At 38.6% G+C, this 57,671-nt stretch carries 45 protein-coding genes, 1 tRNA gene and 1 other RNA gene (1 of these 47 running past the window's edge); 26 read left to right on the forward strand and 21 right to left on the reverse strand.

What is annotated here, in order from left to right; all coding sequences use genetic code 11:
* Positions 1-173: 173 nt before the first annotated feature.
* Together ACVWYN_RS15960 and ACVWYN_RS15965 are read right to left on the reverse strand one after the other, a co-directional pair.
* Positions 174-246: transfer RNA gene (locus tag ACVWYN_RS15960), tRNA-Lys, on the reverse strand.
* Positions 247-378: 132 nt separating this feature from the next.
* Positions 379-1,209 (reverse strand): alpha/beta fold hydrolase, encoded by an 831-nt coding sequence (locus ACVWYN_RS15965; RefSeq protein WP_457289880.1) that lies wholly within the window; start codon positions 1,207-1,209, stop codon positions 379-381.
* Between the two features lie 140 nt (positions 1,210-1,349).
* Here ACVWYN_RS15965 and ACVWYN_RS15970 point away from each other — a divergent pair, with 140 nt between their 5' ends.
* Positions 1,350-1,901: a D-glycero-alpha-D-manno-heptose-1,7-bisphosphate 7-phosphatase gene (locus ACVWYN_RS15970; protein WP_457289881.1), complete on the forward strand. Its 552-nt coding sequence runs from the start codon at positions 1,350-1,352 to the stop codon at positions 1,899-1,901.
* A gap of 66 nt (positions 1,902-1,967) precedes the next feature.
* Here ACVWYN_RS15970 and fsa read toward each other — a convergent pair whose 3' ends face one another.
* Both fsa and ffs read right to left on the reverse strand, forming a co-directional pair.
* Complete coding sequence (gene fsa / locus ACVWYN_RS15975; protein WP_457289882.1) at positions 1,968-2,633, reverse strand: fructose-6-phosphate aldolase; 666 nt, start codon at positions 2,631-2,633, stop codon at positions 1,968-1,970.
* A gap of 174 nt (positions 2,634-2,807) precedes the next feature.
* Positions 2,808-2,907, reverse strand: an RNA gene (gene ffs / locus ACVWYN_RS15980) — signal recognition particle sRNA small type.
* Between the two features lie 356 nt (positions 2,908-3,263).
* On the opposite strand from ffs, the gene gltB reads away from it, so the two are divergent.
* Complete coding sequence (gene gltB, locus ACVWYN_RS15985; RefSeq protein ID WP_457289883.1) at positions 3,264-7,775, forward strand: glutamate synthase large subunit; 4,512 nt, start codon at positions 3,264-3,266, stop codon at positions 7,773-7,775.
* A gap of 3 nt (positions 7,776-7,778) precedes the next feature.
* The gene (locus tag ACVWYN_RS15990) at positions 7,779-9,245 is read left to right on the forward strand and encodes a glutamate synthase subunit beta (RefSeq protein ID WP_457289884.1); all 1,467 of its coding nucleotides are present in this window, start codon (positions 7,779-7,781) and stop codon (positions 9,243-9,245) included.
* Positions 9,246-9,344: 99 nt separating this feature from the next.
* Here ACVWYN_RS15990 and ACVWYN_RS15995 read toward each other — a convergent pair whose 3' ends face one another.
* A complete protein-coding gene (locus tag ACVWYN_RS15995) occupies positions 9,345-9,875 on the reverse strand; it encodes an RNA methyltransferase (protein WP_457289885.1) in 531 nt (176 codons plus the stop codon).
* A gap of 44 nt (positions 9,876-9,919) precedes the next feature.
* Positions 9,920-11,071 carry a galactokinase gene (locus ACVWYN_RS16000; RefSeq protein WP_457289886.1) on the reverse strand — a complete coding sequence of 384 codons (1,152 nt, stop codon included), beginning with the start codon at positions 11,069-11,071 and terminating at the stop codon, positions 9,920-9,922.
* Positions 11,072-11,202: 131 nt separating this feature from the next.
* Between ACVWYN_RS16000 and ACVWYN_RS16005 the strand changes: the two genes are divergently transcribed.
* The gene (locus tag ACVWYN_RS16005) at positions 11,203-12,246 is read left to right on the forward strand and encodes an aldose epimerase family protein (RefSeq protein WP_457289887.1); all 1,044 of its coding nucleotides are present in this window, start codon (positions 11,203-11,205) and stop codon (positions 12,244-12,246) included.
* A 12-nt stretch (positions 12,247-12,258) separates the two neighbouring features.
* Here the strand turns inward: ACVWYN_RS16005 and ACVWYN_RS16010 are convergent, their stop codons facing one another.
* The 3 genes from ACVWYN_RS16010 to ACVWYN_RS16020 are packed head-to-tail and all read right to left on the reverse strand — an operon-like array spanning position 12,259 to position 14,792.
* On the reverse strand, positions 12,259-13,629 hold the full coding sequence (locus ACVWYN_RS16010; protein ID WP_457289888.1) for an MATE family efflux transporter: 1,371 nt from the start codon (positions 13,627-13,629) through the stop codon (positions 12,259-12,261).
* A 34-nt stretch (positions 13,630-13,663) separates the two neighbouring features.
* Positions 13,664-14,287, reverse strand: a complete 624-nt coding sequence (locus ACVWYN_RS16015) for an RNA-binding domain-containing protein (protein ID WP_457289889.1) — start codon at positions 14,285-14,287, stop codon at positions 13,664-13,666.
* A 19-nt stretch (positions 14,288-14,306) separates the two neighbouring features.
* Positions 14,307-14,792, reverse strand: coding sequence for a YiiD C-terminal domain-containing protein (locus ACVWYN_RS16020; protein WP_457289890.1), 486 nt, complete (start codon positions 14,790-14,792; stop codon positions 14,307-14,309).
* 149 nt (positions 14,793-14,941) lie between these two features.
* Here ACVWYN_RS16020 and ACVWYN_RS16025 point away from each other — a divergent pair, with 149 nt between their 5' ends.
* The 6 genes from ACVWYN_RS16025 to ACVWYN_RS16050 all read left to right on the forward strand — a co-directional run bounded on the left by ACVWYN_RS16025 (position 14,942) and on the right by ACVWYN_RS16050 (position 24,479).
* On the forward strand, positions 14,942-16,165 hold the full coding sequence (locus ACVWYN_RS16025; protein WP_457289891.1) for an MFS transporter: 1,224 nt from the start codon (positions 14,942-14,944) through the stop codon (positions 16,163-16,165).
* 78 nt (positions 16,166-16,243) lie between these two features.
* Complete coding sequence (gene hemF / locus ACVWYN_RS16030; protein ID WP_457289892.1) at positions 16,244-17,140, forward strand: oxygen-dependent coproporphyrinogen oxidase; 897 nt, start codon at positions 16,244-16,246, stop codon at positions 17,138-17,140.
* A gap of 97 nt (positions 17,141-17,237) precedes the next feature.
* Positions 17,238-19,787, forward strand: coding sequence for a DNA gyrase subunit A (gene gyrA, locus ACVWYN_RS16035; RefSeq protein WP_457289893.1), 2,550 nt, complete (start codon positions 17,238-17,240; stop codon positions 19,785-19,787).
* A gap of 23 nt (positions 19,788-19,810) precedes the next feature.
* Positions 19,811-20,983, forward strand: a complete 1,173-nt coding sequence (locus ACVWYN_RS16040) for a tetratricopeptide repeat protein (RefSeq protein ID WP_457289894.1) — start codon at positions 19,811-19,813, stop codon at positions 20,981-20,983.
* Between the two features lie 59 nt (positions 20,984-21,042).
* A complete protein-coding gene (locus ACVWYN_RS16045) occupies positions 21,043-22,191 on the forward strand; it encodes a tetratricopeptide repeat protein (protein ID WP_457289895.1) in 1,149 nt (382 codons plus the stop codon).
* A gap of 134 nt (positions 22,192-22,325) precedes the next feature.
* A complete protein-coding gene (locus ACVWYN_RS16050) occupies positions 22,326-24,479 on the forward strand; it encodes an FUSC family membrane protein (protein ID WP_457289896.1) in 2,154 nt (717 codons plus the stop codon).
* A gap of 2 nt (positions 24,480-24,481) precedes the next feature.
* Here ACVWYN_RS16050 and bioB read toward each other — a convergent pair whose 3' ends face one another.
* Genes bioB through ACVWYN_RS16070 form a run of 4 tightly spaced genes read right to left on the reverse strand, consistent with a single transcriptional unit; the run spans position 24,482 to position 28,604 of the window.
* The gene (bioB, locus tag ACVWYN_RS16055) at positions 24,482-25,486 is read right to left on the reverse strand and encodes a biotin synthase BioB (protein WP_457289897.1); all 1,005 of its coding nucleotides are present in this window, start codon (positions 25,484-25,486) and stop codon (positions 24,482-24,484) included.
* A 13-nt stretch (positions 25,487-25,499) separates the two neighbouring features.
* The gene (gene mgtE, locus ACVWYN_RS16060; RefSeq protein WP_457289898.1) at positions 25,500-26,849 is read right to left on the reverse strand and encodes a magnesium transporter; all 1,350 of its coding nucleotides are present in this window, start codon (positions 26,847-26,849) and stop codon (positions 25,500-25,502) included.
* Between the two features lie 27 nt (positions 26,850-26,876).
* Positions 26,877-27,992 (reverse strand): magnesium/cobalt transporter CorA, encoded by a 1,116-nt coding sequence (corA, locus tag ACVWYN_RS16065; RefSeq protein ID WP_457289899.1) that lies wholly within the window; start codon positions 27,990-27,992, stop codon positions 26,877-26,879.
* Entirely contained in the window at positions 27,993-28,604 is a 612-nt protein-coding gene (locus tag ACVWYN_RS16070) for a WbqC family protein (protein ID WP_457289900.1), read from the reverse strand.
* Between the two features lie 37 nt (positions 28,605-28,641).
* On the opposite strand from ACVWYN_RS16070, the gene ACVWYN_RS16075 reads away from it, so the two are divergent.
* Both ACVWYN_RS16075 and ACVWYN_RS16080 read left to right on the forward strand, forming a co-directional pair.
* Positions 28,642-29,520, forward strand: a complete 879-nt coding sequence (locus tag ACVWYN_RS16075; RefSeq protein WP_457289901.1) for a lysophospholipid acyltransferase family protein — start codon at positions 28,642-28,644, stop codon at positions 29,518-29,520.
* Positions 29,520-30,542 (forward strand): glycosyltransferase family 2 protein, encoded by a 1,023-nt coding sequence (locus ACVWYN_RS16080; RefSeq protein WP_457289902.1) that lies wholly within the window; start codon positions 29,520-29,522, stop codon positions 30,540-30,542. The genes ACVWYN_RS16075 and ACVWYN_RS16080 overlap by 1 nt, the downstream gene beginning before the upstream one ends.
* On the opposite strand, the gene aroQ is transcribed toward ACVWYN_RS16080, so the two are convergent.
* Positions 30,529-30,957: a type II 3-dehydroquinate dehydratase gene (gene aroQ, locus ACVWYN_RS16085; RefSeq protein ID WP_457289903.1), complete on the reverse strand. Its 429-nt coding sequence runs from the start codon at positions 30,955-30,957 to the stop codon at positions 30,529-30,531. The genes ACVWYN_RS16080 and aroQ overlap by 14 nt on opposite strands.
* Before the next feature lie 45 nt (positions 30,958-31,002).
* Here aroQ and xerD point away from each other — a divergent pair, with 45 nt between their 5' ends.
* The gene (gene xerD / locus ACVWYN_RS16090) at positions 31,003-31,902 is read left to right on the forward strand and encodes a site-specific tyrosine recombinase XerD (RefSeq protein ID WP_457289904.1); all 900 of its coding nucleotides are present in this window, start codon (positions 31,003-31,005) and stop codon (positions 31,900-31,902) included.
* On the opposite strand, the gene prmC is transcribed toward xerD, so the two are convergent.
* A complete protein-coding gene (gene prmC / locus ACVWYN_RS16095) occupies positions 31,899-32,756 on the reverse strand; it encodes a peptide chain release factor N(5)-glutamine methyltransferase (protein ID WP_457289905.1) in 858 nt (285 codons plus the stop codon). The genes xerD and prmC overlap by 4 nt on opposite strands.
* Positions 32,757-32,804: 48 nt before the next feature.
* On the opposite strand from prmC, the gene ribD reads away from it, so the two are divergent.
* The 5 genes from ribD to ACVWYN_RS16120 all read left to right on the forward strand — a co-directional run bounded on the left by ribD (position 32,805) and on the right by ACVWYN_RS16120 (position 36,619).
* The gene (gene ribD / locus ACVWYN_RS16100) at positions 32,805-33,854 is read left to right on the forward strand and encodes a bifunctional diaminohydroxyphosphoribosylaminopyrimidine deaminase/5-amino-6-(5-phosphoribosylamino)uracil reductase RibD (RefSeq protein ID WP_457289906.1); all 1,050 of its coding nucleotides are present in this window, start codon (positions 32,805-32,807) and stop codon (positions 33,852-33,854) included.
* Between the two features lies 1 nt (position 33,855).
* On the forward strand, positions 33,856-34,722 hold the full coding sequence (locus ACVWYN_RS16105) for an EamA family transporter (RefSeq protein WP_457289907.1): 867 nt from the start codon (positions 33,856-33,858) through the stop codon (positions 34,720-34,722).
* Positions 34,712-35,329: an IMPACT family protein gene (locus tag ACVWYN_RS16110; protein WP_457289908.1), complete on the forward strand. Its 618-nt coding sequence runs from the start codon at positions 34,712-34,714 to the stop codon at positions 35,327-35,329. The genes ACVWYN_RS16105 and ACVWYN_RS16110 overlap by 11 nt, the downstream gene beginning before the upstream one ends.
* A gap of 33 nt (positions 35,330-35,362) precedes the next feature.
* The gene (locus ACVWYN_RS16115) at positions 35,363-36,238 is read left to right on the forward strand and encodes a nucleoside phosphorylase (RefSeq protein WP_457289909.1); all 876 of its coding nucleotides are present in this window, start codon (positions 35,363-35,365) and stop codon (positions 36,236-36,238) included.
* 63 nt (positions 36,239-36,301) lie between these two features.
* Positions 36,302-36,619, forward strand: a complete 318-nt coding sequence (locus tag ACVWYN_RS16120) for a hypothetical protein (RefSeq protein WP_457289910.1) — start codon at positions 36,302-36,304, stop codon at positions 36,617-36,619.
* Between the two features lie 3 nt (positions 36,620-36,622).
* On the opposite strand, the gene ACVWYN_RS16125 is transcribed toward ACVWYN_RS16120, so the two are convergent.
* On the reverse strand, positions 36,623-38,908 hold the full coding sequence (locus ACVWYN_RS16125; RefSeq protein WP_457289911.1) for a GH92 family glycosyl hydrolase: 2,286 nt from the start codon (positions 38,906-38,908) through the stop codon (positions 36,623-36,625).
* 159 nt (positions 38,909-39,067) lie between these two features.
* Between ACVWYN_RS16125 and mnmA the strand changes: the two genes are divergently transcribed.
* Complete coding sequence (gene mnmA / locus ACVWYN_RS16130; RefSeq protein ID WP_457289912.1) at positions 39,068-40,159, forward strand: tRNA 2-thiouridine(34) synthase MnmA; 1,092 nt, start codon at positions 39,068-39,070, stop codon at positions 40,157-40,159.
* Between the two features lie 4 nt (positions 40,160-40,163).
* On the opposite strand, the gene ACVWYN_RS16135 is transcribed toward mnmA, so the two are convergent.
* From ACVWYN_RS16135 to ACVWYN_RS16145, 3 genes are all read right to left on the reverse strand, one after another.
* Positions 40,164-41,111, reverse strand: coding sequence for a bifunctional metallophosphatase/5'-nucleotidase (locus ACVWYN_RS16135; RefSeq protein WP_457289913.1), 948 nt, complete (start codon positions 41,109-41,111; stop codon positions 40,164-40,166).
* On the reverse strand, positions 41,089-41,853 hold the full coding sequence (locus tag ACVWYN_RS16140) for a 5'-nucleotidase C-terminal domain-containing protein (protein WP_457289914.1): 765 nt from the start codon (positions 41,851-41,853) through the stop codon (positions 41,089-41,091). The genes ACVWYN_RS16135 and ACVWYN_RS16140 overlap by 23 nt, the downstream gene beginning before the upstream one ends.
* Before the next feature lie 106 nt (positions 41,854-41,959).
* Positions 41,960-42,472, reverse strand: a complete 513-nt coding sequence (locus tag ACVWYN_RS16145; RefSeq protein ID WP_457289915.1) for a glutathione peroxidase — start codon at positions 42,470-42,472, stop codon at positions 41,960-41,962.
* Positions 42,473-42,820: 348 nt separating this feature from the next.
* Between ACVWYN_RS16145 and topA the strand changes: the two genes are divergently transcribed.
* The 4 genes from topA (at position 42,821) to pbpC (ending at position 54,125) form a co-directional block, all read left to right on the forward strand.
* The gene (topA, locus tag ACVWYN_RS16150; RefSeq protein ID WP_457289916.1) at positions 42,821-45,418 is read left to right on the forward strand and encodes a type I DNA topoisomerase; all 2,598 of its coding nucleotides are present in this window, start codon (positions 42,821-42,823) and stop codon (positions 45,416-45,418) included.
* 154 nt (positions 45,419-45,572) lie between these two features.
* The gene (locus ACVWYN_RS16155; protein ID WP_457289917.1) at positions 45,573-45,977 is read left to right on the forward strand and encodes a hypothetical protein; all 405 of its coding nucleotides are present in this window, start codon (positions 45,573-45,575) and stop codon (positions 45,975-45,977) included.
* A 61-nt stretch (positions 45,978-46,038) separates the two neighbouring features.
* Positions 46,039-51,639 (forward strand): alpha-2-macroglobulin family protein, encoded by a 5,601-nt coding sequence (locus ACVWYN_RS16160; protein WP_457289918.1) that lies wholly within the window; start codon positions 46,039-46,041, stop codon positions 51,637-51,639.
* A 59-nt stretch (positions 51,640-51,698) separates the two neighbouring features.
* Positions 51,699-54,125: a penicillin-binding protein 1C gene (gene pbpC, locus ACVWYN_RS16165; RefSeq protein WP_457289919.1), complete on the forward strand. Its 2,427-nt coding sequence runs from the start codon at positions 51,699-51,701 to the stop codon at positions 54,123-54,125.
* Here the strand turns inward: pbpC and ACVWYN_RS16170 are convergent, their stop codons facing one another.
* Positions 54,126-54,815 (reverse strand): lysoplasmalogenase, encoded by a 690-nt coding sequence (locus tag ACVWYN_RS16170; protein WP_457289920.1) that lies wholly within the window; start codon positions 54,813-54,815, stop codon positions 54,126-54,128.
* 129 nt (positions 54,816-54,944) lie between these two features.
* Positions 54,945-55,259, reverse strand: coding sequence for an RNA recognition motif domain-containing protein (locus tag ACVWYN_RS16175; protein WP_457289921.1), 315 nt, complete (start codon positions 55,257-55,259; stop codon positions 54,945-54,947).
* Between the two features lie 173 nt (positions 55,260-55,432).
* Here ACVWYN_RS16175 and ACVWYN_RS16180 point away from each other — a divergent pair, with 173 nt between their 5' ends.
* The 3 genes from ACVWYN_RS16180 to ACVWYN_RS16190 all read left to right on the forward strand — a co-directional run.
* Positions 55,433-56,137, forward strand: a complete 705-nt coding sequence (locus tag ACVWYN_RS16180; protein ID WP_457289922.1) for a hypothetical protein — start codon at positions 55,433-55,435, stop codon at positions 56,135-56,137.
* Between the two features lie 180 nt (positions 56,138-56,317).
* Positions 56,318-57,166 carry a sugar phosphate isomerase/epimerase family protein gene (locus ACVWYN_RS16185; RefSeq protein ID WP_457289923.1) on the forward strand — a complete coding sequence of 283 codons (849 nt, stop codon included), beginning with the start codon at positions 56,318-56,320 and terminating at the stop codon, positions 57,164-57,166.
* Between the two features lie 118 nt (positions 57,167-57,284).
* On the forward strand, positions 57,285-57,671 hold the 5' portion of the coding sequence (locus ACVWYN_RS16190) for an ATP-binding protein (protein WP_457289924.1). Its footprint extends 1,179 nt past the window's final position; the window shows 387 of its 1,566 coding nt (coding positions 1-387); the start codon lies at positions 57,285-57,287; the stop codon falls past the right edge of the window.

Consider the following 57,671-nt stretch of genomic DNA (forward strand, 5'->3'; position numbering starts at 1 on the left):
GTTAAAAACATAGAATTCTTCCTTTACAGATTAACACAACTCTATGCCTAAAAAAGAAAAAAGTGTCCCTGCTCCACAACATTTGGTATTGATCCATTTTAAGCAGGGTTCCAAAATGGGCAAAAAACAAAAAACCATCTTTAAATTAAATAAAGATGGTTTTTGCATTTCTGTGATCCCGCTGGGATTCGAACCCAGGACCACTACATTAAAAGTGTAATGCTCTACCAGCTGAGCTACGGAATCAAAGTTCTTTTAGAACTTTACTTTAAACGTTTCCGTTTAAAGTGGTGCAAATATAGAAGTACGATAACTAATCTGCAAATTATAATCTGATAAATCGCTTACCGCACTGATTCTTAGTCTAATTAATTATACTTAAGCGATAAAATTGATCATTAATTGGTTCAATTCGGCCTTATGGGTAATGAATAATCCATGCGGACCACCCTCAATTCTATAATATGCAGCATTTGGTAATTGAAGTGATGTCAATTCACTGGTCGCTCCAATTGGTACAATTTTATCATCATTACCATGAACGATCATTACAGGAATCATAATGGTACTCAAGTCAGTTCTGAAATCAGTTTCTGAGAAAGAGCGTACGCATTGTGTGGTAGCACGCGGACTAGCCACCATGGCTAAATTCCACATCCAATGCTGAATTTCTTCGCTTACTGGTTTGTTTAAGACTCCTTCGCTAAAGAATCCCTTGCCAAATTCTTTTAAGAATGCAGGTCTGTCATTGTGAAGATTAGCAACCATTCCGTCAAATACTTCTAATGGTACGCCTTCTTCATGGTCTTCAGTTTTTAATAATAGGGGCACTACTGTGCTCACCAACACTGCTTTGGTTACTCTGGATGAGCCATATCTGCCCAAATAGCGTACTACTTCGCCGCCACCCATAGAGAAGCCTACTAAAGTAACGTCTGTTAAGTTTAAGGCAAGCAATACTTCGTGCAAGTCGTCTGCCAGGGTATCATAATCGTAATTGTCCCATGGCTTATCAGACTGGCCGAAACCACGTCTGTCATAAGATATGCAACGATAACCAGCTTCAACCAATGCATTTACCTGATATTCCCACATCTCGTGTGATACCGGCCAACCGTGAATTAATACAACTGGTTTTCCGCGACCAATGTCTTCGAAATAAATGTTAACAGAATTGGTGTTCTCGGAGTTTTTTTTAATGTAAGGCATAATATGGTTCTTATTTTAAGTGTTTGTATAACAGTTTAAAGGCTCTTTTGTTTAAATTTCTATTCAACTTTTCACTATCCTGTATTATATCCCCATATTTGGGAATCAATAATTTATAAGCAAGATACATTAAAGAATACATGATGAACAAGGCAATTTTTTTAGATAGGGACGGGGTACTGAATCACGAGATTTACGATTACATTACCAGGATTGAAGATTTTGAGGTACTGGAATACCAAATTCCTCCGCTAAAGAAGTTTTACGATGAAGGTTATATGCTCATTGTAATTACCAATCAGGGTGGTATTGCTTTAAAACGTTATACGGAAGAGGAACTGGCTAAAATGCACCAGGAACTGTTCGAGAAGTTTGAAGCACAGAGTGCGGTGATTACACACGCCTATTATTGTCCGCATCATCCAACTGTTACTGGAGATTGTGCTTGTCGCAAGCCTAAGTCTGGCATGTTGTTGGAGGCTATTGCTACCTATAATATAGATCCGGCTTTGTCTGTGATGATTGGTGACAAGCCTCGTGATGTGGATGCTGCCAATGGAGCAGGAGTGAAGGGTATAGAGATTGTGCCAGATGAGGCTATTGATTACGATCTGGTGAAGCGTGTTCTGGAAGGTAATGAAATGAAGAACTACTCTGACGCGGTTCTAAAACTTACAAAAAATAATAAGTAATATCTTTTTCATATAAAAAGGCCTCGCTGAAATTAATCAGCGATGCCTTTTTATAGGTATTAACCACTAAGCTACAGAAGCAGCTGCTTTTTTGTGATCTGCAAGGAATGTTGCCAAACCGCTATCAGTTAATGGGTGTTTTAATAATCCTAAAATTGCCGACAATGGTCCGGTCATTACATCTGCACCTAATTTTGCACAAGCGATTATGTGTAATGGTCCGCGGATTGACGCTGCAAGGATTTGAGTAGGGTAGCCGTAATTATCAAAAATCAAACGGATGTCTTCCACAAGTGTTAAACCTTCTGAACCTATGTCATCTAAACGACCTAAAAACGGAGATACGTATGTTGCACCTGCTTTTGCAGCTAAAAGAGCCTGTCCGGCACTAAAAATAAGTGTACAGTTGGTTTTAATGCCTTTAGAAGAAAAATATTTGATGGCTTTGATTCCGTCTTTGATCATTGGAACCTTCACTACGATTTTAGGATCTAAAGCAGCTAATGCTTCCCCTTCTTTAACCATCTCATCAAAATTTACCGCAATAACTTCTGCGCTAACGTTATCGTCTACAATATTGCAAATCGCTTTATAATGCGCGGCTACTTTCTCGTCGCCGCTAATGCCTTCTTTAGCCATTAAGCTTGGGTTAGTAGTTACTCCGTCTAGTATACCTAGGTCTTGAGCCTCTTTAATCTGGTCTAGGTTAGCGGTATCAATGAAAAATTTCATGCTATTTTTATTTAAGTTTTTGGTGATAATTGGGGTTTTAATAAGTCTGCCAAATATAAATTTGTAGGGCAAAGCAAATTAGATATGGCTAAATTAAGAAATTAGAATGTAAGTGATGAAGATTTTTTTAGAATATCTGTCTGGAGAAAACCATTTTTACTTAAGGAAAGTAAAAATGGGCAAGCACCTCTTATCGCATCGCTACAACTTTCTACCCTTGCTTCGTTCCCGACCTGGGGGAGTTCAAAAGGAGCTGATCGTAAAAGACTTGCCCGGCACAAAAGTAGCAATACAATTGAATCTACAAAAACTAAATGGGCAATTTTTTAGGAAATAAAAGCGTTTGTTAGTTAAGTGATTGATTGTTAGATTAATTTGCTTAAATTTAAATAAAACTATATTTAAAGTGGCGTTAAAAAGCCCTTTTAAGCTAAAATAATTCTAAATAACAGCAATATCATTTTCGTAAAATATAATGTCTTAAATTACAAATGTGTTAATTTTGCATCCCTTCCTTTAAAAACTACTATGTAATTTTTAAAAAGGATGCCATTATTATAATACGTTAATATTTTTTTATAACTTAGTGTCACTAATACACTATACCGAATTACTAACTAAACGATACTTATGGAACCAAACCAAGATAACCAGGGGTTATATGACCAGCGTTTTGAGCACGACGCATGCGGTATCGGATTTGTGGCCCACATCAAAGGCAGAAAGTCACAACAGATCATTTCCGATGCAATAACCATTCTTGAAAATCTTGATCACCGCGGAGCATGCGGAGCTGAAATCAATACCGGCGATGGTGCAGGTATTATGATCCAGATCCCCCACGAATTTCTTTACGACGAATGCCTTAAAATTGGCTTCAGCTTAAATGAATCGGGAGATTATGGTGTAGGCATGCTTTTTTTACCGAAAGATGTAAGAGCGAGAGAAGAGTGCAGGGAGATCATTTACCGGGCTGCAGAAAAATTAAACGTTGAAGTTTTAGGCTTTAGAAAAGTGCTGACCAATACTGATGGTATTGGAGATATGGCATTGTCTGTAGAGCCCGAAATGGAGCAGGTATTTATTGCCCGTCCAAACAATATTGCCGCAGGTGCGGATTTTGAGCGTAAATTGTATGTTTTCAAAAACTACCTGCTTAAAACAATTAATAACACGGTTAAGGGAATTAATCACGAATTTTACATTGCATCTTTTTCTTCCCGTACCATTGTATATAAAGGTCAGCTAACCTCTTTACAGGTTCGTACTTACTTTACGGAGCTTAGCGACAAGCGTGTGGTTTCTGCTTTTGGTTTGATCCACTCACGTTTTGCTACCAATACTTTCCCTTCCTGGCGCTTGGCCCAGCCATTCCGCTACATTGCGCACAACGGTGAGATCAACACTTTGCAAGGTAACTTAAACTGGTTCCGCGCTAGTGTTAAATCGTTTGCTTCTGCTTATTTCACTGCTGAAGAATTAAATATCCTGCTTCCGGTAATTGATGAGACCAACTCTGATTCTGGTTGTTTGGATAACGTAGTTGAGTTGTTATTGCACTCAGGACGTTCTTTGCCGCATGTTCTCATGATGCTGATCCCTGAAGCTTGGGATGGTAATGAAGACATGGACGAATTAAAGCAAGCCTTCTATAAATTCCATGCTACTTTAATGGAGCCATGGGACGGGCCTGCGGCTGTTTCTTTTACAGATGGTAATTTGATTGGTGCTACATTAGATCGAAATGGTTTACGCCCTCAGCGTTATGCCATTACTTCTGATGATATTGTTATTATGGCTTCTGAGGCTGGTGCAGTTGCATTAGATCAAAGCAAGATTATTGAAAAAGGCCGTTTAACACCTGGTAAAATGTTTGTTGTGGACATGGAGCAAGGTCGCATCATTTCTGATACGGAAATTAAACAACAAGTTTGTGGCAGCAAGCCTTATGCCGAGTGGATCAACAAGTATCAGATTAAACTGGAAGAGCTTCCGGAGCCCCGCGTAGTATTTAGTGGTCTTTCTGAGGAATCTATTTTCCGTTACCAACAAGTTTTTGGGTACAGCAGGGAGGACATTGATTTGTTGTTGAAGCCTATGGCTGTTGAAGGTAAGGAGGCCATTGGTTCTATGGGAACTGATATTCCTTTAGCTGTGCTTTCTCAAAAGCCACAACACTTGTCTTCTTATTTTAAACAATTATTTGCACAGGTTACCAATCCACCAATTGACCCGATCAGGGAAAAGGTGGTAATGAGCCTTGCGGGTTTTATGGGTGCCAATGGTAATCTTTTAGAGGAAACTGCCATGCAGTGTCACTGTGTTGGCATAAAGCATCCTATATTGACCAATACTGAATTAGAGAAACTGAGAAGTATTGATACTGGTGTATTTCAGTCTAAAACTTTGCAGACCTACTTCCGCGCAGATGGTAAGGCTGGTTCTATGGCTAAAGGTATAGAGCGTTTGTGCCGCTATGCTGTTGATGCTGTGGAAGATGGTTTCCAGGTAATTATATTGTCTGACAGGGCCCTTGATTCTGAACATGCTGCTATTCCTTCTTTATTGGCTGTTTCTGCAGTACACCATCACTTGATTCGTAAAGGTTATCGTGGTGCGGTTGGTATTGTGGTTGAGGCTGGTGATGTTTGGGAAGTGCACCATTTTGCTACCTTAATTGGTTTCGGTGCTACTGCAATTAACCCATACCTGGCATTAGAAACCATCAAAGGTTTTGAGGCTGAATCTGGTATTAAGGCTGAAAAGCTGATTAGTAATTACATTTATTCTATCAATGGAGGTTTGTTGAAGATCTTCTCTAAAATGGGAATATCTACTTTACAATCTTACCATGGTGCTCAGATCTTCGAAATATTGGGCATCAACAAATCGGTAGTAGATAAGTATTTTACCGGTGCTGTTTCAAGAATAGGTGGATTAGGCTTGGATGAGATTGCCCGTGAGACCCTGATTAAACACAACAGGATCTTCAAATCGGCTACCCGTCCTGATACGATATTACCAACAGGTGGTAAGTACCAATGGAAGCGTAAAGGTGAACAGCATTTGTTTAACCCGCAAACAATCCACTTGTTGCAGAACGCAACCCGTAAAAATGATTACAATACTTATAAGCAATACGCCAAGCTTGTAAATGAGCAGACTTTGCAAGCTTATACCATCCGCGGATTGTTTGAATTTAAATACAATCGTCCTGCTGTACCTATTGATGAAGTTGAACCAATTGAAAATATCCTGAAGCGCTTTGCTACGGGTGCTATGTCTTTCGGTTCCATCTCTCATGAGGCACATTCAACCCTGGCTATTGCGATGAACCGCATAGGCGGCCGTAGCAATACTGGGGAGGGTGGCGAAGATGAATTGCGCTATGAGGTATTGCCTAATGGTGATTCTATGCGCTCTGCTATTAAACAGATTGCATCTGCACGTTTTGGAGTAACCAGTTACTACTTAACGAATGCGGATGAGCTGCAGATTAAAATGGCGCAAGGTGCTAAACCTGGTGAAGGTGGTCAGCTTCCAGGCCATAAGGTTGATGATTGGATTGCTAAGGTTCGTCACGCTACTCCTGGCGTTGGTTTGATTTCTCCGCCTCCACACCATGATATTTATTCTATAGAGGATTTAGCACAGCTGATCTTCGATTTAAAGAATGCCAATCGTGCGGCAAGGATCAATGTAAAACTGGTTTCTAAAGCTGGTGTTGGCACTATTGCAGCTGGTGTTGCTAAGGCGCATGCTGATGTTATCCTGGTTTCTGGCTTTGATGGTGGTACTGGTGCTTCTCCTTTAACTTCTATACAACATGCTGGTTTACCTTGGGAGCTTGGTTTAGCTGAAGCCCATCAAACGCTTGTGAAAAATAGGTTAAGAAGCAGGGTGGTATTGCAAACAGACGGACAGCTTAAAACAGGTAAAGATATTGCCATCGCTACGCTTTTGGGCGCAGAAGAATGGGGTGTTGCTACGGCTGCTTTGGTTACTGCTGGATGTATCATGATGCGTAAATGCCATTTGAATACTTGTCCGGTTGGTGTGGCTACTCAGGATCCAAACTTGCGTAAGTTATTTACTGGTGAGGCTGATCATGTAGTGAACCTATTCCATTTCTTAGCACAAGAGCTAAGGGAAACAATGGCTGAGCTTGGTTTCAGAACCATTCATGAAATGGTTGGTCAGTCTGATGCGCTTGGTGTTCGTGCTGTTGCTGAAGAAGATTGGAAACAAAAAGACCTCGATCTTTCTGCTATCTTGTTTAAAGCTCCAGATAATGGGTTAAGCTTGTACCAAACTGAAGAGCAGGATCATGGTTTGTCTGAGATTCTTGATCATCAATTGGTGAAAGCTGCTGCTCCGGCGTTGGCTACTAAGGAACCAATATATGCAGAGTTTGATGTAAAGAATACCAACCGTGCTATCGGTACCATGTTATCTAACGAGGTTTCTAAAATATATAAGGGACAAGGACTTCCAGCCGATACCATAAACTTTAAGTTTAAGGGTTCTGCTGGTCAGAGTTTCGGTGCTTTTGCTGCTAAAGGAATCTCGCTACAGTTAGAAGGTGAGGCAAATGATTATGTAGGTAAAGGTTTATCCGGCGCCCGTTTAAGTATTTATCCTTTCAATAACGTGAAGTATGTTCCTGAGCAAAATATCATCATCGGTAACGTAGCCTTATATGGAGCTACAGGTGGTGAATTGTATGTGCGCGGACAAGCAGGCGAGCGTTTCGCGGTGCGTAACTCTGGTGCTACAGCAGTTGTAGAGGGTTTAGGTGATCATGGTTGTGAGTATATGACCGGTGGTGAGGTACTTGTTATTGGTGGCACCGGCTTTAACTTTGCTGCAGGTATGAGTGGTGGTATGGCTTGGGTATATGATTCTAAAGGTGATTTTGCCAATAAATGCAATAAGGAAATGGTAGATCTTGATCCGCTTGATGAGCAGGATGAGTTAAGAATTAACCACTTACTTAAAATGCATGTGAAGCTGACTGATAGTAATTTAGCTAAATTTTTATTAAGTGATTGGGCAACTCAATCGGCACATTTCATCAAAGTATTCCCTAAAGAGTATAAAGCAGTATTATTAAAGAAAGCAAACCAACTAACTATATCTTAAGCAATGGGAAAAGTAACTGGATTTTTAGAATATGAAAGAACTGCTCCTGCAAAAGAAGATGCAAAAGAGCGTTTAAAACATTATAATGAGTTCGTTAAGAACTTTGAAGTTGAACAGGTTAGTAAGGAAGCCGCCAGGTGTATGGATTGTGGTGTTCCTTTTTGCCAGTCGGGTTGTCCTCTTGGTAACGTTATTCCTGAATTTAACGATGCCGTTTATAAAGGTGATTGGCACCTGGCTTCCACTATCTTATTGAGCACTAATAACTTTCCGGAGTTTACCGGAAGAATTTGTCCAGCTCCATGTGAGTCAGCCTGTGTGCTTGGGATTAACAAATCGCCAGTATCTATCGAAGAGATTGAGAAGCACATTATAGAGATTGCTTTTGATAAAGGCTACATCAAAGCAGAACAACCTTTGATCCGTACCGGTAAAAGAGTTGCAGTGATTGGTTCTGGTCCGGCAGGTATGGCGGCAGCAGCCCAATTGAATAAAGCTGGTCATGAGGTAGTAGTTTACGAGCGTGATGATACTCCTGGTGGTTTATTGAACTATGGTATTCCTGATTTTAAATTACAGAAAGACGTAGTAAGAAGACGTATTGCTTTGTTAGAAAAAGAGGGTGTAGTGTTTAAATGTAACTCCAATGTGGGCATTAATGTTGAACTGAACACTTTATTGAGAGATTATCAGTCTATCGTTTTAGCTGGTGGTTCTACCATTCCACGCGATCTTCCTGCTCCTGGCAGAGATGCTAAAGGCGTACATTTTGCGATGGACTTCTTAAAACAGCAGAACAAACGGGTAAGAAATTTTGATATCGGTGGAGAACCGTTAACCGCAACTGGAAAAGATGTAATTGTAATTGGTGGTGGTGATACGGGTTCTGATTGTGTGGGAACATCCAACCGTCATGGTGCAAAATCTGTAATGCAGTTTGAGATTATGCCGATGCCAGCATCTTCAAGAACACCCAATATGCCTTGGCCAACTTATCCTATGGTGCTTAAGGTTACTTCTTCTCATGAAGAAGGTTGCGAGCGTGGATGGAGTACCAATACTAAAGAATTCATTAAGGATGAGAATGGTAACTTGAAGGCTGTTAGGGTAGTAGATGTGGAGTGGGAGATAGATGCTTCTGGAAGACCAAGTGGTTTTAAAGAAATTCCAGGTACCGAAAGGGATTTACCTTGTCAATTGGTTTTATTGGCTATGGGTTTCCTGCATCCTCAGAAGGAAGGTTTGTTAGAGAAACTTGGTGTTGAGCTGGATGCCCGTGGTAATGTGAAGGCAGAAGAAGGTAAGTACCAAACCAATATTGCAAAGATCTTTGCTGCAGGTGATATGCGCCGCGGTCAATCTTTAGTAGTATGGGCAATATCGGAAGGCCGCGAAGCTGCACGTAAAGTAGATCAGTATTTAATGGGACACAGCAGTCTCCCTTCTAAAGATGGTATCCCTTACGCATAAATTAGAATAGTTCCTTTATTAAATATAACGGGTGCCAACATTGTTGAGCACCCGTTTTTTTATTGTCCAGCGTTTTAACGCTTTCTTCGGATCCTTTGATTACAATCTTAATTTTGCAAAGAAATCCCACAACACAATTCCTGCTGATATGGTGATGTTAAAGGAGTGCTTGGTGCCAAATTGAGGAATTTCTAAACACTCATCTATTTGCTTCATCACCTCATCGTCAACACCATTAACCTCATTGCCAAATATTAACGCGTACTTTTTATCTTTAGCAGAAGTAAAAGTGTTGAGCATGGTACTTCCTGATGCCTGCTCTATGGCAATTATTACATACCCTTCTTTGCGTAGGGCATCAACCGCATCTATTGTAGTATCATAATGTTGCCAACTTACAGATTGTGTGGCACCTAATGCAGTTTTCTCAATCTCGCGATGAGGTGGCTGTGCAGTAATTCCACAAAGAATCAACTTATCAATTGAAAAACAATCGGAGGTTCTGAAAATTGAGCCTATGTTGTGCATGCTACGAACATTATCTAACACTACCACCACAGGGAGTTTTTCCTGTTCTTTAAATTCTGCAACAGAAACCCGGTTAAGTTCGTCTAATTTTAATTTATGCATGCATCTTTTTTTTTAACCGCCCCATTAGTAGAACCTAGTTGCTTTTAAATTGCACTTGCACCATTACCAATTTCACTAATGTAAATAGCCATCGGATAGCCAATGCGTTCTACATAATAATCCGTTAGCTGTTTAGAAAAATCTTCTTCCATTCCTTTTTTAAGTAGGGCAATGGCACAACCTCCAAAACCAGCACCCGTCATACGCGCTCCGATTACATGATCATAATCTCTGCAAAAATCAACAACAGTATCCAGTTCAGTGCCAGTTACTTCATATAAATCTTTAAGTGATTGGTGAGAAGCATACATCAGTCTGCCAAATTCTTCTAAGGCTCCACTGTTTAATGCTTTGGCTGCCAGGCCAACTCGATCATTCTCTTTAATGACATGAGTAGCACGTTTTAAGACGGTTTCATCTTTGATCAGGTGACTGTGCAAAGCAAATTTCTCGAAATTTAATTCACAAAGGTTATGCAATTTAATTTCTGTATTTAGATCAGCAAGTGCCTCCTGACATTCACTAACTCTTTCGTTGTATTTAGATTCTGCCAGCTTACGCGGTTTGTTGGTATTGATAATAGCCAGGTTATAATCGCCAAGATCACAATCCACAATCTTATATTTTAAAGTATCACAATTCAATACAATCGCCTTGTTAGCCTCACCGAAAGCAACAGCAAATTGATCCATGATACCGCAATTAACCCCTATAAACTCGTTTTCAACTTTCTGAGCGAGCAAAGGAATCTGTATTTTCTCTAAACCCATATTGAAATAATCATTTAAGGCATAAGCCATAATTACTTCAATAGATGCAGAAGAAGATAGACCAGAACCAATAGGTACATTTCCGTAGAACAACATGTCCATACCGGTAGGGATTTCATGTTCTTTTAACAATTCATTAAAAACACCAAGTGGGTAATTAAACCATTCCGGACCTGTCTTGGTATATTGTTTTTTTAGTTCAATAGCTGTTTCTTCAGGAAAATTCAAACTCTTAAACCTCAAAATTTTATCGCTGTTTGGCGCCATAATCAACCAGGTTCCCATCGTTACTGCACAGGGCATAACCAAACCGCCGTTGTAGTCAATATGTTCGCCAATTAAGTTGACGCGTCCTGGAGTGAAATAACTGGATGTAGCTTCGTGATGGTATGTTTCTAAGAATTTTTGGGTTAATTCCGCTTTCATTGTAATTTTTTAAATTAATGTTTTAGTTTTAATAAAGTATTGATAGTATTGTCATCGCTACCGAATCGGTCTCTAATATACAAATATGAACCGAATCGAGTAATTTCAATCCATAATTTATAGTACAAAGTATGAAAACTCACCTTGTAAGAACCGGTAAAATTATAGATGGTAAAGAGATTCTAGGAATAGAACTTACTAATACTAAAGGCACTTATGTAAAAATATACAACTATGGCGCTATAGTTAGCAAATTTGTTATCACTAATGTTAATGGCGATAAGCAGGATATTGTTCTTGGCTTTGATGACATAGACCAATACGTTAGTGAAAATTATTTAGCTAATTATCCTTATCTGGGTGCAATCATTGGACGTTATGCCAATAGAGTTAAAGGAGGAGAATTCCAAATTGATGATAAAACTTATCATCTTTCTGTCTCTGCAGATGGGAATTCTCTGCATGGTGGAAAGTTCGGTTTTGATAAAAAGATGTGGGATGTGCTATCTACTATAGATCCAAGCGTTACACTCCAATATATTAGTCCGGCTGGCGAAGAAGGTTATCCTGGCAATTTAACACTTCAGGTAACTTATAAATTATCGGATGAAGATGAGTTGATTATAGACATCAAAGCCGTAACTGATGAAGCAACAGCCATTAATTTAACACATCATGGCTATTTTAACTTGTCGCCCACTTTAGGCTCAATTGCAAACCACGTGCAAAGAATTCCTGCTAGCAACTACCTGGAACAGGACGATGCTTATACTGTGACTGGTAAACTAATTCCTGTAGAAGGCACTATTTATGATTTCCTAGGACCAAAGCCTATTGGTAAGGATTGGGATCCTACAGAAGGCTACGATCAAACTTTTGTTCTGGATAAGCAATATGGTGAACTGACATTAGCTTCTGAAACCACGGAGGCGTCGGGTGGCTTAAAACTTTCAGTTTACACAACAGAGCCCGTTACTCATTTTTATACCGCAAAATATACCAATGTTAAAAATGGCAAAAATGGGGCCCTTTATCAACCTTTTGAATCTTTCTGTATAGAAACTCAGCATCATCCAAACGGCATAAATATTCCTGATTTTCCTTCAACAGTATTAAGACCTGGTGAAACTTACCACCAGACTACAATTTATAAGATAGAACATTCTATTGATTAGCGTCAGTGGTGTTTATGCTCCTGATGTGGTAGACACAATCAGCCTTGTTTTTTGCTGAAATCTAAAGAATAGTAGGATGGAGGCTGCCAGCAAACCAAAAGTTAGTCCGTACCATATGCCATTAACCCCTAAATTTAATGTGAATCCTAAAAAATAGGCCAGGGGTATACCAATAATCCAATAGGCGATAAACGTGATCACTGTAGGTATGTTTACATCGCCAATGCCGCGTAAAATACCAAGGCCGACTACTTGGGTGCCATCAAATAGTTGGAAGAAACCTGCAATAATGAGCAGCTGCGCTGCGATGTCTATGACAGCTTTATCTTCGGTATAAATATAAGGCAGCAAGGTATTTGCGAAAATAAAGAAGATGGCCGTTATCAACATAAAAACAATAATGACATGGTAGCTAGCAATGGCCGATCTCCTGAGATCTAGTAGGTTTCTTTTGCCCAAATTGTTGCCAGTTTTAATAGTGGCTGCTGAAGCGATTCCACTTGCCATCATATAGGTTACAGCAGCAAGGTTTATCGCTACCTGGTGAGCCGCCTGCTCTACCGCCCCAATGGTGCCGATAAGTATCGCCGCACCACTAAATGCACTGATTTCAAAAGAGTATTGCATAGCAACCGGAGCACCGATCTTAATGATCTGCATGGCTCTTACTTTATCGATGAAGGTGATTTTAAAACTTTGGATATATTTCTTAAAATGTACAGATCGCATCACATAAATAAACATGACGATGGCCATAAGTATCCGGTCTATCAATGTACTAAGTCCTACACCTTTAACCCCCATTGGGGCTATACCAAACATGCCCTTGACAAATATTACGCCCAGAATAACATTGATTACATTACCCCAAATAGAAATGTACATGGCTTGTTTAGTAAAGCCGAGTCCTTCTGTAAATTGCTTAAAAGTTTGAAAAATGAGCAATGGAATAATAGATATGGCCAGGAGTGCAAGATATGGCTTTGCGTATGCGACTACCTCTGGAGATTGACCGATATGATCAATTATAAACAAAGAACCAAGATGAACAAGAAGGTAAAGCAGTATTGATATACAAAAGTTGATAATTAAGCTATTTGATAGCAATTTACCGCATTCTTCATGATTACTTCTGCCGTTCTCTTTTGCAATAAGTGGAGTTAAGCCATAGGAAATCCCCATTCCAATAACAAGAATGAGCATAAATACACTGTTTACCAGAGAAACTGCTGCAAGTTGTATAGTACCGGCAAAATGACCAACAATCACACTATCGGCAAGGTGAACCATTGTATGACCTAGCTGGGATACCACAATAGGTAGAGCTAGATGAAGGTTGTCTTTATAGTAGGGCTTATATTTGTTGTAAAAGGTGCTCAACATTGGAGCAAAAGTCGGTTTTTTAACTTTAATTTTCTTACGCAGTTATGTAATATTCCTCTTTTTGGGAAGTAACGGGTTTAATTATGCCACCAAGGATTAGGCTCACAATGATCTTTTGTGCGTGGCGATAAGAACTCCTGGTGAGTTTGCTAAACTGTTTTAACGTGATTCGACCTTCCAACTGTAAATATTCAAATAGCTTTTTTTCCTGGTCTGTATATCTAATTAATGTCTCATTGTTAGCTGTACTTTGTTTAATGACATCTATAATAATTTTACTCGCTAAAATACTTTTATCGTTAACGCGATAATAGACCCACCATTTCTTTTGTTCGTCAAGTGCATAGTGCGGTTTTGTGCTGCTGGGAGCAATTTTTACCACTAGAACCAATTTATCATCCACATATACTTCTTCAAACTCAGGTTCTATTGCAGGTTTGCAAAATTGATGAGCAGACTTGGTGATCATGTAGCGTTCTTCATCTTCAGACTTGACGCCTTTAATGCTTCCATCATCGGCTACGCCTATAAGGAGCTGTCCACCTTTGTTATTTGCAAATGCGACCAGGCTTTTAGCGATCTTTTCATTACTTGTTATGGTCTTCTTAAAATCCAGTGTAGTTCCCTCGCCCTGTAAGATTAATCTCTTGATGTTCATTTGACTCTTCCTTTAACATTTAATAAGCAATACGAGGCTTCTCACCTGAATGTAGATTTCTAATGTATACTTCGTTCATTACCGTTGCACAAATTTCGCCCTCAGCATTGGTGATTTCCATGGGATAAGCTTTTACAAATTTACCACTGGTATTTAACGCTTCAATGGCATCTTGTAACATATCATCGGTGATTTTTATTGTGAAGTATAGGTCACTGCGGCCAGGCTTAAGATACTGTATGGAGGCACTTTTTAACCATATGCGTACTTTAAAGCCTTGGCGTTGTAGAAGCTGGTCAAATAGCAGGGCATAAAAAGGATCTGTAGCCGCATATATGGTGCCGCCGAAAATAGAATTGTTATAGTTGTTGTTAAACAAGCTCTTGTTGATCTTAACTTCGACCCCACGAAAGCCTTTATGAAATTTTTTAACCCAAATGCGCTGAAATAAAAGTGGAGGATAAAGACATAGCCCCCACTTAAGGGTATTTTCTGAAACAATCATGATGTTTAAATATCAGAAAGTTTCTTGAACATTTGAAATGATGTGAACAAATATTATGCTACCACCACAAAAATTCTAAGGAGTTGAAGGGTATATTTTAGTTGTTATTGCTTTGGGTTTTTAGTACTTTCAGCAGCCAAAATAATTGTATGAACATTGTTAATAATAATAAAAAAGTTTTCTTTCTGATTCTAGTGGCCTCTCTAGGCTATTTTGTAGATATATATGACCTGCTTTTATTCCTGATCATTAAGAATAAAAGTTTGTCTTCTTTAGGTGTGCCTGCTGATAAGATTACTGAAACCGGATTGAATTTAATGAACTGGCAAATGGCAGGACTATTAATAGGAGGTATTTTTTGGGGGACCTTGGGCGATAAGAAAGGAAGACTCTCTGTGCTTTTTGGGTCTATTATTATGTATTCAATTGCAAACATTGCCAATGGGTTTGTTACTACTATACCAATGTATGCTGCATTTAGGTTTATTGCGGGCATAGGGTTAGCGGGTGAACTGGGCGCAGGAATTACATTGGTTAGCGAAAGTATGAGTAAGGAAAAGCGTGGTTATGGCACTATGATAGTGGCCGGTATTGGACTGATGGGTGCAGTTGCGGCTTACATTGTAGGAGATTTGTTTGAGTGGCGCACTGCATTTTTTGTGGGTGGTGGGCTTGGGGTTATATTGCTTTTGCTGCGTTTTGGTGTATTTGAATCTGGCATGTTCGAGAAAATGGCTAAAAAGAACGTGGTTAAAGGAAACTTCCTGATGCTATTTACCAATAGGAAACGATTTTTTAAATATTTGAACTGTATATTGATTGCAATCCCGTTGTGGTATGTTGTAGGTATTCTAGTGGGGATTTCACCTGTATTTGGAAAGGCTTTAGGTGCGGTTGATGTGTTGGATAATGGGAAGGGTGTTATGGTTACCTATATAGGAATTTCGCTGGGTGATTTTGCGAGCGGAGCATTGAGTCAGCTTTTTAAAACGCGAAAAAAAGTAGTATTTGTATCCATTACACTCACTTTTATAGCGATGTTGGTTTATTTGCTGAATACGGGCTGGACTGCCAACCAGTTTTATGTGCTTTGCTTTTTCTTTGGATTATTTACAGGTTATTGGGTAGTATTTGTAACCATGTCTGCCGAGCACTTTGGTACCAATTTACGCGCTACCGTAACTACAAGTGTGCCTAATATGGTTAGGGGATCTTTAATATTGGTTAGTTTGATATTCCAATTTTTGGCAGCAAGATATGGCGTAATAAATTCAGGACTTATACTGGCAGTTGTTACTGTAGGTGTTGCTTATATTGCGTTGTATAACCTTGATGAGACCTATGGGAAAGATCTAAACTTTACTGAAGAATAGTGTCAAAAAAATGTACTATCTGCTATTTTGAGGCATATTGCCTCCTTTAAAAGTTAACTTTGAGTTCATTTAACGGTTATGGACTTTAAAGATCAGGTGGTAGCTGCGTACCAGAAAATTCAGGATGAAATTTGTATAGGTTTAGCACTTGCAGATGGTAAAGCAAAATTTGAAGAAGAGGTATGGAGTAGGGAAGGCGGAGGTGGAGGCAGGACCCGTGTAATGCAAAATGGAGATGTGATTGAAAAAGGCGGAGTTAATTTTTCTGCAGTTCACGGTAAACTTCCGGAAGCTGTTAAAAAAGCTTTTAAAGTTGATAGTGATGAGTTTTTTGCCACTGGTGTTTCTATTGTAATGCATCCTGGAAATCCATTTGTGCCGATCATCCACATGAACATCAGATATTTTGAGATGGACGAACAGACACGTTGGTTTGGTGGAGGTATTGACTTAACACCACACTATGTGGTAGATACGGATGCCAGGTATTTTCATCATCTGCTAAAGCAAACCTGTGATGAATTTGATTCCTCATTCTATTCTAAATTTAAGCAACAAGCAGATGATTATTTCTTTATTAAGCACCGCAACGAAACGAGGGGAGTGGGTGGCATATTTTACGATAGACTGAAGCCTGAAAATACAGGATTGTCTTTTGGTAAGATCCTGGATTTTTCCGTTGCTATTGGGAATACATTCCTACCTGCTTATACTGAGTTAATTGATAGAAACCGGGACATGGAGTTTGACGCCTCGCATCAGGAATGGCAATATCTGCGGCGCAGCCGGTATGCCGAATTTAACCTGGTGTACGATTCAGGCACTAAATTCGGCTTGGAAACTAATGGCAGGATTGAATCTATACTGATGAGCTTGCCTCCAATGGCTAAGTGGATTTATAATCATCATCCACATGCTGGAACCCCTGAATTTGAGACGCTGAGCAAGCTTAAAAAGGGCATAGACTGGGTGTAATTTTTTTCCACATTGAAGTCTTTATGGGAGATTTTTAGTAGATTCGCAAGGTTACAGTAAAACCAAATTTAAACGTTCTCAATGAACATTAATATTTATGGCTGAAGATTTAGAAAATCAACAAAACGACAAAATAATTAGAATTGATATTGATGAGCAAATGAAATCTGCTTACATCGATTACTCGATGTCGGTTATCGTATCAAGGGCTTTGCCTGACGTGCGGGATGGATTAAAACCAGTACACAGACGTGTATTATATGGTATGCTTGATCTGGGATTGACCAATAATAAACCTTATAAAAAATCTGCCCGTATTGTAGGTGAAGTGCTTGGTAAGTACCATCCACATGGTGATTCATCGGTTTATAATACTATGGTAAGGATGGCGCAGGAGTGGAGCCTTCGGTATTTAATGGTTGAGGGACAAGGAAACTTTGGGTCAATTGATGGTGACTCTCCTGCAGCAATGCGTTATACGGAGGCACGTTTCCAGAAGATTGCTGAAGACATGCTGGCTGACATTAATAAAGACACAGTTGACTTCCAGCTGAATTTTGATGATTCCTTACAGGAGCCTACTGTATTGCCTTCTAAAGTCCCTAATTTATTGATTAACGGATCTTCAGGTATTGCTGTTGGTATGGCCACAAATATGCCACCACACAACATTACAGAGGTTATTAATGCAACCGTTGCCTATATTGAAAACAATGAGGTGACGATACTTGAGCTGATGAAGCACATCAAAGCTCCTGATTTTCCAACAGGCGCTATTATATATGGTTATACTGGGGTTCAGGAAGCTTTTGAAACTGGTCGTGGTCGTATTGTTATGCGTGCTAAGGCTGAAATCGAAGTGGTTAAAGATCGTGAAGTTATTATTGTAACGGAAATTCCTTATCAGGTTAATAAGGCCATGATGATTGAGCGTACAGCTGAACTGGTTGGCGAGAAAAAACTTGAAGGTATCTCTAATATTAAGGATGAATCCAACAAAGACGGAATCCGAATTGTATATGAGATCAAGAGGGATGCAAATGCATCAATAGTATTAAATAATTTATTTAAACAAACAGCCTTACAAACCTCATTTAGCGTTAATAATATAGCGCTTGTAAAGGGAAGGCCACAAATGCTGAACCTGAAAGACCTGATCCATTATTTTGTGGAGCATAGGCATGAGGTAGTTATTCGACGTACTAAGTTTGAACTTGCTGAAGCTAAGAAAAGGGCACATATCCTTGAAGGATTGCTAATTGCGCTTGACCATATTGACGAAGTAATTAAACTAATACGTGCATCTGAAAGTCCGGAAGAAGCCAGAACAGGCTTAATGGAAAAATTTGGTCTAAGCGATATACAGGCAAGGGCAATTTTGGACATGACCCTCCGCAGATTAACCGGACTTGAGCGTGATAAGATCAAGGATGAGTATGCAGAGTTAATGAAGACCATTGAGTATTTACAATCAATTTTGGATGATGAAGGCAAGCGTATGCAGATCATCAAAGATGAGTTAGCTGAAATGCGTGAGAAATACGGTGATGAGCGACGTACTCAAATTGTTCATTCTGCAGAAGATATGAGTATGGAAGACTTTATTGAGGATGAAGATGTGGTAATCACGATTTCTCATGAAGGATACATTAAGCGTACTCCAGCTACAGAATACCGTACGCAGGGACGTGGTGGAAAAGGCTCGAAAGGAAGTGATTCCAGAAATGAAGATTTTATAGAACATTTACTGATCGCTTCAAATCACAACTACATGTTGTTCTTTACTGAGGCGGGACGTTGTTTCTGGTTAAGGGTATATGAAATTCCTGAAGGCTCCAGATTAAGTAAAGGAAGAGCAATTCAGAACATCATAAATATTCCAAAGGAAGAGAAGATCAAAGCATTTATTAAAGTTAAAAATCTTAAAGATCAGGAGTATCTTGAGAATAACTTCATCATTATGTGTACAAAGAAAGGTACGATCAAGAAAACATCTCTTGAGGCCTATTCAAGACCACGAGTAAATGGTATTAATGCAATTAATATTAATGAAGGGGATCAGTTAATTGAGGCCAGTTTAACTACTGGATCTAGCGAAATTGTGATGGCATTGCGGTCTGGAAGAGCAATCCGTTTTAACGAATCTACGGTTAGACCTATGGGTAGAACAGCTACAGGAGTTAGAGGAGTAACACTAGCCCATGATAAAGATGAAGTAGTTGGCATGATTGCTGTAGAAGACTCATCTGCAACTGTACTGGTAGTTTCAGAGAAAGGATATGGTAAACGTACCGATATTGAGGATTACCGTGTTACTAATAGAGGTGGTAAAGGTGTTAAAACAATTAACGTAACTGAAAAAACAGGAGCTTTGGTTGCCATTAAAAATGTTACTGATGCAGATGACTTAATGATTATCAATAAATCTGGTATAGTAATTCGGATTGTGGTAAGCGAACTGAGGGTAATGGGTAGAGCTACACAGGGTGTTAAACTAATTAATTTAAAAGGTAATGATGAGATTGCTTCAGTTGCTAAAATTGAGCATGAAGATGAAGAGATAGAAGAAGCCGAAGTTACAATTGAAAACTTAGGTGAAACTGATGCTCCCGAAGCCAAAGGAGAAGAAAATAACGAACAAATATAACTGTAGAACAAATTAGAACTAAAATGAAAAAAATACTTTTAAGTATGTTATTTGCAGGTACAGCGATGCTCGCAAATGCACAACAATCTGAAGTAGATGCTGCTAAGGCCAAATGGATTGAGTACGCCAACACACAAGGAAAGGTTGAGATAGATACTAAAATACTTGGTACACTGGCCAGTAAAATAAAAGTTTCAGGAGAGAAAAAGAAAGAAGAGGCACCAAAGGCAAAAGCCACAAAGGAAGAAGAATTGGCAATTTTAAATGCTGGTCTTGCTCATACTGACCTAGCAATTGAACATCCTAAAACTAAGGAAAAAGCAGAGGTATGGGGATGGCGTGCATTAATAGCTTCTAGAATATGTTTAATTGATACAGTCCTAGCAAATTCTATTGCTAAAGAAAAGATCGCAGTAGATGCAATTGAAAAATTGAGGGTTCTAGATACTAAAAAAACGCTGACGCAAAGTATTACCGATGCACAATCTTATATAGATAATGCAGTAGCGAATAGGGGTATGATTGCTTTTGAAAAGAAAGATTATGCTACAGCTTATGAAGCTTTCAATCAGATGGTCATAAAAAACCCTAAGGATACTGCAACTTATTTTAATGCCGGGCTTAGTGCAATGTTGGGTAAAAAATATCCTGAAGCGTATTCAAGTTATAAAAAGGCTCTAGAAGTTGGTTATAAAGATACCTATTCAATTTATACTCAATTGGTCGCAATAACTGCTAATGGTTTGAAAGATAGCGTGAAGTATCTTGATGTCCTCAATGAAGCAGCTGTTAAGTATCCGGATAGCTCGTTTTTTGTTAGTCGTATTACTGATTATTACATGAAGAAAGGTGATATAGTAAAATCTCAGGAGATGCTAAATAAGCTTATTAGTCAGGAGCCCAAAAATGCTGTTTATCACTATCTGCTTGGTGATACTTATTTTAAACAAGCGCTTGCTGCACAAGATAAGCGTACTGCAATGGATCAGAAAAAAGAAAAAAAGGCTTACGATGATATGAATGCCACAATGATGAGTTTCATAGATCAGGCATTACCCCATTATAAGACCGCATTACAGCTAGATCCTAAATATGCAGATGCAGTTGATAAGTTAAAATCCATTTACGGTTTTAAAAGCGATACTCCAAATTACGAAGCAATGAGTAAATTGCTTAATGTGCTAGATGGTAAGTAAAACTTAAACATTAGAGAGAGGGATTATTTGATGATCCCTCTTTTTTTTAAATTTGTTATATGAAGAAGATATCCCTTTTAAGTATTATAATTCTTTTGACTCTAGGGCTGAGTACTGCTTTTTCACAAAAAAGTCAGCTCAAGGTGGCTCGTAATAGTATTGGAAAGTTGCAGGCTGCTATAACTAATAAGAAAGACGTTAAAACCCAAATGGGAATTTTGGGAGAAGGAGTTAAGGCGGCAGAAGCAGCTCAGAATGACAAAAAGACTAAAAAATGGCCAGAAACATGGGCTATAAAGGCATATTTAAGTTCTTATATTTCAATCATCGATGGCGATGAGGGTAATTCTGACAAATATTTTGCGCAGGCAGTTGATGCAATTGACTCTGCGAGGAGACTTGATAAATTTCAGGCAAATGCACGTTTAATTGAGGCATCTATATATAATATTAACATAAAGAAGCAGAATAAAGCGAATAACGCATTTAAGAATAATGATTTTACTACTTCATTTAATCTTTTAAAAGAAGTAAGCGATTTCTTTCCGAAGGATACTGCATTGGCAATAAATACAGCGCTTTCTGCGCAGAACATAAAGTCTTTTGATAATGCGCTGATTTATTTTAAAAGAGCAAAAGATAATGGTGTAAAGGATCCAGCTATATTTCAAACGTTATCAAGATTATATACTTCAAAATTTGAACATGAGCAGGCATTAAAAACATTACAAGATGGAATTATATTGAATCCTTATAATGCCAATCTAACAAATGATTATATTAACCTATTGCTTGACAATGAGAAGTATAGCGATGCCATTAAGGTTATTGAACAAAACCTAAAGGTAAATACAGGAAATAAATTGCTTTATTTTTTGTATGGTTATTTACACCAAAGGAATAATTCTTATTCAACCGCTGAACTTGCTTATACAAAAGCCTTAGGAATCGATGAAAATTACTTTGATGCATTATATCAATTAGGATTAGCGTATGTAGATTCTGCCAATGAATCACTTAAAGCACAAACTCCTGAAGGAAATCAGAAGTTTGTGGCCTTTATTAACCGTGCTGAACTAACACTATTGCAAGCACATGAGATTAACCAGAATGACAAGTCAACTGTACAGCTTCTCATTGATATCTATACAAGGGAAAATAAACTGGATAAAGTGCAACAACTTAAATCTAAGTTAGAAGAGTTTTAACAAGATATACTATAATTGGGCAGATGAAAATCCTACGTTTTTTTATAATTAATAGTTAACATAATATTAATTATAGGACTTATAGAAATCATATAAAAAAAGTAATATAATAAAGTTATGTTAGCTTTGCAATTATGTTTAACCGTCCTATAAGAAGTATCCAGGATTTCTTACTCAGTACTTACTTTGCTGATGGCTTGCGTATTACATTTGGTGTGCTTTGTCCTTCATTAATTTTTGCACAGTTTGGTCTGTTGCAATATGGAATGACACTTTCACTTGGTGCACTTTGTGTTAGTGTGGTTGATTCTCCAGGACCAATAGTTCATCGGCGTAATGCAATGCTAGTTACTAGTGCACTTATCACCATAATTTCTATACTGGTTGGCCTAACTAATAGCAACGTTTACTTTTCAGTTATCCTTTTGGTACTCTTCAGTTTTACTTTTTCGATGTTCTTCGTTTATGGATTAAGGGCAGCATCTATAGGAACCGCTGCGTTGCTAATTATGGTTCTAAGTATTGATGACATAAGACCCTGGAGTGATGTTCTAGTCTATACCGGACTTATTTTTACCGGTAGTATTTGGTATACCTTGTTGAGTTACACATTCTACCGTCTTAGGCCATTTAGGTTGGTTCAGCAAACCTTAAGCGATTCAATATTTGAAATAAGCGTTTTCTTGCGTGCAAAAGCCAAATTCTATCGTCAAAATACAGATTACGATAAAAATTATGCGGAACTACTGCAACTCCAGGTTTCGGTTCATGAAAAACAAGATGCTGTTAGAGAAGTATTATTTAGAACAAGAGAAATAGTAAGGGAATCAACTCCAGAAGGCCGTTTTTTACTGCTGGTATTTGCAGATATGGTAGACCTTTTTGAACAAGTTATGTCTACCTATTTCAATTATAAGCAGTTGCATGAGCAATTTGATCAGTCTGGAATTCTTTCACGCTATGAAGGTGTAATCATTAGAATTGCCAATGAGTTAGAAGAAATCGCTTTTGCATTGAAGACCAATAAAACTCCTAGCCTGCCAGTCAGTTTGTCAAATGATGTAGCGAATCTTAAAGAAGGAATTCTAGAACTGGAAAAAAATAACAATGGGACATACAGTACGCTTGGTATCATAGCATTAAAAAATATTGAGGTAAATATTGAAAATATTTTATCAAGGATAAAGATAGTGAACGGATACTTTAATGAGTCCGAGAAAAAGAATCTTTCACCAAGAAAAATAGATGTGGAGCGTTTCGTAACGCATAAAAGTATTGATCTAGCGGAATTTTTTCAGAACTTATCATTCGGCTCATCTGTATTCAGGCATTCACTCCGTGTAGCTATCGTTATGCTAATTGGTTTTGTGGTTTCTAAATCTTTAGCATTTTCACACAGCTACTGGATCTTGCTTACCATTTTGGTAATTTCAAAACCAGGGTTTAGTTTGACTAAACAACGAAATTATCAAAGACTAATAGGAACAGTTCTTGGTGCCTTTATAGGCATGGCAATTTTGATATACATCCATGATAAGCATATTCTTTTTGTAATACTATTGTTCTGTATGATAGGTTGCTATAGTTTTCAGCGGAAGAACTATGTCGTGAGCGTTTTATTCATGACGCCATACATTCTGGTACTTTTTGATTTCCTTGGGATGGGCGGATTATCTGTTGCCAGAGAACGTATCTACGATACCCTTATTGGATCTGGAATTGCGTTAATTGCAAGTTATTCTCTTTTCCCAAACTGGGAGCATGAAAAACTCAAAGAAGGCATGATTGATGTCTTAAAAGCAAATTTGAAATATTTTGAAGAGGTAATACTATTCTATACAGCTGAAATAAACGACCTGACGAATTACAAAGTGGCTAGAAAAGAAGTATACGTTACGACTGCAAACTTGGCATCGTTATTTCAAAGAATGTTTTCTGAGCCAAAAAGCAAGCAGGTTATGATAAAGGAACTGCACCAGTTTACCGCATTAAACCATTTATTGTCCTCCTATATTGCAACCCTTTCTCTTTATAGTAAAGATCATTCTTTTACTTTCAGTAAGTTTGACGAGCTGAAGCCGATAGTACAAAATACTACATATCTACTCACACTTGCCTCAGAAAACGTGCTAAAGAAAAACAGTGAACTAAGCAATGTACCGCTAGTTAAGGCCAGGTTAAATGAAGCAGATCAACAATTAGGAGAAATGGAAATCTCACAACAGTTTGAGCTTATCCAAAAGGTAGCATACGACATTTATAAACTTTCAGAAAAGGTTGCTTTTTAGTATTATGCTTCCGCCTCTTGACGTGTCAAGGTATTTGCTGGTCGTCCATTTTTAAATGCGTCGCGTGTTTTTAAACCTAGCAATTCAAACATAGCCATATCATCAACAAACGCCGGATTTGGAGTAGTTAATAATTTATCACCGGCAAAGATCGAACTTGCACCTGCCATAAAACAGAAAGCTTGTTCCAAGGTACTCATCTCATTTCGTCCGGCTGAAAGGCGTACAACTGAATTCGGCATAACGATTCTTGCAGTAGCGATCATTCTTACCATATCCCAAATTGGAACACGAGGCTGATCCGCTAATGGAGTGCCTTTTACAGGAACAAGTGCATTTACAGGAACAGACTCCGGATGCATATCCATGTTTGCTAATGTTTGAAGCATAGCTACACGGTCTTCCGTAGTTTCACCAAGCCCAATAATTCCACCACTACATACGGTCAGTTTAGCCTTTCGCACATTTTTTATAGTATTTAAACGATCATCGTAAGTACGTGTAGAAATAATTCGTTTATAATCTTCTTCAGAAGTGTCAAGATTATGGTTATAAGCGTATAAACCGGCATCTGCAAGTCGCTGCGCTTGATTTTCAGTAAGCATACCTAATGTACAACATACCTCCATATCCATGTCATTCACTGTTTTTACCATCTCTATAACCCGGTCAAAATCCCGATTATCTCTAACTTCCCTCCATGCGGCACCCATGCACAACCTGGATGCGCCTCCCTCCTTTGCTTTCAATGCGGCACTTACTACCTGACCCAATTGCATTAACGGTTCTACTTGTAAATCAGTATGGTAACGAGCTGCTTGCGGACAATAAGAACAATCTTCTGCACAACCTCCTGTTTTAATAGAGATTAGTGAACTCACCTGAACTTCATTATAATCCTTATTTTCTCTATGTATACTGGCTGCTTCATACACAAGATCCAGAAATGGTTTGTGGTAGATGCTAGAAATTTCTTCTTTAGTCCAGTTGTGTTTTGTTGGTTGCATACGTATAAAAAGTTTAAAGTAAAAGTTTGCTGGCTAAGCCTAATAAAAGCAAAAATCCAAAAACGTCTGTAAATGTTGTAATAATTATTGAAGATGCAATGGCCGGATCTATCCCTACCCTTTTAAGTATTAGTGGAATTCCTGAACCAGTGATGCCTGCGATCAATAGGTTTCCTGTCATAGACAGGAAGATAACAAGTCCTAACATAGGACTCGAATCAAAAAAGAAAGCAAAAATAAATACTATTGCACCTGTTACCGCACCGTTAATGGCCCCAACAGTAAATTCCTTAAGTATAGTTCGGTATGCCTGATTATCGGTGAGGTCATTTAGTGAAATCCTTCTAACAGTTACCGCAAGAGCTTGTGTTGCTGCATTACCGCCCATACCAGCTATAATAACCATGTAAGCAGACAACAGCGGGAAGAGCTTTATCGTTGGATCAAAGTGTCTGATAACAGCAGAAGCTAAAAATGCAGTCCCTAAGTTAAGTATTAACCATGGTAAACGTGATTTAACAGCCTCAACCCAATTACCACTAAGTTCCTCATCTTCAGAAACCCCTGATATCTTCAACATATCTTCAGTATTCTCATCTTCAAGAACATCTATAACATCATCAAATGTGACCCTTCCTAAAAGTTTATGGTCTTTATCAAGAACAGGAATACTAGTTATGTTATATTGAGAAATAAGTCTGGCTACCTCTTCTTGATCGGTATCTGGATAAACCCAAGCAACTTCTGCTTTAACCAATTCTGTAATTTCCGCATTTCCCTTGGCTTTAATAATGTCTTTTAAAGAAACAATCCCTTGAAAAACATTTCTGTCATCTATTACAAAAATGGTGTAAAACTCTTCAATTTCTTCACTTTGCCTTATAATCTCATCAATAGCATCTTTCTTAGTAAGCTTCAGGTTAATACGAATAAACTCCGTGTTCATCAAACCACCCGCAGTTTTCTCGTCGTAGCTTAAAAGATTACGGATACTGCTGGCATCATCTTCATTCAGGTCTTCCAGTATTTCCTGCTGTTCCTGCTCGTCAAGTTGAGAGATGATATCCGTAGCATCATCATAATCAAGCTCTTCAACAATCTCCGTACGCTTGTCTGGATGAAGCTGTAATAAAAGTTCTTCCGGGTGAGATTCCTCATGCATTTCTGAGATGACTTCAGAAGCCACTTCAATAGACAATAAATTAATAATTCTCTGTCTGTCGTCAGGAGGTATACTTTCAAAAAGTATTGCAATTTCAGATGCATGATACTCCCCAAGAATAACTTTAAGTTGTTCATCATCACCACTTAAGGCTAGCTTTATCTTAGAAACATCTGTTTTATCTAGATCAAAGGATTGCATACGATGCTAAGGTAAGAATAATCATACCTATTTAAACCATCCTCTACGCCAGAAATATATGATTTGTGCCACTGCAATTAAACCCATAACGATCATTGTATATAAATACCCATGTGCATTATAGAGCTCGGGCATGTTTTGAGAAAGTATTTTACCTGTAGCGGGATCTTGTCGGGAAAAATTCATTCCGTAAATTCCAGCAATAAAGGTGAGTGGAATAAAAATGGAAGACATGATGGTAAGTACTTTCATAATCTCATTCATCCTGTTACTAATTACCGAAAGGTACATATCGATGTTACTTATTGCAATTTCTTTTAAAGACTCCACAATATCTATGATTTGTATACAATGATCGTAAGCATCCTTAATATATAATTTAGTCTGGTCCGTAATTAGCGGACTGTCAGACCTTAAAATATCATTTAGCTTATCTCGCTCAGGCCAAACAACTCTCCTAATGCTTATTAAATGACGTTTAATAATTTGGGTGTCATACATGATAGTTTTGTCTGGACGGTCAAATAGCCTGTCTTCTATTGCATCAAGATCCTCTCCCCATTGTCGTAGTATTTCGAAATAGGTATCTACAATAATATCCATTAAAGCATACATAAGGTAGCTTGCACCCGCAATACGTATATTTCCTTTCCCTGCTTTCAGCCGGTTTCGTATTGGCTCCAAACAATCTTCATAACCTTCCTGAAAGGTGATTAAGGTATTATCGGTTAGGATAAAAGAAACCTGGGCATTATCCAGATCCCCATTCTTATCAAATTTTACCATCCTACTAATGGCAAAAACATAATCATCATACTCTTCCACCTTTGGCCGTTGATAAGTACGTGTAATGTCTTCCAGCACCAATTTATTGATTTTGAAATCTGTATTCAATGACTCAAACAACTCTGGAGAAGCAAATCCCTTTACCTCTATCCAAAATGTAAAAGATTTATCAGCAATGATAGCTTTGGCTTTTTTTATCGAATTAACATCTATAATATCATAATTATCAATATTAAAACGATAAATTTTGATAATTGGTTTTAAAGAATGTTCATCAATAAAAACCAACCCAGGACTTGAACCTGCCTCAGGCAGTGCATATCGTTTCTGACGTTTGCGTTTTCTTGTATTGGACATTTAGAGGAAAGATTTTGATTGAGGACCCTGGTTAAATAACAAGTCTACCATACTAAGGTTTGGAATAAAACCATGCCTGTCATCAAATACCTGGAAATAGGGTTTTACATTCTGAACATCCGCCCTTTTCCTTACTGTCATTGTACTTCTTAAATCGGCCATTGGCGATGGATCCCGGAAGTATTCCTCTGAAAACTTAAACTCATTGGGTTTTTTAAGTTGCTTTAATAACCATTGCAAAATATCTAGGTTTAGATCTATCAAAAATGTGTAACTCCTGGTGTAGAATTCTGAAAATTCATTCTCATAATATTCAAAATATGCAGAGTTTCTATAGCAGCTTTCCAGGCTTTTCCAATGCAGACGCTGCCAGTTAAATTCGTTACTTATTTTAACGTCTTTTATGGTGGTATGTATTTTAGATCCTCTAACTACCGGTACAATAAGATCAAGAATACCATTCGGGGAATACACGGAGGCACGGTTTCTATAAGTCTGTTTAGGAAAATGCTCATAGTGCTCCAATACAAAATTGAAGTCTACCTCCTTTAATCCAGAGAAATAACTTACAGGCGGCATATAAAAAATTGGGAATATAGCTGAACTTTCCATCTGATAAATTATGTTTGCATTCTTAACCCGCAAAATAATGATAAAAAAAAGCATTTCTTACATAGGAATTTCTTTTTTGAACCTTTTATCTAGATTGCCCCTCTCCTTTCTACATGCATTTGCCTGGGTGGGTTACCTACTTCTATATTACGTTTTACGTTACCGTAGAAAAGTAGTAAATGTAAATTTAAGGAATTCTTTTCCCGAAAAAACTATAGCAGATATTGAAGCAATTGAGAAAACATACTTCAGGTATCTTGCTGATTTGATCTTTGAGGTAGTGAAACTCTCCAGCATTTCAGATAAAGAATTAATAAAGCGAGTAAAGTTTAACAACCTTGAGCTGGTAACAAACTATATCGACCGTGGGGAAAGCGTATTGGCATGCACAGGACACTATGGTAACTGGGAACTCGGAATGCTTGCACTCGGACTCCGCATTCCTGCTACGGCTTATGTTATCTACAAACCTTTATCTAGTGCTGCATTTGATGCATGGTTTTATCGGATACGCACAAGAACTTCAAATTTATTTATACCCATGCGACAAACGCTGAGATCGGTAGTCGCCACCAAAAATAGCACCACCATGTTCTGCTTTGCGGGTGATCAAACACCGGCCAAAGACGATGCGAGGGTTTGGATAGACTTTCTGCATCAACCAACGCCCGTACTTACAGGTATTGAGAAGATTGCAATGCAAACCAACAGGCCTGTTATATATTTTAACATGCAATTGGTAAAACGCGGATATTATGAGGTAGACTGTTACCTAATGGCCGAAAAACCTAAGGAGTTGGATGAATGGGAGCTGACTAAAAGAAATTTTAGCAAACTCGAACAAATAATCAATAAAGAACCTGCATATTGGCTTTGGAGCCATAAACGGTGGAAACATAAACCAGAAGAAATATAATGAGTGCACCGAGTGTAGCGGTAGTAATTTTGAATTGGAATGGAAAACTGCTGCTAGAGCAGTTTCTTCCCAGTGTAGCAGTTTCTGTTTATCACAATCTACAGCTGGTAGTGGGTGATAATGCCTCTACAGATGGATCGGTAGACTTTATCAGGGCCAATTACCCAGGCATAACTATAATTGAAAACGATAGTAATTACGGATTTGCAGAAGGATATCGTAAGATATTGGAGAAAGTTGAGGCAGATTATTTTGTGCTATTAAATTCTGATGTTGAGGTTCCAGCAAACTGGATACAGCCCGTAATTACACAAATGGAAAGTGATCCTTTGATTGCCGTTGCGCAGCCTAAAATAAAGTGGCAATTACATAAAGATTCTTTTGAATATGCAGGTGCAGCAGGTGGTTACCTTGATCTTCATGGCTATCCTTTTTGTAGGGGAAGAATATTTGATACGGTGGAGCAAGACAATGGTCAATATGATGACGCAGCAGAGATATTCTGGGCCAGCGGTGCTGCATTGTTTATTAAAGCTGAAAAATGGAGAGAAACAGGAGGATTAGATCCTGATTTCTTTGCACACATGGAGGAAATAGACCTATGTTGGCGATTAAAAAACCTAGGTTACAAAGTAGTTTATTGCCCCGATGCCGAAGTTTATCACCTTGGGGGCGGTACGCTGAGTAGCAATAACCCATATAAAACCTATTTAAACTTTAGGAATAACCTCATTATCCTCCAAAAGAACCTGCCTTTACCAGATGCCTATTTCAGAATATTTATCAGGTTCTTTATGGACTTTATTGCCTGGGTTCATTTCATTGCAAAAGGTGAAAGGGATTTTGCAATGGCTGTTACTAAAGCCCATGTCTACTTCTTTAAGCACTTTTGGCACAATGCAAATAAAAGAACTAAGCAGCAGCTACCCTATTTAAAGCATTCAGGCGTATTTTCTTCCAGTATTGTCTACGCTTATTTCATAAAGAAAATAAAGTATTTTAGCAATCTTAAGAACCTGTAGTCTGTAACAAGCTTTCTATGGCCAAACGGTACCCATCCATACCAAAACCAGTCAATACCCCTTTGCAATTTTTTCCGGTTAAGGATACATGCCTAAATTCTTCGCGTGCATAGATATTCGAAATGTGTACTTCAATAACGGGAGTTTTAATTGCAGCAATGGCATCAGCAATAGCCACTGAAGTATGGGTATATCCACCTGCATTGATTACAATACCATCATAATCAAACCCAACTTTATGCAGTTTGTTAATCAGCTCTCCCTCCACATTACTTTGAAAGTATTCAATTTCAAGAATGCTGTACATAGAACGTAAAGTATCAAGATACGCTTCAAAGCTTTGATTACCGTAGATTCCGGGCTCCCGCAAGCCTAAAAGGTTTAGATTTGGTCCATTAATAATTTGTATCTTCATCAACTCAAACTTAGAGTTAAAATATTAAAATAGAAAATTTTTTGTGTGATCGATAAGAGCTACATCAAATCATTTAAGGTATACCTAAAACTAGAGCGCTCGCTCTCTGCTAATTCTGTAAGTGCTTATTTGAGTGACGTTAATAAGTTTGAGCAGTTTTTAGCACTCGGAGGCCGACAAATAAGGATTCAAGAAATTACTGCTATAGATCTTAAAGCTTTTATTTCTTGGATCAATGAATTGGGCATGCTCCCTGTTACACAGGCTAGGGTAATCTCAGGATTAAAATCCTTTTTTGGGTTTTTACAATTGGAAAAAGTCATCACACACGATCCAACATTTGACCTGGAATCTCCACGGTTAGCCAAAAAACTTCCTGATACGTTAAATATCAATGAAATAGAAGCTTTAATAGTTGCTATTGATGCTTCCACCCCAGAAGGCATGCGTGGAAAAGCTTTACTGGAAGTACTTTATGGTTGTGGTTTGCGCGTAACTGAACTGATCAGCTTAAGGATATCAGACATTTCATGGCAAAATGAGTTTATAAAAATAATTGGTAAAGGCAACAAAGAAAGGCTGATTCCTATTGGAAGTAGTGCCCTTCACTTTATTAGAATTTATATAGAGCAAGTCAGGGTATATGTTCCTATTAAAAAAGGATATGAAGATTTTCTTTTTCTTAATCGTTTGGGTACTGGACTTTCCAGAATAACAGTGTTCAAAATGATAAAAGAACTGGCCTTAAAAGCCGGAATAAAAAAGGGGATTAGTCCGCATACCTTTCGGCATTCTTTTGCCACACACCTCATTGAGGGGGGAGCCGACTTGCGCGCCGTGCAGGAAATGCTTGGCCATTCTAGCATTACCACAACAGAGATCTACACCCATATAGACCGAGATTACTTAAAAAGCGTGATTAAAGATTTTCATCCCAGAAGCTAGTCTATTTTACAGCATATCATCCGATCAACACCCTGCATGTCTTTTTTTAATGTAATGTTTATAAACTGTTTAGCTTTCAATATCTCTACTGTTTCTACACCATACATACCATTGATTTCAAAAAAAAGCAGGCCTCCTGGTTTCAGAGCAGTGTATGCATAATTCGCAATTGCATCATAGAACTCCAATGCATTCTCATCCTTAACAAATAAGGCCAAATGAGGCTCATGCTCCAAAACATGCTGATGCATTTCTGCCTTTTCGCTATTGGTGATGTAAGGAGGATTGCTAACAATAATATCAAATTGCTCGTTATTGCTAAACGTACGAATATCAGCATGGACAAAATTAATTGGCGCATGGTTAGCAATTGAATTGTATAAGGCAATTTCCAGGGCCTTTTCAGAAATATCCAATGCAGATACCATGCTTTCCGGCAGGTTTTTTTGAAGCGCAATTGCGATGCAGCCACTTCCGGTGCCAATATCAAGTATACTTATTGCTGATCCAGTTGGTGGATGCTGTCTCACCACATCAATAATCCAATCCACCAGTTCTTCAGTCTCCGGTCTGGGAATTAAAACAGAGGGGTCTACCTTAAATTTAAGTTGATAAAAGTCGGCCTGCCCAATTACATATTGCAATGGAACATGTTGTTTCAGTAGCTGTAGCATATGCTGGAAAACCCTTAACTGATCTTGAGGAATATCATGATCAAATCTTGTATGTGTTACAGACCTCTTCCATCCCATGATGTGCTCCACAACCATATAAAAGATAAAAATGACTTCAGACTCTTCATAAACCCCGTTTAATTCTTCCTTGAAATTGCTGAGCACCTCCTTTAAATTCATGATAAACAAAAGTAAGCAAATCAAACAATATACCTTATTTTTGCTACAATGACTGATGAGCTATACATGCAAAGATGCCTTGAGCTGGCAGAAATGGGTATTGGAAGCGTAAGCCCCAATCCAATGGTTGGTTGTATTATTGTAAATAACAATATAATCATCGGTGAAGGCTACCATGCCCGTTTCGGACAAGCCCATGCAGAAGTTAATGCAGTTAACGATGTTATAGCCACTTACGGATCACAAGCAGATGAATTGCTTTCTGGTGCCACTGTTTATGTAAGTCTTGAGCCATGTGCTCATTTTGGTAAAACTCCTCCATGTGCAGATCTACTGGTTAAACACAGGGTAAAAAAAGTAGTTATAGGAAATAAAGATCCATTTTCTGATGTAAATGGCAAGGGCATTGAAAAGCTAAAAGAGGCTGGTATAGAAGTCATTACAGGAGTGCTGGAATCGCAATGTACAACTTTGAACAGACGGTTTTTTACAAGGATATTAAAGCAACGCCCATACATAATATTGAAGTGGGCCGAGACTGCGAACCGCTTTTTTGCACCTAAAAATGCCGAACAGCAATGGATTAGCGGTCCGCTTGCTAAAAAGTTGGTACACAAATGGCGTACAGAAGAAGATGCCATTCTGGTAGGAAAGCGTACCGCTCTAGTAGATAACCCAAGTTTAACCGTCAGAGAATGGCAGGGAAGAAATCCAGTTCGGATCCTTATAGATCAAAAGCTCCACATCCCAACAATAGCTAACATTTATAGTTCCGATGCCAAAACTATCGTATTTAACGAAGTTAAAACAGTAGTTTCAGGTAATATCCATTACATACAGATGGAAGATATGCGATACTACTTACCTCAAAAAATTGCTTTTCAATTGTACTTGATGGATATTCAATCCATTATAATAGAAGGAGGTGCAAATTTACTTAAGCAATTTATACAGGCCGACTTGTGGGATGAAGCCAGGATATTTACCTCTGCCACTTCATGGAAAGAAGGAATGGAAGCACCAGTAATCCATGGAATGCTAACAGATGAATTAAATGTTGGCAAGGATACCTTACGCATTTACGAAAACCATATATAGTATGTTATTTTTAATCATCAGCATTTTATGCAGCGTTACGGTATCTGTTCTGTTAAAGCTGGCAAAAAGATACAGAATAAATGTAATGGAGGCGGTAACATGGAATTACCTTTTTGCAATACTAATTGGTTCATTTTTCTTCAAACCAAAATTTAGTGATCTATTAATCTTAAAACCAGAGCCAGTCTATTTATCAATAGGTGTTCTGCTTCCCTTAATATTTTGGTTCTTAGCATTATCTGTAAAAAGCATTGGAATAGTTAAGACCGATATTGCACAGCGACTTTCCCTTATCATATCGCTCATCGCTGCATATTTTATTTTTGGAGACCAGTTTAGCGTGCTTAAAATAACCGGACTCTTTGTTGGTCTTATCGCTATTGTACTGGTTTTAAATAAACAGACCAATACCCAAAAGGGCGCTGGGAACTGGATTTATCCTTTAGCCGTGTTTATCGGATTTGGGTTTATAGATATCCTGTTTAAAAAGGTGGCCCAACTAAAATCCATTCCCTACACCAGTTCACTTATTTACATATTTTCCTTAGCTTTTATTTTCTCCTTATTTTTTATACTGTATGCCTACTTTGCCAAAGGTAAAAAGCCAGAACTGATCAATTTCGTTTGTGGTTGCATACTCGGGTTCTTTAATTTTTTTAACATCTTATTTTATCTTAAGGCACACCAGGCTATGGCAGATCACCCCTCTACCGTCTTTGCCGCCATGAATCTGGGCGTAATTATAGCAGGCTGCCTTGCCGGTTTACTAATTTTTAAAGAAAAGCTTAACCCTCTAAATATTGCAGGTTTGTTCCTGGCCATTATAGCCATTTCATTAATTACCGTATCTCAAATTTATGCTTTTTGATGATACCTATAAAACCCTGGAATCACCAGCTGAGGGCTTATTTAAAGACAAGGGTAGTAAATTTATCGGCTATGCCTACCCTATCTTTAATGAAAATCAAGTCAAAGATTTACTAAGCTTGTTGCGTGCAGAACATGGTAAAGCCAGGCATTTTTGCTGGGCATACCGGCTGACAGCCGATAGGTCCGTTTTCCGTATCCAGGATGATGGCGAGCCCTCTGGTACCGCAGGCAGACCAATCCTGAACACTATGCTTTCTGCAGACATTACTAATGTATTAATTGTCGTAGTACGATATTTCGGTGGTACTTTATTGGGTGTACCGGGACTGATCAATGCCTATAAGACTGCAGCAGTTGATTCCATTAACAATGGTAATATCATCAGTAAAACCATCGATGATGTTTACGAGGTTTCATTTACCTATCAGTCTATGAATGATGTGATGCGCATTATCAAAGAAGAACAACCCAGGCTTCTGGAGCAACACTTTGATAATGATTGCCTCATTAAAATGGCCGTAAGGCAATCCGCGCTTAATATTCTTTTATCTAAACTGAGTAAAATTGAGGACTTGAACATGAAGTACCTCTTTACCGATCAGTAAAAATTTGATAGGTTTGTTAAAACCCAAATTGATATGGAGCAATACATTTCAGAAGCAGATTTGATTGTCAATCCCGATGGCAGCGTCTACCACCTTAATCTTTTACCTGAGGATCTGGCAGATACTGTTATTACCGTTGGTGATCCTGACCGGGTATCAGCTATTTCTAAGTATTTTGATAAAATTGAAGTACAGAAAGGTAAAAGGGAGTTTATTACGCACACCGGCTACTTAGGTAAAAAGCGCGTCACTGTTGTTTCTACAGGGATTGGGACAGACAATATTGATATTGTATTGAATGAGTTGGACGCACTGGTTAACATAGATTTTAACCGCAGAATGGTAAAACCAAAATTAACGGCATTAAACATCATCAGAATTGGAACTTCAGGAGCAATCCAGGAAGACATTCCAATGGGTACTGTTTTGGCATCTTCTTATGGATTGGGCCTTGATGCGCTCATGAGGTATTACAGTCAAAATCCAAATGGAAAAGAAATAGAATTGCTAGCCGCTTTTATACAGCATTCAGGCGACCTAAAAAATATTGAACCTTATCTCGCTGCTGCAGATCCCTATTTAATGAAACATTTAGGTGTAGGCCTTGTCACTGGCATTACAGCCACAGCTCCTGGTTTCTATGCCCCACAGGGCAGAAAAGTCCGTGCTCAAAATTCTATACCTAAATTGATCTCAGTTTTAAATAGCTTTAAACTGGCAGAAAATAGAATAACAAACCTCGAAATGGAAACTGCTGGCATTTATGCCTTAGCCAAAATACTGGGGCATAAAGCATTGTCCATAAATGCGATACTCGCTAGCCGAGTCAATTTCCAGTATTCAAATGAACCTGCTAAAATAGTAGATGAGGCAATCAAAACTGTTTTAGAACGTTTGGAAAGTATTTAACGCACATTATTCAAACAAAAGTAATCTGAGCGCTGTTCCGTATATAATATAACTATAAGCTATATGTTCAACACTATAAAAGAAAAAATAACATTATCATTTGTAAACAACATACTCAATTCTTACGAAACAGGAGATTTGCATTCTGGTAAGAGACTCGTTTCCACTATTGCCGGGGTTTATTTATTGCAAAAAGCAATAAAAGATATACCGCAATATCCATATAAAGCCATTCAAAAATTTGCGCTTAGTGGTTTACTTCTTTACGCAGCTGCCAGCGGCTTGAATAAAAAGATCATTAAAAAACCGAAGGAACTATCTGATGTAAGAAAAAATCAGATACAAGGTAATGATCCAGACCTTGTACCTGCGTTTGTTTAACTGCTATTTTAGCTTAGGCTTAGCTACCATATAAAACGTTAGTTTTCCTCCATTCGTAATGTCCGAATGCTTAATGGTTTGCGTATTTAAAAGTTTGCCATTAAGTAATACTTTAGAAACATAAACATTCTTATCACTTTGGTTGATGGCTTCAACAGTAAATGTTTTACCATTTTCCAAAGTGAGCGTGGCGTTGTTTATCGCCGGACTACCAAGAGAATATTCATCAGAACCTGGAGCCACCGGATAAAATCCTAACGTAGAGAACATGTACCATGCACTCATTTGTCCGCAATCATCATTACCACCCAAACCATCTGGTGTAGACTTGTATTGCATTTTCAGGATCATCCTTACACGCTGCTGTGTTTTCCAGGGCTGATCTATCCAATTGTATAAATAAGCAACGTGATGCGCTGGCTCATTGCCATGTACGTAACCGCCAATTATACCATCTCTGGTAATGTCTTCCGTTTCAGCAAAGAACTCATCAGGCAAATGCATCGTAAATAAAGAATCTAAGCGCAAGCCAACCTTCTTTTTACCACCCATTGCAGCTATTAAAGCATTTGGATCATGTGGTACAAAGAAGCTGTAATTCCAGGTATTGCCTTCAATAAAACCTTGTGACTGTGTACTCAAAGCATTAAAATCCTTTTTAAAAGTTCCATCTGCCAATTTAGGGCGCATAAAACCGATGGACTTATCAAAGTTATTCACCCAGTTTCCAGACCGTTTTATAAAAGTATCATAAACGTCCTTCTTGCCAAGCTTTTTAGCAAGTTGTGCAATACACCAATCATCGTATGCATATTCTAATGTATTGGAAACAGATGTTCCGCTGTGCTCTGCAGGTATGTATCCCAAATCAATATAATCCCCTATCCCCTCGTAATTCCTATGATTAGCGGTAGTGATACAAGCTTCCAGCGCTTTTTCGGCATCCCCTTTATATACCCCCTTAATAATTGCATCCGTTATAACGGATACACTATGGTATCCACTCATGCACCAATTGTCGTTTGCATAGTGAGACCAGATGGGCAGCATTTTTAATGCGCTTTGGTCGTAATGTGCCATCATAGACTTCACGATATCATTATTTCTGGAAGGTTGCATGATATTCAAGAAAGGATGTAACGCCCTGTAAGTGTCCCATAAAGAAAAAGTAGTGTAATTAGTAAAACCATTTGCAGTATGTACGTTTTGATCTAATCCTTTGTACTGACCATTTACATCTGTGTAAGTGGTGGGATTGATGAAAGCATGATACATCGCGGTATAAAAATTAATCTTTTCATCATCAGCTGCTTCTATCTTTATTTTATTCAGTTCCTTGTTCCAGCTGGCCTGTGCTTCTTCCTTCATTTTATTAAAATCCCATCCTGGAGCTTCAGCCTTCATGTTTTCAATCGCATTTTCCTGGCTCACTGGAGACAGAGAGAATTTTACCTTAATCTTTTCCTGTTCGGCAGTTTTAAAATCAAAATACATCCTGATGCGCTTTCCTGCTATTTCAGGGAAGTTTTTAGTCTGGTCAAACTTGCGCCAAAAACCCCTGTAAACTTGTGGGTCGTCAAAATTCTTTTGTCCATATGAAGCAAAGGCCTTAGAGAATGACATGGCGAAATATACCGTTCTGGTACGTGCCCAGCCATTTGTTTGGCGATAGCCTGTAATCAAGGTATCATTTACTACCCTTACATACGTCCACACCGTCTTATCCTCGTAATTATAGATACCGGCCATCAAATCCAGAATAATATGCGATTGGTCTGACTTAGGAAAGGTATATTGATGGATCCCTACCCTTTTTGTGGCAGTTAACTCTGCAGTAATGTGATCATCATCAAGCTTAACTTTATAATAACCAGCTTCTACGGTCTCATTGGCATGAGAAAAAGCCGATCTGAAACCAGATTTAGGATCATTGGCTGTACCAGGGTTTAACTGCAATTTACCCTGGGTAGGCATCATCAGAAAATCACCCAAGTCTGAGTGGCCGGTACCGCTGAAGTGGGTATGACTAAATCCCACAATTGTCTTGTCATCATATTGATAACCAGCACAATATTTATAAACATCTCCATTGTATTTACCATTTACAGCGTAAGATAAGGTATCAGTATCCGGACTTAATTGCACAGCGCCAAATGGAACTGTCGCACCCGGAAATGTATGTCCCATTTTCTGGGTGCCTATAATTGGCTTCACATACTTTACTAAATTCTGCTGAGCCTGAACTGCCAGGCCGGGTAATAAAAGGCAATACAATAAAATCTTCTTCATGCTAAAAGTTATACAGTTAATGACGTGCCTAAGGTAAAAAATAATGCATAGACTTTTACAAGCATTTGACTACCAAATGCCATTCTATGCCCAAATTCTGCTACTTTTGCAACTTATAGATAATCACCGGGCTTTGAACCCGCGGCAGTATTAAATAATATGAGTAAAAAAGGCAGGATTCTGGTAGCCATGAGTGGCGGTGTTGATAGTTCAGTAGCAGCAGTAATGCTACATGAACAAGGTTATGAAGTGATTGGTTTAACAATGAAAACCTGGGATTACGCCACTTCTGGTAGTAGCAGTAAAGAAACCGGATGCTGCAGTTTAGATAGTATTAATGATGCCCGCACGTTAGCTGTTAATTATGGCTTTCCACATTATATCCTAGACATTAGGGATGAGTTTGGCGATTTTGTAATTGACAATTTTGTGGATGAATACCTTGCCGGACGTACACCAAATCCTTGTGTTTTGTGCAATACCCACATCAAATGGGAAGCATTACTTAAAAGAGCAAATAAATTAGATTGCGAATTTATCGCCACAGGACACTATGCCAATATCAGGGTTCAAGACAGTGGCCGCTATGTAATATCAAAAGGAAAAGACGAAAATAAGGATCAATCCTACGTGCTTTGGGGAGTCTCTCAGGAAAACCTTGCCCGCACGCAATTCCCGCTTGGCTCTTTTGCCAAAGCAGATATCAAACAAATGGCATTAGACATGGGACAGGAAGAATTGGCCAAAAAGAGCGAAAGCTATGAAATATGTTTCGTCCCTGATAACGATTATCGCGCCTTTCTAAAGCATAAAGTAGAAGATCTGGAACAACGTGTTTCTGGTGGTAATTTTGTATTAAGCAACGGTATGATAGTTGGTCAGCATAAAGGTTATCCATTTTACACCATAGGCCAACGTAAAGGACTTGGTATAGCATTTGGCGAGCCAATGTTTGTACTCCAGATACTTCCAGAAAGTAATACGGTTGTATTGGGTAAGGCAGAGGAACTGGAACGTCGCGAAGCGATGGTTAGAAATATCAACCTGGTTAAATATGCAAATATTTACGAACCAATGGATAATGTGATCACCAAAATCAGGTACAAAGATGCCGGTATGCTAAGTACTATTGTGCAAGAGAAGGATGGAATGAAGGTAGTATTTGACCACGCTGTATCCGCAATCGCACCAGGCCAGTCGGCCGTTTTCTACGAAGGGAACGACTTATTGGGTGGTGGCTTTCTATGTTAATTAGTTAAGCATCCAGGTGATTTGAAATCAGGTAAGGAGATGCGGTTTTAATGCGCTTTCCTTTATACCTTTCAAAATAGTAATCTATGCGACCAAGATTTATCCCTGCAAAACCAACCTGGTTTATGGTGGTCATCTTGCCGCTTAAATTCTGAATATCTTCAGGTTCATCCATAAAGGTATGGGTATGGCCACCAATAATCAGATCTATATTCCTGTTGTTTTTAGCCAATATTTTATCACATATCCTATCCGTTGTATAGGTATATCCAATGTGCGAAAGACAAATGACCAAATCACATTTTAGCTCATTTTTCAGTAAATCAGCCATTTCATTTGCTTTTTGTACAGGATCCTGGAATATTGTTGCACCATAGTTTTTTACATCTACAATGCCTTCCAGTTGTATCCCTATGCCAAAAATCCCAATTTTAATGCCCTGCTTATTGAATATTTGATATGGAATTGTTGACTTTGAAAGCACCGTATTGGAGAAATCGTAATTGCTGCATAGAATAGGGAATTTAGCATGTGGAAGCTGTTTATGAAAACCCTCCAGACCATTATCGAAATCATGGTTTCCCATAGTTGCGGCATCATATCCCATTGCAGTCATCAATTTCATTTCCAGCTCGCCGCCAAACTTATTAAAATACGGTGTGCCCTGAAATATATCACCAGCATCTAGCAGCAATACATTTTTCTCTTTCTGTCTGATGGAAGTGATCAGCGCGGCCCTTCTGGCAGTACCACCCAAACCCTGGTTAACAGACCCATCCATTGGAAAAGGCTCTATACGGCTATGCACATCATTGGTATGTAAAATGGTAAGCTTAACCGTATCACCCGCTGCAATCGCATCCAAAGAGCTAAAACCAAATGCTAATGCGCCAGCTACTACCCCACTGTTTCTTATAAAACCGCGACGATTAATTTTTTGTAATTCTTCCATCTAGTTTTGGATTGATAATTTTACCCTGTGCTTCCTGTTCTTTTACATAATTCACTAATGCATCACGTACTTTAAGACCTAGAGATTTTTTTTTAATAGCCTGCTTAAAGTCCTCAAATTTATCACCACCTCCGGCAATATAATCAGTGGTCATTACCCGGTAGGTTTTAGCAGGATCGAATTTCTTGCCCGCTATATAAACATTTTCAGCTTTGTTGTTTACTATAGTCATTCTCAAGCCTGCAACGGGCTCTCCATTATTAAAGGCGATAAAGTTTAACAGGCCCTGAACATCTTTGCCGCTCAAAGTGTAAACAAGAAACTCATTCTCAAATGGCATAGTTTCAAAAATTTGCGACAAGGTGATTCCTCCAGCCGGAATATCTACTCGTATTCCACCTTTGGTGGATGGCATGGCGAAATCGATAGCAGGGTCAAGTTTCAGTGCTTGCTGCATACTTGCATCTGCGAAGAAATTACTGATCAGACTTTCCGGATTTTTATCATTTTCGTTTTTCGACATCAATACTGCTGAGTGCCCGATGATTTGGCTCATTTCTGCTTCCATTTGTGCCTTATAAGGAAGATAAGTTTTGATAATAGCGCTATCTACAGCTAACGTATTATTGATGTTATATTCAGATCTGCTGGCCTTGGTTAGCTTATAGCCAGATGCGCAGCCCGCAAACAGGAAAACGGCAAAAGCAACAAGTGATGGTTTTAATAATCTATGATAAGCCATGAAAATGCTTTGGTGCATAAAACTATTACAAAGAATGCAAATTGATATTACAAAAAAAAGAAATCCCGGTTAAGGATTTCTCTTTTTATAGCTATTGAAAAAAATATTACAAATTCTTGGTAATCTCTTCGCTAAGGGGTTTAACTGGAGAAAGGAAACGATGCACAAGCTGACCTTTTTCATTGATTAGGAATTTCTCAAAGTTCCAGGAGATATCACCTTTAACATCAGGATTCTCTACCGAAGTCAAGTATGCGAATAAAGGATCGATGTCGCTCCCTTTTACACTTACTTTTTCACTTAAAAGGAATTTCACATTGTATTTACCAGTACAGAATTCTTTGATTTCAGCATTGGTTGCCAACTCCTGATTGTTAAAGTTTGCAGCAGGAAAACCAATTAAGACCACATCTTTGCCATATTTCTCGTGTAGTTTTTCCAAGTCTGTGTATTGAGGAGTATAACCACATTTAGATGCGGTGTTAACGATTAAGATCTTTTTACCCTTAAACTTTGAAAGTTTAATCTCTTTGCCGTCAATTGTTTTAAAAGAGAAGTCGTAAACGCTTTTTGCAGGTGGCGTAAAGAACAGACTCAGAAGAATCAATAATGTATTCATAGTTTTTGTTTTTATGTACATACGAAGTTAAGTACAAAAAGTTTTAATTGCTAGCAGTAATATAATTGTTATGTAAAGACCTTGTCTTGTATTTGTCTTAGCATTCTCCCACCCTTTTCCCACTAAAAGTACCTAAAACAAGAGTTATGTGGGAGAAACGTGGGAAAAAGCAGGAACAAGTGGGAAGTATAACAACTGCAAATGCCTATAAAGCATGGTATTAAGGGCCAATTTAGGCCAAGATTTATAAACTTAAATTAGGTGTTTTGAAAAATAATTCGTATTAAATTAATGATTGATTTTGATTTTAGCCTTATTTATAGCTTTATTTGCAGAAAAACGTTCTGAATGGCTAAGAATTTACTGATAGTTGAGTCACCCGCAAAGGCAAAAACAATTGAAGGGTATTTAGGGAAAGATTTCCTTGTTAAATCAAGTTACGGACATATTCGCGACCTGGTTAAAGGAGATATGGGGATCGATATTGCTAATAATTTCAGTCAGACTTACGAAGTCCCGGCCGATAAAAAGCAAGTGGTTGCTGAACTAAAGAAACTTGCAAAGGAAGCTGAAATGGTATGGCTTGCATCAGATGAGGACCGTGAGGGTGAGGCCATTAGCTGGCACTTATTTGAAACTTTAGGTTTAAAAGAAGCCAAAACTAAAAGAATCGTTTTTCACGAAATCACAAAACCTGCTATCTTAAAAGCAATTGATCAACCCCGTACTATAGATTATAACTTGGTACACGCCCAACAAGCAAGGCGTGTATTAGATCGTCTGGTTGGATTTGAACTTTCGCCAGTACTATGGAAAAAAATAAAGCCATCATTATCTGCAGGACGTGTACAATCAGTAGCCGTGCGACTAATTGTTGATCGTGAACGTGACGTAAATAAATTTAATGCACTTGCTGCATTTAAAATAACTGCCCAGTTTTTAACTGGAAAAGGGAAAGAACTCGTTAAAGCAGAATTGCCACAACGTTTTGAAAAAGAAGCTGATGCAGAAAAGTTTCTTCATGATTGCATTGGCGCAGACTTTACTGTTGCCAATCTGGAAACTAAACCGGCAAAAAGAAATCCGGCTGCGCCGTTTACAACTTCTACCTTACAACAAGAGGCCTCAAGAAAATTAGGTTACTCGGTTTCAAGGACCATGCAGATCGCCCAGCGATTGTATGAAAGTGGAAGAATTACTTATATGCGTACCGATTCTGTCAATTTATCGGAAACTGCATTACAAGCGGCAGCGGCAGAGATTAAATCGGCATGGGGTGAAAAATATCACCACCTTAGGATCTATAAGACAAAATCTGCTGGCGCACAGGAGGCTCACGAAGCCATCAGACCTACTTATTTTAACCACCATACGGTAACGGGCGATAGTTCTGAGCAACGTTTATATGAATTGATCTGGAAGAGAGCCATTGCTTCTCAAATGAGCGAAGCGCTTTTTGAAAAAACTACTGCACAAATAGGTATCAGTACCCGGAAGGAGAATTTAATTGCTGAAGGTGAAGTGCTTAAATTTGATGGTTTCTTAAAGGTCTATTTAGAATCCAGCGATGAGGAAGAAATGGAAGATACGGATGGCAATAGTATGCTTCCGCCATTAGCTAAAGGTCAGGATTTATTTATTAAAGAAATGAGTGCTACTGAGCGTTTTTCAAGACCTCCGGCCAGATATACAGAGGCTAGTCTTGTTAAAAAGCTTGAAGAATTGGGAATTGGCAGACCATCTACTTATGCGCCAACAATTTCCACCATCCAAAACCGTGGTTATGTGGTAAAAGAAGAGCGTGACGGAAGACAGCGCTCATTTATCTCGATTATTTTGACCGACAATAAGGTTAGCAAACAGATTAAAACAGAGATTACAGGTGCAGAAAAAGGAAAGCTTTTCCCAACTGATATAGGTGAAGTGGTAAATGATTTCCTGGTTGAACACTTTAAAGGTATTGTTGATTTTAATTTTACAGCAAACGTAGAAAAGGAATTTGATGAGATCGCACAGGGATTGCAGGAATGGACAAAAATGCTCCACTCCTTCTATACCCCTTTCCATATAGAGGTGGAAAGTACGCTGGAGAATGCAGACCGTGCAAATGGTGAGCGTCTGTTAGGTATTGATCCTGTTTCTGGTAAAAATGTATACGTAAAAGTTGGCCGCTACGGCCCGCTTGTACAGATTGGTGAGCTAAGCGACGATGAGAACGAAAAGCCTAAGTATGCTAGTTTGGCAAAAACGCAAACCGTTGCTACAGTTTCGTTAGAAGATGCATTAGAGCAATTTAAACTTCCTTTCCAACTGGAAGATTATGAAGGTAAAGAAGTTTCTGTAGGCGTTGGTCGCTTTGGTCCTTACGTTAAATGGGGCGATACTTACATTTCGATTCCAAAAAATGAAGATCCACTTACCATCGACAGAGAACGGTCTATCGAAATTATAGCAGAAAAAATAACTGCTGATGCACCAATTGCGCACTATAAGGAATTGGGTGTAACCAAAGGTACTGGCAGGTTTGGTCCGTTTATTAAATGGAATGATCTGTTTATCAATGTACCTAAGGCTTATAACTTTGATAACCTGAAGCAGAGCGATATTGAAGAGCTGATTGATAAAAAACTGGAGAAGGAAGCCAATAGGTTTATTCAAATCTGGGAAAGTGAAAAGATAGCTATAGAAAACGGTCGCTGGGGACCATTTATCAGGTTCGGTAAAGAAATGCTGAAACTGCGTAAAAATCCGGTGAGTAATGACAAGTATACACCCGAAGAGTTAGCATCTATATCCCTTGAAGATGTCAAAAAGCTAATTGTAGAACAAATACCTGCGGCTTTTGAGCCTAAAACTAAAAAAGCCACTGCTAAAAAAGCAGGTACTGCAGTTAAGAAAACAACAACGAAGGCACCTGCAAAGAAAAAAGCGGTAGCTAAGAAGTAGTTTTAACCTCTTGTCATTGCGAGGCACTCTTGTCATTGCGAGGTACGAAGCAATCTCAAGCATACCTCGCAACGATTAGATTATTATAATGATCACTATGTTGCAATGAGACCAGTGTCCTTTAATGACGTGTAAAAAGTAAAAGCAAGCGCTTATGAAAAAAGACCTTCCGGAAAATATAGTCGACGATGTTGCAATTGCAGTAGTATTACTCAATGAAACTCCAGAGGTAAAGCACTGGACAGTCTATGTGGTAAATTTTAAAGAAATTCAGATAGACAATGTACTGATCAGTTCTAAGGGATATGGAGAGAAGGATGGCAAAATGGTTAAAACATCCGTTTTAAGACATTTTGTGGGCGATGTGAAGTCACAAGCTTTTGCCGGCGTGGAAGCTATTGACACCGAAGTATTTGGGCTTACCAATGAGTATTGGCTAAGCTATTACGTAGATGGTGTGATCTTCGATAAGAAGTTTATTTTTTTACCAGAAAGCATTGTAGATGAAAACCTGATCAGGATCCCATTTATCAACAAACCTGGAGTAATGATAAAATAAATAGCTTACTCTCACACTTTTTCCCTACTTTTCATACGCATCTTATTATCATAAATTACGTATGGAATCCTCAGGTATCCCCTTTTTTCAAAAAAATAGAACGGCACTTATTGTAGGTGTTTTGGTTTTAGCTGCAACTGTTGCAGCTTTTTTTATTTTAATGAAACCTAAAAAGACTGCTGGCTATAATCAGCAGTATGCAAAATACATCGAAGCTTTCACATCAGGCACGGTTTCTAAAAAGAGTTATATCAGGGTACATCTGGCCGCACAGGCAAAGACCTTGTCGGACATTGGTACTCCAGATAATCGCGACCTATTTAGCTTTTCTCCTGGTTTAACTGGAAAGGTATATTGGATTGATGCCCAAACTGTTGAATTTAGGCCAGATCACGATATGCAACCTGATAAAAACTATGAAGCTACGTTTCATCTTAATAAAGTAACGACTACAGAAAATGGTTTAGGTGATTTTGATTTCGAGTTTAAGGTGATCAAGCCCGGCATTAGTGTTACACAAAACGGATTGGTGTCTCAAAATAGCACCTCCTTTGATTACATGAAACTGAGTGGCGAGCTGAGGACATCTGATGAGGAAGATCCAAAACTGTTAGAGAAAACCCTCTCAATAGAATTTTCACAGCCGCTTAAAATTAAATGGCAGCACAACCCTGCAAATAAGATATCAACCTTTGTTATAGATAGTATTAAAAAAGTTAAAGCTGATAATAAACTGGTGCTCACCTGGTCTGCCGATGCAATTGATGCCGACGATAAAGGTAATGTTGAAGTTACTGTGCCTGCTTTGAATGTATTCCGTGTATTAGATATCAAGGCAGTTCAGGACAATGAAGATTATGCATTGGTGCAGTTTTCTGAACCGGTTAGTGTTGCTCAGGATCTAACGGGAATGATCACGGTGGGTTCCCTATCAGATTTGAGGTATACGATAGATGGTAGTCAGGTAAAGATTTATTCAGCAGAAACGTTGGAAGGTAGTTATGCGGTTAATGCCAATCCGGGTATTGAAAACCTGCATGGGGAGAAAATGCAATCTGGCAAAACTGCAAACCTCGTATTTGAGAAAAAATTACCTGCTGTAACAATATCCGGGAGCGGCACCATATTGCCCAATTCAGGCAAGTTGGTATTGCCCTTTGAGGCAGTAAATTTAAAAGCAGTTGATGTTACAGTGATCAAAATCTATGAAGATAATATACCCCAATTCTTTCAGTCTAACGGTTACAAAGACGGAAATGAGCTTCGCCGTGTGGCTAAGCCTATTTTAGAAAAAACCATTCGGCTTGATGATGATAAAGCTTTGAATCTACATAAGAAGAATCGTTTCGTACTTGATCTGGACAAAATATTAAAAACAGAACCCGGAGCAATGTACCGGATTACCATAGGTTTTAGAAGATCCTATAATATTTACAAGTGTGCAGATGCCGGTACTGAAGCTAATGGGAAAGTCAATGCTCAGGATGAATCAGGTGATGAGGAATATGAGGGCTACGGCGAAAAGATAGATCAGGATGATGATTTTTGGAATAGGTATAGTAGCTATTATTCAAGCGGTTATAGGTGGGCAGATCGGGATAACCCATGTACGCCTTCTTATTACACTAGCGAAAGATGGGCCAGCAGAAATGTAATGGTATCAAACATCGGGTTAATCGCTAAAAGTGGCAATGACAAGAGTATGCTAATTATAGCCACCGACCTGCTAACCGCCCAGCCCATGAGCAGTATTTCTATAGATTTGTTGGATTATCAGCGACAAGTGATTGATCATGTGATTACAGATGCTGATGGGATGGTAAAACTGGACATGAAAAGAAAGCCCTTTCTCCTGATTGCCAAGAATGGGAACGAACGCGGTTATCTGAAACTGGACGATGGCGGTTCTCTCCCACTAAGCAGGTTTGATGTGGGTGGTGATGTGGTACAGAACGGTTTGAAGGGTTATATTTACGGAGAACGTGGTGTATGGCGCCCTGGTGATTCTTTGTTCCTTTCCTTTATATTGGAAGACCGACTTAAAAAATTACCGGAAGCTTATCCGGTTACTTTTGAATTGTATAATCCACAGGGGCAATTGATTAAGCGGAATATTGTTGCTAACCCATTGAATGGATTTTATGCTTTTACAACAAAAACGGAAGCCAATGCGCCAACAGGAAACTGGATCACAAAGGTTAAAGCCGGCGGGTCTGTATTTACCAAAATGATAAAAATAGAAACCATCATGCCCAACCGTTTAAAGATCAACTTTGACATCGGCAATGCTGGGTACTTGGGTATTGGCGCCAATTCTTATGCTACCATTACAGCAAATTGGTTGTTTGGTGCCCCGGGTAAAAACCTTAATGCTAAGGTTGATGTGAATTTGAATACCATGAAGACCACTTTTAAAGGCTTTGAGGCCTATGAATTTGACAACCCTACGGTGGTATTTCAGTCTCAGCTTAAAAATATTTTTGAAGGCAAGCTTGATGAAAATGGTGTTGCCAGAATTAGCACCAATCTTAACGACAACAATGCTGCACCAGGTATGCTTAAAGCTAATTTTACCACTAGGGTGTTTGAAGCCGGCGGTAACTTTAGCATAGATAATTTTAGTGTCCCTTATCACGTATATAAAGATTATTATGGGATAAAAACTCCTGAAGGTGAACGTCTTAGCGGTTTGTTGTATACTGGAAAGGATCACCAAGTTGATTTGGTTAATGTAAACCGAGATGGTAAACTATTGAAAGGTAATAGCACTGTTGAAGTGGAATTGTATAAAGTACAATGGCGTTGGTGGTGGGAACAGGACAATGAAAATTCCTTCGCCAACTTTACACAAAACTCTTATAATAAACTTATTAGTAAAGATCAGGTAACGCTAAATGATGGTAAGGGTAAATGGAACCTGCGGATTAACGAACCTGAATGGGGTCGTTATTTAATATTAGTACGGGGTATGAACGGAGGCCATGTTACCGGTAAATCAGTTTATGTAGATTGGCCAGGATGGGCACAGCGTGAGTTGGGTGCAAATCCTACAGAAGCTTCTATGCTTTCGTTTACATCCGATAAGAAAACTTATAAAGTTGGTGAGGATGTTGTGCTTACTATTCCTTCTGGAAAGGGCGGCAAAGCATTGATATCTATTGAAAATGGTAGTAAGGTGATTAAAACTTTCTGGACCGATACCAAAACTGGACAAACGCAGTTCAAGTTTAAGGCAGAGGCTGAAATGACACCAAATATATTTGCCAATGTAACTTTATTGCAACCACATGCGCAGACTGTTAATGATTTGCCGATTAGAATGTATGGAGCCATTCCTATTCTTGTGGAAGATCCGGAAACGATATTGAAACCAATTATAGGAATCCCTGATCAGATCAGACCTGAAACTGAAGTAAGTCTATCTATAACTGAACAGAACGGTAAAGCGATGACCTACTCTGTTGCTTTAGTAGATGAAGGGTTATTGGATCTCACGAGGTTTAAAACTCCTGATCCTCATGCTGTTTTCTACGCCAGAGAAGGGCTCGGTGTAAAAACCTGGGATCTTTTTGATAATGTGCTTGGTGCATGGGGCGGTAACCTGGAGCGTATCCTCAGCATCGGTGGAGATGGTTCCATAAACAGGAACTTGAGTCCGGCCAAAGCGAATAGGTTTGTTCCGGTAGTAAAATATCTTGGTCCGTTTACACTTGCCAAAGGAGAAAAGAAGATACACAAGTTTAAGCTTCCACAATATATTGGCGCGGTAAGGGCAATGGTGGTAGCCGGACAGGACGGGGCTTATGGCTTTGCAGAAAAATCTGTACAGGTCAAAAAGCCGCTCATGATATTGGCTACGTTACCAAGGGTGATCGGTCCAGGTGAAACTTTTACCTTGCCCGTTACGATATTTTCTACCATGGCTGGGGTAAACAATGTGGTAGTGCAGGTACAGTCTAAGAACCTGCAGGTAATTGGCTCCGTAAAACAATCCTTGCAATATAAAGTACCTGGAGACCAATTGCTCTATTTTGAAATTATGGCGCCTGAGTTGGCTGGTGTTGGAAAAATACAGGTAGTTGCTCAAAGTGGCGCTGAGAAAGCAGTTTATGATGTAGAAATAGACATTAGAAACCCCAATCCATTTATCACTAATGTAATATCAGCGGCACTACAACCGGGTGAAAGCTGGTCGGCAAAGTATGCTCCTATTGGCATGCCTGGCACCAATTCCGGAACATTGGAAATATCTTCAATCCCTCCTATCAATTTGAAAAAGAGGATGAGTTATTTGATCCAGTATCCGCATGGTTGTGTTGAACAAACTACTTCAGCTGTGTTTCCTCAGCTATTTCTAGGACAAATTGCTGCCTTAAATGATCAGGAGAAAGTGGTAACAGAAAGAAATATCAAGGCGGGTATCAACAAATTAAAGGGATTCCAGACTCCGGATGGTGGATTAAGCTACTGGCCGGGTGAAGGGAAATCCGACGACTGGGGAAGCACTTACGCTGCACATTTTCTGGTAGAGGCTCAGAATGCAGGTTATAGCTTGCCTGTCGGCATGATGAATGAACTATTGGTTTACCTGAGAAAAAAAGCCAGTGCATGGGTGCCTAATTCAGATAATTTTTACGGTGGTGATTTGGCTCAGGCCTACCGCCTATATGTATTGGCTTTAGGAAAAAAACCAGATATCGCTGCAATGAACAGGTTAAGGGGTTTCCAGTATTTATCGGTAACGGCAAAATGGAGGTTGGCAATTGCTTATCAGCTTGCAGGACAAACCAATGCAGCTCTTGGATTAATCAATGGTTTACCAACAACAGTAAAGGATTACAATCAGTTGGGAGGAACATACGGTTCTGCTATGCGTGATGAAGCCATGATATTAGAGGCTTTGGTTCTTTTGGGTAGGAATGATGCTGCTTTAAAAGAGATGCAATTGGTTGCAGCTAATTTAGGGCAAGACGGTTGGTATAGCACTCAAACCACGGCTTATAGTATTCTCTCGATAGCTAAATTCTGCAGTCACGGAAAGGCAGCTTCAGGCTTAAAATATAACTATACGATTGATGGTAAATCGGGCAAGCAGGACATGAAACAATTTGTGAGTAGCACGCCACTAACTTTTAAAGGGGGCGTTTCTGTACAAAATACCAGCAACAGAGTACTATTTGCCCGTCTAATTTTGCAGGGACAACCAGTTGCTGGTCAGAATAACCTATTGCCAGACAATACCGATGCTTTAGTTATAGACGTTAGCTATAAGTTGCTCAATGGTAAAGCAATTGATCCAACTAAACTAAAACAAGGCTTGGATTTTTATGCGGAAGTAACCGTTAAAAATCCAGGTAAAATGGGTTATTATGAACAAATGGCATTGACCCAAATATTCCCCTCAGGCTGGGAAATTATAAATACAAGGGTAAATGACAATGAGAACATCCTGGCATCGGCACCCTACACCTACAGAGATATTAGGGACGATAGGGTATTCACCTATTTTAACCTGAGAGAAAACGAAACTGTAGTGTACAAAGTACTCCTAAATGCAGCATATATAGGCCGTTATTATCTATCCAATGTACAGTGTGAAGCCATGTACAATAACAATATAAGTGCTACAAAACCAGGTAAATGGGTGGAGGTTGTTAAATAGTTTACAACCTTGGCCACACATTTATAATAATGAAGCGAATAAAGCCTAAGGCAAATCGAATGAAGGTTACAAATTTTTCCATGGTTTCTGATTTATTACAGATCAGGAAACATGGAAAAATGTTACCCCTGATTGATTTGATTTTCCTGATTTTAGTAACCTGGTTTCTTTTATTACTACCAAATAAGTTGTTTGATGTTCCTTTATCCTATGTTCTGGAGGCCTCAGATGGGCAGTTACTGAGCGCATCCATTGCAGATGATGGACAGTGGCGCTTTCCATCTGCTGAAGTGGTACCTGATAAGTTTAAAAAATGTATCATCGCTTTTGAAGACAAGCGCTTTTACCATCATCCTGGAGTTGACGTTTTAGCACTGGCAAGAGCCATTAAACAGAATATTAACGCAAAACATATAGTAAGTGGTGGCAGTACTATAAGTATGCAGGTAATGAGATTATCACGCAGTAAAGGCCGTACCGTATTACAAAAAGTTATTGAAGCAATAATGTCGCTGAGACTAGAGCTTGTTTATTCTAAAGAGGATATTTTAAAGTTATATGCAGAAAATGCGCCATTCGGTAGCAACGTGGTAGGTATTGAAGCTGCCGCCTGGAGATATTATGGGCGTAGTGCTGAAAGTTTATCCTGGGGTGAGATGGCAACATTGGCTGTTCTTCCGAATAGTCCGTCTTTAGTTAGACCAGGCAAAAACTCGGCACTTTTGATCAGGAAAAGGAACGATTTACTGGATAAGTTGGTTGTATTGCATACTATCGATAAGGCCACTGCAAATCTTTCTAAATTAGAGCCCATACCAGGCTTGCCATTACCTTTACCACAGTATGCCCCGCACCTATTAAATCGATTTAAGAGTGAGTTTAGATCCATTAAGGCGCTGGACAATACCGTTTCCGCAAGGGTGACTACTACGTTAAATTTTGATTTGCAGTTAACCGTAAATGCAGTACTGAAACGTTATAACAACCGCTACCGTGCAAATGGAATCAACAACATTGCAGCATTGGTATTAGATGTAGAAACGGGAAAAGTGCTCAGTTATAACGGCAACATCTATCAACCGGAAAATAAGGAACTGGAAAGTCATGTAGATATGATCAGAGCAGCCAGGAGTCCGGGTAGCACATTAAAACCATTATTATATGCCAGCATGATGACTGATGGTTTCTTATTGCCCAAAACTTTGATACCAGATATCCCAACCCAAATTGGAGGCTATGCGCCACAAAACTACGACCTCGGTTATGATGGTGCCATACCTGCGAATCATGCCTTAAGCAGATCTTTAAATATACCAGCTGTTAGGATGCTGCAGTCGTATAAATACCAGCGTTTTTATGATAAATTGAAAACCCTTGGCTTCAGCACATTAAATAAACCTGCAGATCATTACGGCTTATCGCTCATTTTAGGTGGCAGTGAAGTCACCATGTGGGATTTAGCCACTGCCTATCTTGGTATGGCCAGAACTTTAAAGCACTTTAATGATTATGGAGGCAATTACAATCCGCATGATTATGATGATCCTGATTATAGGACGGACCATAGGGATAAAAGGTTTGATAAGTATGATTACCAGGCTACTTCTATAGTTGATTACGCTTCAATATGGAATACTTTTAATGCCATGGAAGAGTTAATGAGACCGGGAGAAGAAGGGCTATGGGAACAATTTTCTTCTTCTCAAAGAATTGCATGGAAAACAGGTACAAGTTTTGGATTTAGAGATGCCTGGGCAATTGGCTTAAATTCTAAATATCTGGTCTGTATCTGGGCAGGAAACGCAGATGGAGAAGGAAGGCCAGGACTAACAGGTATTGATATGGCAGCACCAGTAATGTTTGATATATTCAAGCAATTACCTGGAGGCGCATGGTTTAAAACTCCAGCTAATAAGTTAGAAAAGCTATTGGTTTGTAAGCAAAGTGGATACAAGGCCGGCGAATTTTGTACAGATAAAGTTATTGAACTGGTATCTGCCGCAGGCAACAAAACGATACTCTGTCCTTATCATAAATTGGTTCATCTGGATAGAACTGGTACATTTCAGGTAACGGATCATTGTGAGGCAGTTGGAGAGATGATCCATAAATCTTGGTTTATACTCCCTCCTGCCATGGAATATTTTTATAAGATAAAAAACAGCGATTACAAACAGCTTCCACCTTTTAAATCAGGTTGCCTGATTGGGGAAGGAAATATGGTAATGGAAATGATCTATCCTAAAAACAATGCAGCTGTTTACATTCCTATTGAGTTTGACGGAACAAGAGGGAAAGTTATTTTAAATGCAAGTCATAGGGACAGCCACTCAAAAATTTACTGGCATATTGATAATGAATACGTGGCTACCACACAGAACTACCATCAGCTGGCGGTTAGTCCCCCGCCAGGCAGGCATGTTTTAACACTAGTTGATGAAAATGGTGAAAGACTAACACAGGTATTCACTGTGATTAATAAATAATTAATCTACTACAATCAGTTTGCGATCAATACCCCCAAAGACGATCAGGTATTGTGCAAGGAAGTAAATAAGAGTGGTATAGGTTACAATAGCATTGCTGTTCACAATAAAGTGGTTATAAGCCGTTATTGCATCAAATAACAGGAATAGAATAGCACCAGCTAGAATGAGATTAAAGCTACGGCTATTTACCCTAAGGTTCCTAAATGTGGCCATCAATACCATAAACCCAACAACCAGTGTAAACAACAATACAGGTATCCTCATGGTACCCAGGTGCGGACGAAGGTAAAAGAAGGCCGTAGTGCATACAAGCGCACAGATAAAGAGTGCAATCCGGGCTGTTTTTTTATCTAACTCAGGAGCAGATCGAAAGTCGAGATAAAAGGCAGCAATATAAAAGATATGGCAAAGAAGAAAGGCAAATAATCCGTACGTAAAGTAAGCTGGAGTATGGTAAACAAACAGTAGCAAGATGTCTCCAAGGAGGGCAAAGGACAATCCGATAAATATTCTCTTATGAAACCTGCCTTTCAATTTAGTTTCATAAACAAATAAAGTTAATAAGGAAACAATGAAGAGTGGCTTAGTAATCAGTTTTACTAAATCAATGTGAAGTAAGGCGCCATACGTATAGCTAATAACAATCAATAAAATAAGAATATTAAATTTAAGATATTTCTTAAGCATAGTGATTGATTATCTGTAATAAAGGGTCACATTAAAAACAAAAAGGCATTGACCCAAGCTTTAGCCTAGATAAATGCCTTTGTTTATCTCCGATAGTAAGTTGTAAAATGAAATACTAGAAAGCAATAATTAATAGCTTTTCTCAGTACGGTTGTTGCGTTTAAAACCGCCACCGCCGCCACCGCCAGCTCCACCTGTATTAGGCTTCTCTTGTGCTTCAGCTACTTTAATTCTGTTACCATTGTAATCACCGCCATTCATGCGTTTGATCGCTTCTTTTGCCTCTTCATCAACAGGCATTTCCACAAAACCAAAACCACGACTTTGACCAGTCTCACGATCTTTGATAATTCTAAGTGATTTTACTTGACCGAAATCACCAAATACGGCTGTTAATTCATCTTCCCCTACTTCTAAAGGAAGGCCTGTAATAAATATCTTCATTAATGTTTAAAAATTTCCACAAAGTTAAGCATTTTTTGGTTAAAAACCAATGCTAGTGTCAGTTATAAGTATAATTATCATGTTCAATAACATTGGGCAGCATGTTATGTTTTAATCTATTTTTAGGATTATCTAAAAACCCTTATATTCGGCGCTCTAATCAAAACAATTACATGAAACGTTTATTCTATCTGTGTGCTTTTATAGCTTTTGCATTTGTTGCTTGTAACGGGAAAAACTCTGACAATAAGACTGCTCAATCGATAGATAACAGTCCCCCAGATACCGTGCGACTGGATGCAGTTAAGAAAAGGGATATGATAATTATTCTCAGTATACTCCCTGATTCTCTTACTAAGACCTTCAAATGGACCAAGAATCAGCGCATAAAAATGAGAAAGGACCTTGATTCGCAAAAGTATTATTTGGATAGTGCCCACTATTTCTCTAAGCTAAAGAAATTTGAAAACAATCAAATTGAGTTTGGCACTGCAGAAAACTCTTTCTCCATGACTGCCTACCAGATTAGAGATGGACATTATGTTATTTTGGCTAAAGATGAAATTGATGGTAAACAAACCATCAATGCTTATGAGCTTTACAAAAATACCTGTGAAAATATGCCGTTAAATGAAGTTATTGGAAAGTTTAATTTCATGTTCTTGAAAGATGCAAGCAGCGCATCTTGCTTAGGGATGTTCTATGAAAAGAACCCTATTTTTGACTTTGATATAACAGACCCGTCAATTTTAATAATAAAGCTTAAAAATTATACAAAATCAGATTCTAAAGATTGTCTTAAAGGAGATGTGCTTACATTGAAATTTAATGCCCGCACCTACCCTTTTGATTTTGTTCGAGTTAAATGGTCAGAATAATCAATATTTAACTAACTGTTCTTTTGTTTTCTACTGAAATTTCAGATCCTTCAGCAAGGAAAACTGATGATTATTGATGTGCCATTGTCATTTTACTTCACAGAGAATCTTAGATTAACAGGTATCATTGGTAATATATTCATACCTTGTTTTAAAGGAAATAAACATCATTAAAACTCAATGAAATCAAGAAGAAGTTTTTTATATCAAAGCATTGCAGCAATTGCTGCTGGTGCTTTCTTAAATTCCAATAACGTTTTGGCATCAGTGCCGGTCGTTAGGGCTAACAAAGGCAAAGATTCATTTAGATTTGGGCTTGCGGGGTTTAGCTTTGTGAATTTTAAACTGGATGATTCTTTAGCCATGATGAAGAAAGTGGACGCACATTATCTTTGCATTAAAGACTTCCACTTGCCTTTAAATTCTACCACGGATGAGATAGCTGCATTTCATGCTAAATTAAAAGAAAGCAACGTTACAGGGTATGCAGTTGGACCAATTTACACCAAGACGAAAAAAGAGATTGATAACGCATTTGACTATGCCAAACGGGTTGGGGTAGATTTGATTATAGGTATACCGCTTCATGCAGACCTCAGCTATGTTGAAGAAAAAGTAAAGCAAACTAACATACGTTACGCCATTCATAATCACGGACCAGAAGATGAGTTGTATCCAACTGCAGAAAGTATTTATAATTTGATCAGCAAACTAGATAGCAGGATAGGTATTTGTTTTGACATCGGTCATGATACCCGTGCAGGCAAAAACCCAGTAGAAGACCTTAAAAAATATAGTAGCCGCATATTTGATATGCATTTAAAAAATGTCACTGTTGCTGTCAAAACTGGAAGTACATGTGAACTAGGGCGGGGCGTTATTGTTATTCCTGCTTTGGTAAAAATGATGAAAAAGGTTAAATATACTGGAGTTTGCGCATTAGAATATGAAAAGGATATGAAAGATCCATTGGCTGGAATAGCAGAATCGGTGGGTTATTTCAGGGGTGTATGTGCTGCAGAGGGTTGATTTTAATTCATACAACTAATTTTCATAGTTTTTTATAACTTTATCGCATATCTAAACAATAAAGCACGCACATGAATTTAAAACGACTACTCTTTTAACAAAAATCAAGTAATTGAATATGAATGAAGTAAATGCAGCTATACTTGTTATAGATGACGAGGAAATTGTAAGAGACAATATCGAAGATATTCTGGTTCCCCGAAAACAATCAGCGCAGAGTGAACTTATAAGCGATGCGGAAAGCTTATTATTTGCTGAGCCTAAACCTTTGCTTTCTCCAAGAGTAAGTAATCTTCCATCTTTTACGGTTGATAAAGCAGTCAATGGAATGGAGGGTCTCAAGCTAATTATAGCTTCACTGGAAGCGGGAAAGCCTTATGCCGTTATTTTTTTAGACATGCGTATGCCCGGCTGGAGCGGACTTGAAACAGCTATTGAAATTAGAAAGTATGATAGTAAAGCCGAAATCATTTTTGTAACTGCATTCAGCGACCGCTCCATCGAA

The organism is Pedobacter sp. UYP24 (assembly GCF_054057295.1).

What these genes read in the sequence shown, in the direction of transcription:
- ACVWYN_RS15965 (WP_457289880.1), bottom strand. Translation starts at nt 1,209, where the DNA reads ATGCCTTACATTAAAAAAAACTCCGAGAACACCAATTCTGTTAACATT.
- ACVWYN_RS15970 (WP_457289881.1), top strand. Translation starts at nt 1,350, where the DNA reads ATGATGAACAAGGCAATTTTTTTAGATAGGGACGGGGTACTGAATCAC.
- fsa (WP_457289882.1), bottom strand. Translation starts at nt 2,633, where the DNA reads ATGAAATTTTTCATTGATACCGCTAACCTAGACCAGATTAAAGAGGCT.
- gltB (WP_457289883.1), top strand. Translation starts at nt 3,264, where the DNA reads ATGGAACCAAACCAAGATAACCAGGGGTTATATGACCAGCGTTTTGAG.
- ACVWYN_RS15990 (WP_457289884.1), top strand. Translation starts at nt 7,779, where the DNA reads ATGGGAAAAGTAACTGGATTTTTAGAATATGAAAGAACTGCTCCTGCA.
- ACVWYN_RS15995 (WP_457289885.1), bottom strand. Translation starts at nt 9,875, where the DNA reads ATGCATAAATTAAAATTAGACGAACTTAACCGGGTTTCTGTTGCAGAA.
- ACVWYN_RS16000 (WP_457289886.1), bottom strand. Translation starts at nt 11,071, where the DNA reads ATGAAAGCGGAATTAACCCAAAAATTCTTAGAAACATACCATCACGAA.
- ACVWYN_RS16005 (WP_457289887.1), top strand. Translation starts at nt 11,203, where the DNA reads ATGAAAACTCACCTTGTAAGAACCGGTAAAATTATAGATGGTAAAGAG.
- ACVWYN_RS16010 (WP_457289888.1), bottom strand. Translation starts at nt 13,629, where the DNA reads ATGTTGAGCACCTTTTACAACAAATATAAGCCCTACTATAAAGACAAC.
- ACVWYN_RS16015 (WP_457289889.1), bottom strand. Translation starts at nt 14,287, where the DNA reads ATGAACATCAAGAGATTAATCTTACAGGGCGAGGGAACTACACTGGAT.
- ACVWYN_RS16020 (WP_457289890.1), bottom strand. Translation starts at nt 14,792, where the DNA reads ATGATTGTTTCAGAAAATACCCTTAAGTGGGGGCTATGTCTTTATCCT.
- ACVWYN_RS16025 (WP_457289891.1), top strand. Translation starts at nt 14,942, where the DNA reads ATGAACATTGTTAATAATAATAAAAAAGTTTTCTTTCTGATTCTAGTG.
- hemF (WP_457289892.1), top strand. Translation starts at nt 16,244, where the DNA reads ATGGACTTTAAAGATCAGGTGGTAGCTGCGTACCAGAAAATTCAGGAT.
- gyrA (WP_457289893.1), top strand. Translation starts at nt 17,238, where the DNA reads ATGGCTGAAGATTTAGAAAATCAACAAAACGACAAAATAATTAGAATT.
- ACVWYN_RS16040 (WP_457289894.1), top strand. Translation starts at nt 19,811, where the DNA reads ATGAAAAAAATACTTTTAAGTATGTTATTTGCAGGTACAGCGATGCTC.
- ACVWYN_RS16045 (WP_457289895.1), top strand. Translation starts at nt 21,043, where the DNA reads ATGAAGAAGATATCCCTTTTAAGTATTATAATTCTTTTGACTCTAGGG.
- ACVWYN_RS16050 (WP_457289896.1), top strand. Translation starts at nt 22,326, where the DNA reads ATGTTTAACCGTCCTATAAGAAGTATCCAGGATTTCTTACTCAGTACT.
- bioB (WP_457289897.1), bottom strand. Translation starts at nt 25,486, where the DNA reads ATGCAACCAACAAAACACAACTGGACTAAAGAAGAAATTTCTAGCATC.
- mgtE (WP_457289898.1), bottom strand. Translation starts at nt 26,849, where the DNA reads ATGCAATCCTTTGATCTAGATAAAACAGATGTTTCTAAGATAAAGCTA.
- corA (WP_457289899.1), bottom strand. Translation starts at nt 27,992, where the DNA reads ATGTCCAATACAAGAAAACGCAAACGTCAGAAACGATATGCACTGCCT.
- ACVWYN_RS16070 (WP_457289900.1), bottom strand. Translation starts at nt 28,604, where the DNA reads ATGGAAAGTTCAGCTATATTCCCAATTTTTTATATGCCGCCTGTAAGT.
- ACVWYN_RS16075 (WP_457289901.1), top strand. Translation starts at nt 28,642, where the DNA reads ATGATAAAAAAAAGCATTTCTTACATAGGAATTTCTTTTTTGAACCTT.
- ACVWYN_RS16080 (WP_457289902.1), top strand. Translation starts at nt 29,520, where the DNA reads ATGAGTGCACCGAGTGTAGCGGTAGTAATTTTGAATTGGAATGGAAAA.
- aroQ (WP_457289903.1), bottom strand. Translation starts at nt 30,957, where the DNA reads ATGAAGATACAAATTATTAATGGACCAAATCTAAACCTTTTAGGCTTG.
- prmC (WP_457289905.1), bottom strand. Translation starts at nt 32,756, where the DNA reads ATGAATTTAAAGGAGGTGCTCAGCAATTTCAAGGAAGAATTAAACGGG.
- ribD (WP_457289906.1), top strand. Translation starts at nt 32,805, where the DNA reads ATGACTGATGAGCTATACATGCAAAGATGCCTTGAGCTGGCAGAAATG.
- ACVWYN_RS16105 (WP_457289907.1), top strand. Translation starts at nt 33,856, where the DNA reads ATGTTATTTTTAATCATCAGCATTTTATGCAGCGTTACGGTATCTGTT.
- ACVWYN_RS16110 (WP_457289908.1), top strand. Translation starts at nt 34,712, where the DNA reads ATGCTTTTTGATGATACCTATAAAACCCTGGAATCACCAGCTGAGGGC.
- ACVWYN_RS16115 (WP_457289909.1), top strand. Translation starts at nt 35,363, where the DNA reads ATGGAGCAATACATTTCAGAAGCAGATTTGATTGTCAATCCCGATGGC.
- ACVWYN_RS16120 (WP_457289910.1), top strand. Translation starts at nt 36,302, where the DNA reads ATGTTCAACACTATAAAAGAAAAAATAACATTATCATTTGTAAACAAC.
- ACVWYN_RS16125 (WP_457289911.1), bottom strand. Translation starts at nt 38,908, where the DNA reads ATGAAGAAGATTTTATTGTATTGCCTTTTATTACCCGGCCTGGCAGTT.
- mnmA (WP_457289912.1), top strand. Translation starts at nt 39,068, where the DNA reads ATGAGTAAAAAAGGCAGGATTCTGGTAGCCATGAGTGGCGGTGTTGAT.
- ACVWYN_RS16135 (WP_457289913.1), bottom strand. Translation starts at nt 41,111, where the DNA reads ATGGAAGAATTACAAAAAATTAATCGTCGCGGTTTTATAAGAAACAGT.
- ACVWYN_RS16140 (WP_457289914.1), bottom strand. Translation starts at nt 41,853, where the DNA reads ATGGCTTATCATAGATTATTAAAACCATCACTTGTTGCTTTTGCCGTT.
- ACVWYN_RS16145 (WP_457289915.1), bottom strand. Translation starts at nt 42,472, where the DNA reads ATGAATACATTATTGATTCTTCTGAGTCTGTTCTTTACGCCACCTGCA.
- topA (WP_457289916.1), top strand. Translation starts at nt 42,821, where the DNA reads ATGGCTAAGAATTTACTGATAGTTGAGTCACCCGCAAAGGCAAAAACA.
- ACVWYN_RS16155 (WP_457289917.1), top strand. Translation starts at nt 45,573, where the DNA reads ATGAAAAAAGACCTTCCGGAAAATATAGTCGACGATGTTGCAATTGCA.
- ACVWYN_RS16160 (WP_457289918.1), top strand. Translation starts at nt 46,039, where the DNA reads ATGGAATCCTCAGGTATCCCCTTTTTTCAAAAAAATAGAACGGCACTT.
- pbpC (WP_457289919.1), top strand. Translation starts at nt 51,699, where the DNA reads ATGAAGGTTACAAATTTTTCCATGGTTTCTGATTTATTACAGATCAGG.
- ACVWYN_RS16170 (WP_457289920.1), bottom strand. Translation starts at nt 54,815, where the DNA reads ATGCTTAAGAAATATCTTAAATTTAATATTCTTATTTTATTGATTGTT.
- ACVWYN_RS16175 (WP_457289921.1), bottom strand. Translation starts at nt 55,259, where the DNA reads ATGAAGATATTTATTACAGGCCTTCCTTTAGAAGTAGGGGAAGATGAA.
- ACVWYN_RS16180 (WP_457289922.1), top strand. Translation starts at nt 55,433, where the DNA reads ATGAAACGTTTATTCTATCTGTGTGCTTTTATAGCTTTTGCATTTGTT.
- ACVWYN_RS16185 (WP_457289923.1), top strand. Translation starts at nt 56,318, where the DNA reads ATGAAATCAAGAAGAAGTTTTTTATATCAAAGCATTGCAGCAATTGCT.